This is a genomic window from Pyramidobacter sp. C12-8, from assembly GCF_002007215.1.
Classification (GTDB): domain Bacteria; phylum Synergistota; class Synergistia; order Synergistales; family Dethiosulfovibrionaceae; genus Pyramidobacter.
On sequence record NZ_MUHX01000012.1, the window covers coordinates 1 to 55,807 of the forward strand.

The following is a 55,807-nucleotide window of genomic DNA, read 5'->3' on the forward strand; positions in this document are numbered from 1 at the left end:
CGGGATTCAGCTGGGCTGGTTGTCTTTTTCTAGTGTGGGGTTACGGGAATCTAGGGTGAAAGCGCACAAGCCCGCTCCGGACCACCCTTGGCGGCGTGGCGTCGTCAAAAGGCAGGGATATCATAGCACATGTCGGGATAAACGTACGTTCGCGTAGACGTTGTTATGGCGGCACGATGGGGAGTTCTTTCGAGGTGTCTTGCTGTGATGGGAGTGTGATGGGGTGACTTTTTTAATGAGCAGTTATGGTGACATTTTTATTGGCTATTGACATCCTTAAAACGAAACCCACCGCGGAGAAGCGGCGAAGCGGAGCAATGCAAAGGGAATATTACGCTTATTGTGATATTGTCCGCGGAAGTCGAGCTGAATAGGGGAGGAGCAGACGATGAATACCGTCTTTTATTTCAGAGGAACGTTGAAATTGATGAGATACCTCAAAGTCTTTCCCGTGAGTTTCATATATGAAAGAAGCTGTGCGGTATGAACCGGTAAAAGACTTTCTACGGCTTTGAGTTCGATGATGACTTGGTCGTTGATGAGCATGTCCAAACGGTAGGCCGTTGACCTGAAGCTGCTTGAATGTAAAATTGACGGGAACTTCAGTTTCAACTTTGAGGCGTCGCAATTGGAGCTCGTGAGCGAGGCGTGTCTGATAAACTCGCTCCAGAAGTCCGGGGCCCGGAGATTTATGTACGGCAAATACCCCGTTGACGATTTCATTACATAAAGAGTTGAGAGCAGGGGAAACACGTGCAACCTAGAGTTTGTCATTCTCCGCTTCTCCGTTGCTCTGTGGTGGAATTTGTTCTCACTGCGGAAGTCTGCGCGCGCATCCAGTTGAGGTAATTTCTGACGAGGGGGATGGAGAAACAGGCGCAGAGGACGTCGGCGACGGGCTGGCTGATTTGGATGCCGGTGAGGCCGATGAAGCGGGGCAGGATGATGACGCAGGGGATAAAGAAGAAGCCGCGCCGGGCGCCGGAAAGGAACGACGCTTCTTTGTAGCGCCCGGTGACCTGGAACAGCATGTCGGTGAGAGCGGTCACGGGCAGGGTGACGAGCGTCACACAGTGGGCGCGGAAGGCGAAGGAGCCGATCTCAGAAACGCGCGGATCGGTATTTTGAAACAGGGCGATGACCTGCGGCGCAAAGACGAAAAAGAACGCCGCCAGACATGTCAGCACGATCAGGCCGGTACGGACGCAGAATTTATACGCTTCGATGACGCGGTCGTAGCGCTTGGCGCCGAAGTTGTAGCCGGCCACGGGCTGGAAACCCTGCCCGAAGCCGATCAAGATGGAACCGATGAACATGGACACGCGCATGACGATGGCCATGGCCGCGAGCGCGGCGTCGCCGTAGACGGCGGCGCTGGTGTTGAGCGCGATACTGGCCAGCGAAGCCATGCCCTGGCGAAACAGCGTCGGCATGCCGGTGCGGACGATCAGACCGTAAAAGGCAGGCGAACGGGACACATACCGCGGGCTGATGCGCAGCACCGTGCGTTTGAAAATGAAGTGCGACATCAGAATGGAGAAACTGACGCACTGGCTCAGCACGGTGGCGATGGCGGCGCCGGCGATGCCCATTTTGAACGTGAAGATGAACAGCGGATCCAGCACCACGTTCAGCAGCCCGCCGGTGACGATGCCGAGCATGGCGAAGAAAGCCTTGCCTTCGGAACGCAGATTGGTATTCATCACGAAAGACGTCGTCATCAGCGGAGCGCCGATCAGGATCCAGCGGGCGTATTGACGCGCGAAGGGCAGAATGGTCTCCGTCGATCCGAGCAGCCTCATAAAAGGATCCAGCCAGATCAGCCCGCCGGCGGCGACCAGCAGGCCGAACGCGAGCGCGGCGAAAAACGCCGACGAGGTGGCTGTTCGGGCCTCGTCGTCTTTCCGTTCGCCCAGACGCCGCGAGGCGATGCTGCCGGCTCCCATGCCGAACATGAAACCGATCGCCTGAATGATCGCCATCAGCGAATAGACCACGCCGACGGCGCCGGCGGCGCTGGTGCCGATACGGGCCACGAAGAACGTGTCGGCCATGTTGTAAAAGGAAGTGATCAGCATGCTGCAGATGGTTGGCATGGCCAAGCCGAGAATCAGAGGCCGCAGAGGCGACTGAGTCATCTTGATGAACTGCTGCTGGGCGGCATCGGGGAAGTTGTTCATGGTAGGTCAGGGCTCCTTAAACGATCTCGCTGAAGTGTCGGTAAGAAGTATTACCATGTTTGCTGGGCGCCGTGAGGAAGTTCAGCCGCTCGGGACGATCTCGGCTGCTGCGCGGCGTGCGTTGTGAATTTTCCTCGCCGCGCCCCTGCGTTCGGCTTTTTAATCAAGAAAAAGTATGATATTATTCTCAATCAAAGCGCATCGTTGAAAATGCAGTGCTTCGCACCGCGGCGCTCGAAAAAATCGTTCGATCTTTTCGAAACTTGGGATGGAGGCCTATTTGAGAGGACAACTGAATTCCTGTCTATACTGTCAGACGTTTTTGTGATATAGTTTAGCGACACTGTGCGTATAAATAGAAGATGTTCAATTTGTCCGAGAGGCACGTTACGGATTTTTATCCGATGGAATTTGTCGAACCCGACAGAGACGGAGGTTCTTTTCAATGAAAGTTTCAACAAGGGCTCATTACGGACTGCGCGCGGTCATCGCTATCTCCGAAATGGCCCGGAGCGGGCTGCCGGTCAGCGTCAGCGACGTGGCCAAGGCCGAGAATCTTTCCGACACGTATCTGGAGCAGCTGGTATCCAAGCTGCGCCGCGCCGGGATCCTGCGCAGTTACAGGGGCGCCCGCGGCGGCTATGAATTGGTTCGCGACCCTGATACGATCACGGTTGCCGAAGTGCTGAGGGCTGCTGGCGAACAGATCGTTTTTCCCGAATGCACCACGCCTGAGGGATGTGAGTTGGCGCATCAGCGCGGTCATGTCTGCGCTTCTTCCCATTTCTGGCAGAATCTTAATTTCATGGTGAACAAGATAGCTGAGGAAACGACAGTCGGCAGTTTGATCCGGAACTACGAAGAAGAGATGGGAAAAACGCGGGCCGAAAACCGGCAATGACGCGGCGGAGCGAATGACGGAATCCCTGTCTGGCGGACAGGGATTCTTTGTTGGATAAGCAGCTACAGGCTCCCTTCACAAAGTTCGATGATCTCGCCGTCGGGGCCGTTGAGAAAGCAATTGCGGGCATGGTCCCCCATAGGACTGACGGGGCCGGCGGCAAAGCCGCAGCTGCCGAGGCGCCGGAGGGCGTCTTCCATGGACGGCACGGAAATCGCCACGTGGTTGCGCCCCGGAACGCGGTCGTCGCCGGGCTTGCAGATCAGCTCGACGGCGAAGTCTGCAAACCTGACGAAGACCAGATGGGATCCCGAAGGCATTTGGAACTCCTTGTCCTTCATGCCGCCGAGGGCATCGACATAGAAGTGAAGCGACCGATGAAGATCCTGCACGCGGATCCCGACGTGAGCTATTGAATACATGAGCAACCGTCCTCCTTCATGAAAAAGCAAAAAAAATGAAGTTTTTTCGATGTTCTTTATCATAGCAGAAATTTTCTCGTTTTGCAGTATCAGGAAGAGCCGTATATGCTTTTAGGAATGGCTTTTACTGCAAAAATTTGTATTATGCCCCTTTCGCAAGCCATGGGGGAGCCCGTTTCAGAACGCGAAATCAGCAGAAATCCGCTGTTGGGGGGCTTGTCAGGCGCGAATGCTATGATATACTCACATCGTTGAGTACCAAATCCTGTGTGGAGGTGTCTGAAAAATGACAAAGGCTGAATTGGTTGAGTTCGTAAGGGAAAAGACGAATCTTCGGAAGGTCGACGCTGCCAACGCGGTAGCCGCCATGCTCGAAGGCGTGAAGGACACGCTGCAGAAGCAGGGCAAGGTCCAGATCGTGGGCTTCGGCACTTTCGAAGTACGTCAGCGCAGCGCTCGTACGGGCCGCAATCCTCAGGATCCTTCCAAGACTGTCCACATCCCCGCCAAGAAAGTACCTGTGTTCAAGGCCGGCAAGCTTCTGCGCGAGGCCGTCGACGCCACCGTCGCCAAGAAAGCTGCCAAGAAGCCCGCTCCCAAGGCTGCCAAGAAGGGCAAGAAGTAATCTCTCCCTCAACCAAGGTTTCATCAGTCCAAGCGAAAAAGAGCGTTCCGGTTTTGCCGGGGCGCTCTTTTTAATTCGTCGGGCGCGGATGGCGCCGCGGCGGCGCAAACTTCACAGGATTTGGGCGATGGGATATAATCTTCACGTCATGAAGAACGCAAGGAGGAATCGCTATGTGGGACCGCGGACTGTTGATCGTCGGCGACGGAGACGGCACGGGGACCGATCTGCGCCCGCTGGCGCTGATGAGCGACCTGGGGCGCGGGGATTTCTTCGCGGTGTGCCGCGAGAGCGCCGCGGCGGCCGAATGGCCCGACGAAAAAATCGACGTGGTCATGATCTCGCCGGGCTGCACGAACTGCGCGCCGCTGTTGAAACAATGCCTCGAGCGGCGGATCGGTTTTGTGATCATCGGCTGCCCGCGCCTTGAGCGCGAAGAAGAGCGGCAGCTGCTGCGGGAATATCGAGCCGCCGGCGGCCGGGCGCTGGGGCCGGGCAGCCAAGGATTTTTCGACTGGGAACGGCGGCTGGCGCTGTGCTGGTCGGCGGCCGTGCGAATGCCCGACAGTCAACCGCAGGAACGGCATGTGACGCTGATCGCTCAGGGCGGCACGGTGCCGTTTTCGCTCTATGCCATGGCGGTGGAGGCGGGCGTCCGTTTTCGCCGCGTCGTTTCTCTCGGCAACTGCGCCGACAGCGACGGCGAATTGCTGCGCTGCATGGAAACGGCCATCGGCGATCCGATGACGACGCTGTTGATCCTCAGCTTCGAATCGTTGACGCGGGGACGCGACTTTCTCGCCATGGCCTCGCGTGCGGCAGAGCGCCGGCTGCCGGTGGTGCTGCTGCGAAGCGGCGTGAACGAGGCGTTTCGCGACCGTCTGGCGCGGCGTCATGACGACGCGGCCTGGACCGACTCGATCATGTGGGAGTCGGTGGCCGGTCAGTTCGGCGTGGTGCTGCTGCGCGACGCGCAGCAGATCGTCGATCTCGGCAAGCTGTCCTCGCTGGGGGTGCCGCCGCAGGGCAACCGTGTGGCGGTGCTGGCGCTGTCCGAAGGACTGGCGATGATGCAGGGCGATCAGTGCCGCGAAGCCGGGCTGGACGTGGTCGAGTTTTCGCCCGCGCTGAAAGAAAAGATCCAGGCTCTGCTGCCCCAATGGGCCAACGCCGCCAACCCCGCCGATCTGTCAGAACAGGCGATCAACCGCGAGGGGATGCTGGGACGGATCCTCCGCACGCTGCAGGACAGCGGCGAATGCGACATGATCCTCGTCATTACCGGTTCGCTGACGGCCGCTCAGGGCGAGCGTCTCGCCCGCGCCATGGGCACGATGCACCGCCGCGGCGGCAGGACGCTGGCCTGCTGCTGCCTGAGCCGCTGGCGTCCGCTCGACGACATGGTAAGGCGTATGAACGCGGATGGCGTGCCGCTGTTCAGCAGCCCGCGCCGCGTTGCCGAAGCCCTGTCCAGCCTCTGGCGCATCGGCCGCGATATCCGCCCGATGAGCGAACTCTGCAAGCCGGCGCGGCATCCGTTCCTCGAACGCTGCCCGCTGCGCCTGAGCGAGCGCGACGCCGTGGCGCTGGTCGAAGCCTACGGGCTGAAGACGGTCAGGCACCGTCTCTGCGTTTCGGTGGCGGAAGTGCTGGAGACGGCGCGCAGCATCGGTTTCCCGCTGGTGTTGAAGGTGGTTTCGCCGTCCTTTGCCAGCAAGCAGCAGGCCCGCGCCGTAGCGTTGAATCTGCGTACCGAGGAAGAGCTGCGCAACGCCTACGGCCGCATCCTCGAACGCACCAGCCGCGTCCATGCCGGAGCGGAGATCCAGGGCGTGGTGGCTCAGAAGATGATCATCGACGGCATCGAGTGCATGATCGGCATCAAGCGCGACCCGCTCTTCGGACCGGTCGTGGCCGTAGCGCTGGGCGGCGCCTATTACGGTCTGATGAAAGACATTTCGCTGCGCGTGGCGCCGGTTTCGCTGGAAACGGCCATGGATATGATCGCAAGCCTCAAGGGGTATCCGCTCATCTCCGGCGAATGGTTCGGCACGCCCATGGACGTGGAAGCGCTGGCGCAGCAGATCGTCACGCTGTCGCAGATAGGCTGTGCGGAGCCGGACATCGAGCTGCTGGACATCAATCCGATCTTTGTCCGTCCGAAAGGACTCGGCGCGGAGATCGCCGACGCGTTTGCGCTGCGGCGACAAAAAGCGCGGGACTGAGCCGGCGGAAATTTACGAAGTGCGGTCTGCTGCGGGAACGTATTTTATAAAGAACCCCACGGTTTTCCGCGCGTCCGCTTCCGCCGGGGGCGAAACGCCGATAAAAAAACATCAAGAGGAGAAAAACAGCATGGAACTGGCGCTTTGGGCGGCAATCGGTTATCTTTTCGGCTCGTTCCCCACAGGGTATCTCGCGGTCAAGATCATAAGAGGCGAGGACATCCGCACGTTCGGCTCGGGAAATACCGGCGGCACCAACGTGGGCCGTGTGATGGGGAAAAAATGGGCCGTGCTCGTGACGCTCGCGGACATGCTCAAGGGCGGCGCCGTCGTGATGCTGTGCCGCGCTTTCGGCGGCAGCGACGCGGCGGTGGCGGCGGCGGCTTTCGCCGCCGTGTGCGGGCATAACTATCCCGTCTGGCTCGGATTTCACGGCGGCAAGGGCGTGGCCACGACGCTGGGCACGCTGTTTTTCGTGCAGATGTGGCCGTCGTGCGCGGCGGTGCTGCTGGGCGGCGCTCTCTGGTTCCTGATCATGAAAGCCACGCGTTACGTTTCCGTGGCTTCGTTGGCGGCGCTGCTGTTCATCGCCGGATCTTTTTACTTTTTCGGGCTTCACCGCGCTTTCGTGATCCTCGCGCTGGTGCTGGCGGCGCTGTCGCTGTGGCGTCACCGCGCCAACCTGAGGCGTCTGGCCGGCGGCACGGAAAATAAAGTTGGTCAGAAATAAATCTGACCAGTTCTTGACTATATTTGACCAATAAGCTACAATCGTTCCAGTTCTGATGGATGGAACGGAGGAAGCCTGACATGAGCAGTTTGACTGAGGTCATCGAAAGCTATATCAACGAACTTTTCGAACAGGAAGAGCAGGACCGCGCCGCCGACGCCGAACGTGTTTCGCTGCGCCGCAAAGACGTGGCGGAGCGCTTCGGCTGCGTTCCCAGCCAGATCAATTACGTGCTGCGGAGCCGCTTCACGCCCGAACGCGGCTATATCGTAGAAAGCCAGCGCGGCGGACATGGTTATATCCGCATCATGAAGATCAGCTACGACATGCCCGAAGAGCGCGCCCGGCACATCGTCAAGATCGTCGGCGATTCCATTTCCGAGGCGGACGCGAAACGCCTCTTGTGTTCTCTCCAGGCTCGCGGCATGATCAACGCCCGCGAGCGCCTGCTGATCGAAATTTCGTTGCGCCATATCAGCGAACTGTGCGACAACATGTTCGACGTGTCGCCTTACAAGAAAAGTTTACTGGCGGCCGAGATGCTCAAGAAAATGCTCTGCGGCCTCGATTTGGCCTAAGTTTTGAGAATCGTTCGGAGAAATCAAGGAGGGGAGTGCCTTGTGGCAATTTTTTACGGAACGAAGCAAACGCGTGATCCAGATCGCGCATCGTGAGGCACTGCGCCTTGGACACGCATTTATCGGCACGGAACATCTGATGATCGGCCTGATCGCCGAAGAGTCGTCGGTGGCGGCGCTGGCCCTGAAAGATGCGGGACTGGCCGCCGAGGACGTGGCGCGCGAGATCCTCGCGCTGAGGCCGCCGGCGGCGCCGTACGCGCAGCCCGTCGACCTGCCGCTGTCGGATCGGGCCCGCGGGGTGCTGAACGCGGCGATCCATCTGGCCCGCGAACTTCATTCGAGTTACGTCGGCACCGAACATCTGTTGCTCGGCGTGTTGTCCGCGCCGGAGTGCACAGCCTGTCATGCGCTGGCGGAACTGGGGCTTGACACGGAAAATCTGCGCGTCGGCCTGAAAAAACAGCTGGTCGCGCAGTCCAGCCGCCAGGAAGCGGCCGATGAAGAAAAGAATGCCGCCGGCCGTCCGGCGGCGGACGCCAAGACGCCGACGCTGGACAAGTACTGCGTCGACCTGACGGCCAAGGCCGCCAAAGGCGAACTGGATCCGCTGATCGGCCGCGAGCAGGAGACGCACCGCATGATGCAGATCCTCTGCCGCCGCCGCAAGAACAATCCCGTGCTGGTCGGCGATCCTGGCGTGGGCAAGACGGCGATCGTGGAAGGACTGGCCTACAGAATCCAAAAAGGCGCCGTACCCTCGCTGCTCAAGGGCAAGCGCGTCGTGGAACTGACCATGGGGACGATCGTGGCCGGCACCAAGTACCGCGGCGAGTTCGAGGACCGCATGAAGAAGATCGTCGACGAGCTGACCGCCGCCAAAAACGTGATCCTTTTCATCGACGAGCTGCACACCGTCGTCGGCGCGGGGAGCGCCGAAGGCTCGCTGGACGCGGCCAACATCCTCAAGCCCAGCCTGGCCCGCGGCGAGTTTCAGGTCATCGGCGCGACGACGCGCGACGAGTACACGAAGAACATCGAAAAAGACGCGGCGCTGGAACGGCGTTTCCAGCCCGTGGCGGTCGGCGAGCCCGATCAGGATGCGGCGCTGGCGATCCTGCAGGGATTGAAGGAAAGCTACGAGAAACATCACAGCGTACACTACACCGAAGGCGCGCTGGAAGCCGCCGTGCGCCTGTCCAGCCGCTATCTGTCCGACCGCAGCCTGCCCGACAAGGCTATCGACCTGATCGACGAAGCGGGCGCGAAAGTGCGCCTTGACCTCGACGAACAGCAGATCCCCGAAGGGCTGACCGTCGACGAGGAGGAGATCGCCGGCGTGCTCTCCGAGTGGAGTGGCATCCCCGTCAAGACCCTGACCGAACACGAAGCCCAGCGTCTGTTGCGCCTCGAATCGGAGATCCACCAGCGCCTGGTCGGTCAGGACGAAGCGGTGAGCGCGCTCTGCCGCGCCGTGCGCCGTTCGCGCAGCGGCCTGAAAGACCCGCGCCGTCCCGTGGGCAGCTTTTTGTTCCTCGGCCCCAGCGGCGTCGGCAAGACCGAACTGGCCCGCTGCCTGGCGCGCGCGCTGTTCGGCAGCGAAAAAGCGCTGCTGGCCTTCGACATGAGCGAGTACATGGAGCGCCACGAGGCCGCCAAGCTGATCGGCGCGCCGCCCGGCTACGTGGGCTACGACGAGGAAGGCCGCCTCACCGAGGCCGTGCGCCGTCATCCCTGGTCGGTCGTGCTGTTCGACGAGATCGAAAAGGCCAATCCCGACGTGTTCAACCTGCTGCTGCAGATCCTCGAAGAGGGACGGCTCACCGACGCCCACGGACGCACGGTCGACTTCAAGAACACCGTCATCATCATGACCAGCAACCTCGGCGTGCGCGAAACGGCGAAAGCGGGGTTCGGCTTTTCCGCCTCCGCGGAAGCGGAAAAGAAGAAACAGTCGGAGGCGCTGCTCGGCGCCGTGAAGGAGTTCTTCCGTCCCGAATTCCTCAACCGGCTCGACGCGCAGCTCGTCTTCCATCCGCTCAGCGCCGAAGAGATGGCGCGCGTGTTCGACATCATGATGTTCGACTTGCGCTCGCGCCTCGGCGAGCACGGCATCATCCTCTCCATGGCGAAGGACGTGCGGGAGTTCCTGCTCCGGGCTGCGGCGGCTCAGAATCAGGGGGCTCGGCCGCTGCGCCGCCTGATCCAGACGAAGATCGAAGACCCGCTCTCCGATCTGATCCTGTCCGGCGAGGTGCCCGACGGCTCCACGGTGGACTGCGTTCTTGACGGCGACGCGCTCGCGTTCAGCGCGCGCCCGCCGCGCCGCCGCGCCAAACGGGAGTTGGCTGCAGTTTCCGAGTAAACGAAAACCGCCGAAAAACTTCGGCGGCTTTCTTGTAAAAATTCAAAGCCGTCCGGCAGCAACGGCGAAGGAAGGTGGAGCCTATCGAGTTGAAAGACTGTTTCCCGTTCTGGGAGCGGCTGACGGCGAGCGAGCGCACGGAGCTGGAAGCGGCGGCGCTCGTCCGCGGCGTCGAGGCCGGCGTGCCGCTCCATACCGGTTCGGCGGACTGCGACGGCCTGATCACCGTCATGGACGGGCAGATCCGCGCTTTTATCCTCTCGCCCGAAGGGCGCGAGCTGACGCTGCACCGCCTTGTTCCCGGCGACATCTGCCTGTTTTCGGCCACCTGCGCCGTGCCGGGACTTCGTTTCGACGTCAGCGTCGAGGCGGAAAAAAACTCGCGGCTGTGGGTGATCCCGCCGGCGGCATGCAAGCGTCTGGTGGCGCGTTCGCTGGTCTTCGCAAATTTCATCGGCGAGGTCGCGGCTTCCCATCTGTCCGATATCCTCTGGCTGGTCGAACAGGTGTTGTGGAAAAGTTTCGACGCCCGTCTGGCGGAATTTTTGCTGAAGGAGAGCGAGCTGGAAGGGACGGGGAAGCTGAAGATCACTCACGAGAAGATCGCCGCCCACCTGGGCACGGCCCGCGAGGTGGTGACGAGGATGCTGCGCTACTTCCAGGACGAAGGCATGGCGCGGCTTTCCCGCGGCTGCATCGAACTGGTTGCGCCGAACAAACTGGCGCAGCTGACGGCAAAAAAGTGAATCGGAACATTGCAGAGCGCAAGCGCCCGGCGGACTGGTCCGCCGGGCGCTTGCGCTCGTTTTCGGGGCATGTTTCTCGCGCCGCTTATTTGAGCAGGGCGAGCACGTTTTCCCTCGACTGCACGCCGACGGTGCGGCCGGCGGGAGCGCCGTTTTTGAACAAGATCAGCGTGGGGATGCTCATGATACGGAGCGAAGTCGCCAGCTCGGGCTGTTCGTCGACGTTGACCTTGCCGACTTTGAAGCCCGAGGCTTCGGCGGCGATCTCGTCGAGGACGGGCGAAAAGGCGCGGCAGGGCGCGCACCACGGCGCCCAGAAATCGACCAGCACCGGTTCGCTGCTTTGAAGGACTTCACTCTGAAAATTTTCACTGGTAAGGACAATCGGCGTCATTTCTTTGTTTCCTCCTGTAAATCGCTGAAGTTGCCCGGCTGCGAGCCGGGCTTTTTTTATCGCTGAATTAAGTATAAAGGGAAGGCCCCGTTTTGTCAGTGATAAAGTTACGAAGCGGCGTGATTTTGGCGCGCTGAAATCGCACCGCTTTCGGGGAACGTCGGGCGCCGGTTTTTCGTGGTACAATAAGCCACACGCTTCGGGATCGAAATGAAATACAATCGTTTCAACAGAGGGGGGCGTTTCGATGGATCGCAGCGAGCTGAAAAAATGTCGCCGCGTGGTAGTCAAGGTCGGCACGAGCACCATCACGCACAGTAACGGGAAAATCAATATCCAGCGCATGGACAGGCTTTGCCGCGCTTTGGCCGACCTTCACAACCGCGGTACCGACGTGCTGCTCGTTTCGTCAGGAGCGGTCGGCGCCGGCATGGGACGCCTCGGTTACGCGGAAAAGCCTTCCAGCCTGCCGGTCAAGCAAGCGTTGGCGGCGGTGGGGCAGGGGCTGTTGATGCAGATGTACGAAAAACTTTTCTCCGAGTACGGCTGCACGACCGCGCAGATCCTGCTGACTCGCGTCGGCTTCAACGACCGCTCGCGCTATCTCAATCTGTGCAACACCATGCACGCTCTCGCCGACATGAACGTGATTCCCGTGATCAACGAGAACGACACGATCGCCGTGGACGAACTCAAATTCGGCGACAACGACACGCTGTCGGCCCTGGTCGCCTGCGCCGCCGGCGCCGATCTGCTGGTCATCCTTTCCGACATCGACGGGCTCTACGATGCCGATCCTCGCGTTCACAAAGATGCCAGGCTGATCCACGAGGTGCGCACCGTTTCGCAGAGCATCCGCGACAACTCGGGCAGCAAGGGCAGCAGCATGTCCTCCGGCGGCATGTACACCAAGATCACGGCCGCCGACATGGTGCTGCCGGCGGGCATCCCGCTGGTGATCGCTTCCGGCGCGGCGGAGAACGTGCTGCACCGTATCCTCGACGGCGAAGTGCTGGGCACGCTGTTCATCCCGCCGATGGAGCACCGTCACGCGCGTAAGCAGTGGATCGCGGCCAACCGTCCCTTCGAGTCGGTGACGATCGACGCGGGAGCCGTTAAAGCGCTGACGGAACAGGGCGGCAGCCTGCTGGCCAAGGGCATCACGGCCGTCAACGGCGAATTCGAGGCCGGCCGTCTGTTGGCGGTGTTGGCTCCGGACGGGGAGGAGATCGCCCGCGGCCTGACGAATTTCAATTCACGGGATCTGAAAAAGATCATGGGGCACCGCAGCGATGAATTCGAAACGCTGCTGGGCGCGAAGGATTTCGACGAGGCTATTCACCGCGATAATCTGACGGTGCTTTAGACCTCGATGTCTGAGGGATGGGGGATAATCATGGACGCATCGTTGATTTTGCATGAAATGGGAAAGAAGGCCCGCGCTTCCGCGGCCGTGCTGGCACAGGCCAGTTCGGCGAAGAAAAACGAAGCGCTGCGGGCCATGGCGACGGCGCTGCGCGCCCATAAGGACGACATCCTGGAGGCCAACGGGCGCGACATGCGCGGCGGAGAAGAAAACGGCCTCGGCCAGGCGATGCTGGAGCGGCTGAAACTCACGGAGCAGCGCGTAGAAGACATGGCGGTCGGCATCGAGGAAGTGGCGGCGTTGCCCGATCCGATCGGTCAGACGGTGCGCGGTTATGTCAATTCCGACGGGCTGAAGATTGCGCAAGTGCGCGTGCCGCTCGGCGTGATCGGCGTCATTTACGAGTCGCGTCCCAACGTGACCGCCGATACGGCAGCGCTCTGCCTCAAGTCGGGCAATGCGGTGATTTTGCGCGGCGGGAGCGAAGCCATGGATTCCAGCCGTGTGATCGTCAGCGCGTTGATCGAGGCCGTTTCCTCCGCGGGGCTGCCCGAAAGCTGCATCCAGCTGCTCGACGTGCCCGGCCACGAGGCGACGACGGCGCTGATGCAGCTGGACGATCTGGACGTGCTGATCCCGCGCGGCGGCCGCGGTCTGAAAAAAGCCGTGCGCGAGCACTGTTCCGTGCCCTGCATCATGACGGGCGACGGCGTGTGCCACACGTATATCGCCGCTTCCGCCGATCCGCAGATGTGCGTGCCGATCGTCATCAACGCCAAGACGCAGCGGCCTTCGGCGTGCAACGCCATGGAGACGCTGCTGATCCACAAAGACGCGGCGCCGACGGTTCTGCCGGCCGTGGCCAACGCGCTGGTGGCTCACGGCGTGGAACTGCGCGGCGACGCCGCAGCCCGTGAGATCTTTGCGGATATGGAGCCGGCCGCCGACGAGGACTGGGCGACGGAGTACCTCGATCTGATCCTCTCGGTCAAGATCGTGAATTCGCTCGACGAAGCGCTGGCGCATATCGCTCGCTGGGGCACGGGGCATTCCGAGAGCATCCTTACGACCGATTACGCCGAGGCGGAAAAGTTTCTCGATCGCGTCGATGCGGCGGCGGTCTACGTGAACGCTTCAACGCGCTTTACCGACGGCGGCGTCTTCGGCCTGGGCGCGGAAATCGGCATCAGCACGCAGAAGCTGCACGCCCGCGGCCCCATGGGCATCGAGCAGCTGACCAGCACGAAGTACAAGATCCGCGGCAGCGGCCAGGTCCGGCGCTGAACGATGAGTCCCTGCGGGGGCGGCCGGATGGAAGGCGCGGAGCCAAAGAATCGGATGCTCTCGGGCGGCGTTTTCCGGCCTGTTTTTCTCTTTGCGCTGCCCATCATGGTGGGGAATTTTTTTCTCCAGTTGTACATCACGGTCGACGCGGTCATCGTCGGCCGTTTTCTCGGCAGCCATTCGCTGGCGGCGGTCAGCGTGGCCACGCCGATTCTGTTTATCGTCGTGTTCTTCCTGGCCGGCGGGTGCACCGGCGTTTCCGTGCTGATCGCTCAGATCTACGGCTCCGGCGATACGGAAAAACTCAAAAGAGCCATGTCCACGGCGCTGATCTTCGGCGCGCTGTTCACGCTCGGGCTGACGGCGCTGTGTCTGTACGGCGCGCGCGGCGTTCTGATGTGGACGAAAGCGCCGGCGGAACTGCACGACGAGACGATGGCCTATCTGAACATCGTCTTCGCCGGCCTGATCTTCTCGTTTTTGTACAATTACTACGCCTCGGTGCTGCGCGGCATCGGCAACTCGAAGATCCCGTTCGTCTTTCAGGCGGCGGCGTCGGCGCTGCACATCGCCATGAATCTGCTCTTCGTCGGCGCGCTGGGGCTGGGCGTGCGCGGTTCGGCGCTGGCCACCGTGCTGTCGCAGATGTTTTCCTCGGCCGCCTGCATTTATTATGTTTATCGTTACGAACCGTTGCTGGCGCTTCGTCGCGGCGACTGTGCCGTCGACCGCGCGGCGTTGGGGCAGACGATCAGCTACAGCTGGGCGTCGGCGCTGCAGTCCATTATCGTCTACGTGGGGCGTTTCCTCACGCAGGGCTGCGTCAATCCGATGGGAGCCGACGTGGTGGCTGGCTACAACGCGGCGACGCGCATCGAGGCGATCGTGGTCATGCCCTACGAGGGCATTTCCACGGCCGAGTCGACGTTCATCGCTCAGAACGTGGGGGCGGGGCACGCGGAACGCGTGCGGGCCGGATTCCGAGCGGGGCTTGCGATGAATCTGGCGTACGTGACCGTGGCCTGCACGCTCCTGTTTCTGAACGCCGCGGCGATCATGGGGATTTTCGTGCCCGGCGGTTCCAACCCGGTGATTGTCCAGGCAGGCAGCCTTTATCTGAGGCCTCAGGCGGTTTACCTCGCCCTCAGCGCCGTCGACGTGGTGATGCAGAGTTTCTTTCGCGGGCTGGGCGAATTTCGCATCGTGATGATCGTCTCGCTGCTGCAGATCGTCGTACGCGTGATTCTCTCGTTCTGGCTGGTGCCGTCGCTGGGCATCTCGGCCATCGCCCATGCCACGGCGGCCGGCTGGCTGCTGATTTTCTTCGTGCTCAGCGCCCTCTCGTACCACCGGTTGCGGCAGATCGACGGGCGGCTCCAGCGTGCCTGAAAAGCGCGTCCCCTCGCTCGGTGCGGAGCAAAGGGAACTTTGGCGTCGGCCCGTCTCGTTTTTTTCGGTGGACTTTAGGATATTGTGCAAATCGTCATTGACATCAGCGCAGATTTCCTGTATGAAAAGGGCGCGATACACAAGATCACCCGTGGGAATCCAAGGAGGGTACGGAAGGGATGAAAGCTTTCAAGGGCGCGCTGTGGATGACCGTGCTGCTGTGGATGGCCGGCGCGGTCATGGCGGAGCAATCTTGCGCCGCGCTGCCGGAGACGGTGATGTCGGAATGGGAAAATCTGACGGGGACTCTTGACGAGGCTACGACCCTGCGCGAGAAGCAAAAACGTTTGCCGGAAAGTTCCTGGCTGGGCGCCGACCAGCAGAAGACGGGCGCCAAGATTGCCAAGCTGCTGCGCCGGGCTCAGGGGATTCTGCTGTCCTCGGAGACGCTCAAGTTGGTGGACCGTTCCGAGGAGATCAAAGAGCGTCTGCCCCGGCTGTATCGGAGGATCGAGGAATACAAGAACAAGCGTATCGGGGCGCCGCAGAAGTCCTACAATCCGTTTGTGAAGACGGTGAAGGACTGCGATGAAACGATCGCCGAGGCCGAGAAGGACGTCAAACGTCTGCGCGACGAGCTGGCGCAGATCCGCGACGCAATCGCGGCGGAGCTGCGCGGCTGGGGACTGAAGCTGACCGACGCGCAGGCCGACGTGCTGTTCTCGTCGGTGGTCGGCGACAGCCTGCTGCGCAACGCCGTGATCTTCGAGAACGTCAAGGGCGTCACGGCGCAGCTGACGCAGCTTATGGCGCAGAACAAAGACGACACGTCCATCGCCCGCAAATATTATGGCATGTACGTGACGCTGATCGACGTGCTGCTGGACACGCAGTACGGGTTCGTGAACAAGATCGACGGCGAATGGCGGCCGCAGGTGAAGAAGATTTCCGAAGGCGCCGCCGCCAGCCTGAAGGAAGCCCGTGCGGCGCTGGACCGCAGCGATTTCTCGGCGGATCAGAAGGCGATCTTCCGCAGCAACGCCGCCTCCAACGAGATGACGGTGAAAGCGGCCGAACAATATTTGAAACTGCTGGACAACCAGAAGACAAGCGTGCAGAACTGCATCCGCAGCATCGAACGCGACCGCGAGGTGGCGGCCAACACCTACGCGACGGTGCAGCACATCAGCGACATGAACGCGGTGATCCAGTCGGGCATGCAGCTGTTCGACATGCTGGCGGCGATGCAGCTGCCGGAGATCCAAGCTTTCGACAGTTCGGGCGTGCGCCGCGAGTTCGACGAGATCACGCGCCGCCTGCAGCAAAAATAGCTTCGCAGAGAAAACGGGACCGGACTCCCCTGATGGGAAGCCGGCCCCGTTTTGTGTGCGGTCATTGTTTTTCGGCGATCTTTTTCCAACGCTGGTTCAGCTCGTTGCCGATCGCGAGATAATCGGTCTCTTTCTGCTGAAGCTCTTCGAGGTCCTTTTTGTAGCGCTCTTTCCAATAACGGGAACGTTTGTCCGCTTGGGCGGCGTTCATGGAACCGCAGAGGTCGATGAAGAAGGTCATGGCGGTCTGCAAACTGCGCAGGTAGGGGCGCATGGTCATGAAGAACTCGTGCAGCGGATCTCCGGCCTCGAGTTTGAGCTCGCGCACTTCGTCAAGCATGGACTGCGCCTCGGTCCTCAGCGCGCCGGCTTTCGCCGCCGCCATGGCGGGATCGACGCGCTTCAACCCCAGCGCTTTCAGAAACGAGAACTTGAAGATGCTGTTCTGCGCCTCGATGTAGCCGCGCACCACAGCGTTTACCCGCTGTCCGAAGAGGGCGGCGTTTTCTTTTGTCAACGCGAAGGGCACGGCTACTTCCCGCTTTCCGCCAGGGAGACGATGAAGTCCGTCAGCTGCGCTTCCAGCGTCTCGTAAGCGGTCCGGGCGCCCGGGGACAGCTGCGTGGAATGCGGCGGCATGGCGAGCAGCTCTTTTTTCAGGTTCTCGACGTTGGCGCCGATTTTTTCCGTCAGGACGGCAATGGCCTGCTCATGGCCGCTGGCGGCGGCCTGCTCGCGTCCCTTTTCAACGAGCGCCTGGCCGAGGGAGACGGACCTCATCACCGAAGCGGCCAACGGTTTGTCCAGCCGCGAGACGCTCTTGAGCAGGTCGCGGCCGGGATTGGAGACGAGATAGGGATAGAGGGCGAACACGCCGCAGAGCAGCAGGACTATCGAAATGAGGAATCGCTTTTTTCTGAGATCGAGTTTCATGTTCAGCACGCTCCTTTTTATGTCGTTCCCATTGTATCACGTCCGGAACGGACGGCGCTCCGCGGCCGAAAAAGTTTCCTGCTGCGCGGCAAACTCTGCGGGCGAGAACGTTTCGGTGCGGCCGTTCCGTGTCACGTCGAGCAGCCAGCCGTCCCCGCCCTTTTTGAGGCAGACGGTCTGCGGCGCGCGGATCGCCGCGGCTTCGGCCCGGCGATTTTCGAACGTGCCGCCGCGGTCGTCGCCGACGACGCGGAGCCCGGCGCTTTCAAGCGCGCCGATCAGCGGCGCGAGCGCGTCCGGCGCTTCGTCGCCCTCCCAGTAAACGTAGACGTCGAACGGGGCGATCTCGCCGGGCCAGCGTTCGGAGTTTTCGCTTGCGGCCGAGAGCAGCGCCGTCAGGTCGATCTCGGCGCTCCAGGCGGGGACGTGGGCTTTGGCGGAACCGTTGAAAAAGGTCAGCGACGGTTCGGCGAGGCCGGCGGGATCGACGGGGCGGAAGGCGGCGATGCGGCGCAGTTCGCTCTTTTCCAGCGCCGTACCGCAGTGGGGGCAGTGATCGCCTTTCTGAAGCAGCGTCACGTCGGCGACGAAGTCGGTCTTGAAATCGCGGCCCCAGCAGGCGCCCGTTTTATGAAAGCCGGGCTTGTTGGCGCCGACGACGGCGTTTTTGACGCCGACGGCGCTGAAGTCGGCGAGCAGTGCCACCGAGGCGGGCAGCCCTACCGGGCCCATATAGCCGGCCGAATCGCCCATGACGGCGGCCAGTTCGTCCGGCTCGGCGGGGCGGACGGACGCGCCCTGGAACGCGGCGCGGACTTTTTCCAGACAGACCTGGCGGTCGGCGCGCAGGATCACGGCGGCCAGGCCGCGCCCCTCGACGGCGTAGAACATGCACTTGACGATCCGCGACGGCGCGATCTTGAGATATTCGCACAATTTTTCGACGGTGGAGCAGCCCGGCGTGGCCACTTCGCGCAGCTCTTCCGGCGCGGCATCCGACGTCTCTCCGCCGAAGCGGCAGGGGCTGTCGAAGGCGGCCATCCAGCCGCAGTCGGGACAGACCAGTCCTTCTTCGCCGCGAAGCGGTGCCTCGGAGCGGCAGAGCAAATCGACGCGGTGCCCTTCGGGCGTCAGACGGTCGACGCGGCGCAGGCGCAGGCCCAGCGTGCAGACGGCGCCGCCGACAGCGCGCAGCGCGTCGTTGGCCATTTCGAGCGAGGCTTCGAAGTCGCCGTGAAGTCCCAGCAGTCGGAGCTCGTCCCCACGGCGCTCGGCGAGGAGAACCGGCAGGTCGGCGGCGCGTTTGATCAGACGCACGGCGGCGTCGAGGGCGCCGCGAGCGGAGGTCCCGCAGTCGAGACGCTGCGGGCGGAAGGCTTCGAGGCTGCGAAGCAGAAAGTCCTCGGTGCGCTGGAAGAGGACTTTCCCCTCCGGCAGCAGGATCAGCGTTTCGTCGTTGGGGTTCCACAGGCCGTAGCCGTCCTGCGCGATTTTGGCCAAGCCGAGGTCGTGCAGTTTCGAGGAACGCCCGCGCGAAACGGGCATCAGCAGTTCGCTCATCCATTTCATGGCGTTTCCCCTGTCGTCAGTCGGCGAAATCGGCCAGCATGGGCGTGTGGTCCGAAGGCTTTTCCCAGCCGCGCGGTTCCGCGTCGATCCAGCAGGCCCGGCTTTGTTTCGCCAGAGACGGCGTGGCGAGCATGTGGTCGATGCGCCAGCCGATGTTGCGTTCCAGCGCGTTTTTGACGCGGTAATCGAAGAACGAGTACAGCTCCTCGCCGGGGTGGTGGACGCGCAGCAGGTCGATGACCAGCGGCGCGCAGAGCTGCGCGAAAAGGTCGCGCAGCTCCTTGACGAAACAGACGTGATCCTTCTTGTTGGCGGGATTGGTCACGTCCAGCTCGGTCGGGGCCACGTTGAGGTCGCCGGTCCAGAGCAGCTTTTCGTCCTTGTGCGCGGCGATCAGCGCGGCGGTGCGGCGCAGAAATTCCTTTTTGGCTTCGTAGTCGGGGTGGGTGATCTCCTTGCCCTGCGGCACGTAGGTATCGAGGATCCACGTGTCCCCGAAGCGCGCGGCGATCAGGCGCGTGTCCCAGAGCGGCGACGCGCCGTCGGCGAAGCCGTGGACCACCTCGTCGGGCTCTTGCTTCGAGAGGATGGCGACGCCGTTGTAGGATTTTTCGCCGCGGAAGGCGGCGCGGTAGCCGAGCTTTTCCACCTCGGCAAGGGGAAATTCGCCGTCCTGCACTTTCGTCTCCTGCAGGGCCAGCACGTCCACATCCGCGCCGGGCAGCCAGCGCTCGAGGATCGGCAGGCGGGTGCGCAGCGAATTCACGTTAAAGGTAGCGACTCTCATGATTCAACCTCCGCAAAAATTGTTCGTTAGAAAAACGCGCGGCAGACAAGACTGCCGAAAAACGGCTCAAGTCTTTTTTTTCGCGCGGATTCGATTATAATCGTTGAAGTACCGTTGAACTCCGCGAAAAGGAGGGCGTGTTCGCCCATCATTATACCCGAAAGGGCGGTGAAAAAAGTGATTCGTCCCGATTTTTTCGAGCGGCGCGACCTCACGCCGCTGCAGCGCAGCTTCCTTGAATTTCTCAAGGCGTTCCTTTTCATGGTGGAAAGCGCGGCCGGTTCCTTCGAGGAGAATCAGCCTTCCAATTCGCTGCAGACGGCCCATCAGGCCGAAGTGCTCGACGAACTGGCGCTGGACTGCCTCGACCGCTGCGAAGCGCGCAGCTCCCGTTCCGTCAGGGAAACGCTGGAGATGGTCTCTCTGACGCGGCGCTGCGCGGCGGCGCTGAAAAAACTCTGCACGGCCGGCGCGGCGCCGCTGACCGGCCTGAACGAAAGCCGCGCCTTTCTCGGCTCGCTGTGCCGCTGCGTGGCCGACCGGATCGACTGGTCTCACCGGCGACAGCTGCTCGGCTCCCAGCACCGAGGCGCCGAAGAAGAGGATCTGGAATTGTCGCTGTCGGAGCTGCCCGCCACCCTGGCGGGCGAACGGCGTGTCGAACGCGTGGAGGCGCTGCTCGATTTCCGCGACGCGCTGCTGGCGGCGCGGGAACTTTTCGAGGCGGTCGGCGACATCCGCCGCACGGCGGACGAACTGTTCCCGCTCAGCGAGGAAAAATACTGGCGTAAAAGCTGAGCTCGCGTCGAAGAAAGTGCCGAAAAAGCGGCGAAGGCTGATCAGCCGGGTTTGATCAGCTCTCTCGCCGCTTTTATGTCGGTTGTCATTAAGAAATCCAAATATTCAATGGACTTATAGCGCCGTTGTTGTCATGGTTGTGCGGCGGCCTTGGCGGTCAAGAGGGCGATGCCATAAGGAGAAAAGGAAATGGGCAGGAACTATGTGAATCTGACGATCGGCAACCTCGACTCGGAGCATGTGTGCTGCGCAATCGCAGATAAAAAACATCAGGACGGCGTGTCGGTCAAAAAACAATGGCTCAAGGAGCGTATCCAGGAAGGGCATGTCTTTCGTAAACTCAATGAACGGGGAAAGGTGTTCATCGAGTACGCGCCTCTGGAATCGTCGTGGGTCCCCGTGCGCGGAGAAAATTATATGTACGTCTATTGCCTGTGGGTGGCCGGCTCGTTCAAAGGCAAAGGACACGCGCGGGATCTCATCGAGTATTGCATCGCTGACGCAAAGGAAAAAGGGAAATCCGGCGTGTGCGCGCTGAGTTCAAAAAAGAAAAAGCCCTATTTGTCCGAAAAAAAATTCCTGCTCAAGTATGGTTTCGAGGTGGCAGATACCGCCGGAGATGATTACGAGCTGTTGGCTTTGTCTTTTGACGGACGGAAACCCCGTTTTTCCGAAAACGCAAAAGCGATGAGGATCGACGATAAATCGCTGACGATCTACTACGGGGTGCAATGTCCGTATATTCCGGACTGCGTCGAGCAAGTGCGAAGGTATTGCGATAAAAACGACATCCCTCTGAATCTGGTCGCAGTCGACACCTTGGAAAAAGCCAAAAACGTCCCATGTGTTTTCAACAACTATGCGGTTTTTTACAACGGCGTTTTCGAAACGGCTCATTTATTGAATGAGACGTACCTGAAGAAGCTGCTTCATCCATAGGGGGCGGCCGCGCTGCGCGGTCGGAGTCGCCCGTCTTTGGGATACGGCGGCGAAGACTGTCAGACGTTCCGTGCGGAACGTCTCTTGAACGGAGCGGCGGAGCGCCGCCGTATTATCCTTCGGGCGGCAGGCGGCGGGCGAGAGCTTCGGCCAGACGCATGCGCAGCCACCGGCCGCGCGCCTGCGGCGGCAGATCGGCGGGGAACGCCAGCCGGGCGCGTTCTTCGTCGAGAACGGCGGCGTACCGACCGTAGCGCTGCAGAAAGTCGGGCAGTGTACCGTGATCGGCGCGGATCACGGCGGCGACTTCCGCCGCGTCGAAACCGCCGCGCCGCATCTCCTCGATGACCGCCACGATGGCGCCGGGGCGGCGCAGGCGGGGGAGCCGCATGTGATTGGCGATCATGAAGCGGGCGAAACGATACCACGGCCGCGGCAGCGTCATACGGCGGTCGAGCCGCTCCAGCGCGGCCAGCCCGCGTTCTTCGTGGCCGATGTGATGCGGCCATTCCTGCCGCGGCGTCAGCTCCTTGCCGAGGTCGTGGACGAGGGCGGCGAAGCGCGTCGCCGCGCGTGGCGTCAGCGCGGCGGCGCGGCGCAGAACTTCCATACTGTGCTCGAAGGCGTCAAGACCGCGGTGATATTTCACGGGCTGTTTCACGCCGATCAGCGCCGCCAGCTCGGGGAAAACGGCGTCGAGGATCCCGGCGTCGCGCAGCGCGGTGAAAAAAAATTCCGGCCGCGGGGAAGCGAGCGCCCTGCGCATCTCGGCGAAAACGCGCTCGGCCGGTTCCCGCGCCAGTTCGCCGCGGCAGGCGGACATCAGTTCGACCGTGCCGGGATCGATGGAAAATCCCAGCTGGGCGGATTGGCGGGCGGCGCGCAGCGCGCGGACCGGATCGTCGCGGAAATGTTCCGACGTGGCGCGGATGATTTCGTTCTCGATGTCGCCGCGCCCGCCGAACGGGTCGATCAGCTCGCCGCCGGGCAGGCGGACGGCCATGCTGTTCATGCGCGTGTCGCGGCGGTACAGGTCTTCTTCGATGGTCGTCTCGGGGCTGAAGCGCGCTTCAAAACCGCGATAGCCCGTTCCGGTCTTGCGCTCGGTGCGCGCCAGCGCCACTTCGCTGAGGCGGCCGCCGACTTCCAGCAGATAAACGGGAAACTGCCGCCCCACGGAGCGGACCTGGAATTCGCGCTCGAGCGTTTGCGCGTCGAGGCCGCAGACGACGTAGTCCTTGTCCTCGGCGGGGCGTCCGATCAGGCGGTCGCGTACCCAGCCGCCGACGACGTAAAGCTGGCCGCCGAGCGCAGCGACGCGCGCGGCGAACTCGTTTTCGTTCATGCACAGCCACCTCGTTTCTACGGAGAAATCGAATTGCCGAGATCAATAAACTATTTTTTAATGAGCGCTTGACAGATGAACTGAATAGTAATAATATACGTTGCAAGGACGAAAAAAGTCCGACAAAAATCTGTCGTCACTCAGGAGGTTGTTTTTAAAATGTTTAAACGCATCGCTGCACTTTCCGCTCTGCTGACGCTGGCCGCAAGCGCCGCTTTCGCGGCTTCGGCTCTGGACAAGGACACGCTGGTCGCCGCGACCGAGAGCACGTATCCGCCTTACGAATCGCGCAACGAAAAAGGCGAGCTGGTTGGCTTCGACATCGAGCTGACCGAGACGGTCGCCAAAAAACTGGGCAAAAAGGTCGAATGGCTCGACATGCCTTTCGATTCGCTGATCCCGGCGCTGATGTCGGGCAAGGTCGATCTGGTCGCCGCCGGCATGTCGGCCACGCCGGAGCGCGCCAAGCGCGTCAACTTCTCGGCTCCGTACGAGATCTCCTTCAGCGCTTTCGTCACTGGAGTCGAAAACCCGCCCCAAGACACCGACGCACTGGCCGGCAAGATCGTGGCGGTGCAGATCGGCACGGTGCAGGAGAATTTCGCGCGCAGTCTCGGCAACGTGGAAGTGAAGACGTTCCAGAAGTTCGACGACTGCGTGCGCGAGGTTGTGCTCGGGCGCGCCGCCGCGACGCTGATGGACATTCCCGTGGCGAAGCAGTACATGCAGGCCAAGGATTTCGCCGGCAAAGTCACGGTCGCTTTCAACAAACAGATCACCGGCGCTGACAAGGCCATCGCCATGCCCAAGCAGGACGAGGCGCTGAGCGCCGCGGTCAACGGCATCATCGAGGAAATGGACAAAAGCGGGGAGCTGGCGGCTCTGCGCGACAAGTGGTTCAAAGAGTAACGCTCTGCCGGTCCCTTGAGAAAAAGCCCCTGAAACGGCCTGCGCCGGATTTCAGGGGCTTTTGTCGCCGCGCTTGAGAAATCTAATTCGTCTTGGTCGGCGGCTGGTCAGATTGGGCCAGCACGGACTGCTCGGGCTCGCGGTGAGATTCTGCCGCGGCCCTGAGCGCGCCTTTCTGGATCGCTTCCAATTTTTTCAGCTCGGCGGCGTGAAAGGCGTCTTTCTGAGCCAGCAGGGTCGCGAGGCGCTTTTCGTATTCCTGCTTGAGCGCGGCGATCAGTTTTTCGCCGTCGCGTGCGGCGGCGTTCCGTGCCTGTTCGATCTCCGCAGCGCGCTGCGCCGCCAGCTCACGCTCGCGCTCCGCCAGCCGCCGCGCAAAGTCGGCGCGCAGCGCGGCCACGTCTTGCATCTTTTGCTGTTCCGCGCGGGCCAGGACGCTCTTTACGTCACGCTCGGCCCGGGCGGCGGCCTGTTCCATTTCTTGGCGGTGTTTGGCGTTGAGGGCGTCACTGGAGGTGGCGAACTCGATCTGCTGCTGCGTTTGCTGTTCCTTGAGCATTTTGTCGTACCGGAGTTCCGCCTGACGCAGCGACTGGGCGTAGGCCGTCTCGAGAAGGCGGCTGGCTTCCTGCCGACCCTGTTCGATGCCGGCTTTGGTCGCCGCGGCTTCTTTTTCCGCTTCCGCGCGCTTTTGAGCCTCGGCGGCGGCCAGAGTTGCGTCCAACAGCTCGCGGCTTTGGGCCTGCGCGACGTCGAAAGCGCGCTGCAGGGCGGAGACTTTTTCGTTCAATTCGTCGCCGCGGCTCTTTCTAAGACGATTCAGCTCATCGTTATACTGGGCTTCCAACTTGGAAACGGCATCGAACATTTCCTGACGATGAGCGGTCTCCAGACGGGCTTTTTCGATCTCGAACGCGGCTTTGAGCTGAGTGTCCTGCGCTGTCAGCTTCTCGTTCAGTTCGGCGTGCAACTGTTTCTCACGGCTGTCCAGACGGGCCTGAACTTCGGCCAGATCTTGGGCGGCTTTGTCTTTCTGCGAGTTCAGCTCGGCTTCCAGAGCGGCGGAGATCTCGCGTTCCTTCCGCAGGCTGGCGTTCAGCACGACCAGCGTCTCGTCGAACTGCTTTTTCAAGGCGGAGTTCTCCTGCAGGGCAGCTTCCATTTTCTCGTGGAGTTCTTCGTCTTTCTGGCGGCTCAACGCCGAGATTTGGGCCTCGTGGGCTTCTTCAAGGCGCTTTTGCCGCTCGCCCAGCGCCACGGCTCTGTTCCTGGAGGAGCGCGTTCCGTTGTCGTTCTTCCATGGTGGCGACGGTTTCCCGGATTTTCGCGTCAAGCTTCTGTTCGTTTTGCAGCGTAACTTCTTGCAGTTCTTTGGCGTGCCGATTTTTAAGCTCGGCCAGTTGCTGTTCGTATTTCAGGGCGTTTTCTTCAAGCAGGCGAGCCTGGCGAGATTTCAGGTCGATAACTTCCTGTCGGTGCTGGGACAGGGCCACGCTTTGATATTGAACGGCCTGGCGGCTTTTTTCCTCGCCGACGCGGATTTGGGCGTTCAGTCGCTCCACTTCGTTTCTGTATGCTTCTTCGAGATGGGACTTGACCGCCGCCAAATTGTTCTCCGCCTCGGCGCGTTCTTTGCCGAAATCGGCTTCGGCGGCCGCTTTCTCTTCGGCCAACCGGTTCGATCGCGCTTCGGCGGCCTGCAGGCGAGCGGCGAGCGCGTCGATTTCGCCTTTCCGCTTTTGGAAGTCCAGCCTGTTTTCTTCGATCAGTTTGAGGTTCTTCTGCATTTCGCTCTGCCACAACGCCGTCAGCGTGTCGATGTCTCCGCGGCTCAGTTCCAGCTCTTGCCGCTGGCTGGCCTTGAGTTCCGCGAGGTTGTCGGTGAGCTGCTGGATCAGGCTTTTCTGCTGCTCCGACAGTTCGTGGCCGGTCTGGAGCCGTTTTTGGGCGTTTTCGGCCGTCTGGGCGGCGAGGTCGGCTTTTTTCCGCAACTCGACGGCGGCTGTCGTGAGGCGAAGGATCTCGTTCTGCTCGTCGGCTATTTTTTTATAGAGCGGCACGATCCGCGGATTGTCCGCGGGGCCGCCGACGCTTTTCTGACGCTCGGCGCCGATCTGGATGCCGCGCTCTTCCGCTTCGTTTACGCTTGCGGCGATGGAGGAAAGGAGCAGCAGATCCTCGGCGGCGAACGCCGGATTGGCCTGGGCGTAATCGAAGGCGGTCTTGCCGTCGACGTCGCGGTAATCGACGCGGGCTCCGTGGACGAGAAGCTCGGAAAGGACTTTCGGATTGCCGTTCGTCGAGGCGGCCAGGATCAGCGCGGTGCGCCCGCGGTCGTCGCGGGCGTTCTCGCGGGCCCCCCACTTCATGAGAACGCCGACGACGTCGGGGTGTGCGTTGTACTGCGCGGCCCACATCAGCGGCGTCAGGCCGTCGACGGGAGCGTTCGGGTCGGTGCGGGCCTCGAGGTAAAGACCGACGCGCCGTGCCAGACCGCGGCGGCAGAGTTTGGCGAAGCGTTCCGGCGTCATGGGGGCGGGAGCATTCTTTTGCTGCGTGCGCTCTTTGAGCGTGGCCAATTGTTCGGGAGTGTATTTTTTGCCGCTTTCTATGTAACTCCAGGCCGTCTTTTTGTTGGCGCCGGTCACGGTGGGATCGGCGCCTTCGTCAAGCAGCGTGATCAGAACTTCGTAGGCGTTGCCGGCCCGCGCGGCCAGCATGAACGGGGTGGCGCCGGAGTTATCCGCGGCGGCGAGATCGGCGCCGAGGTCGATCAGCGCCGCGGCGATCTCGGGATTGGGATTGCGCATCGCCGCGAGACTGAGCGGCGTCCAGCCGCGGGAGCCGCGTTCTTCCAGCTCGGCTCCGGCCGCGGCCAAGGCGACGATAATCTCGGGATTGTCGCTGTCCTGGGCGGCGGCGGCCAGCGCGCGCATCCTCTCTTTGTTGGCGGCGTTGACGTTGCTTCCGGCGTTGACGAGCAGCCTGATTTTGTCGGGATCGGCGGCCTTGCCTTTGGCCTGGGCGGCCATCATCAGCGGCGTGTTGCCTTTGGCGTCGGCTTTGCCGACGGAGATCCCTTCGTCTTTCAGGGCCGATGCGACCTGGAGCGCGTCGCCGTTCAGACAAAGATCCATGAACTCCTTCTGCGAAAGCGCCCACGCCGGGGGACAAAGGCAAACGGCGGCGAACGCGAAAAACGCCGGGATTTTACTTTTGAGCAGAGTCATAATTTCTGGGAAGCCTCCTCAAATTTGCCTTCAGAGAATTTTCATGTAGAATTGAAACACTCGTCCTTATCGGCAGAGGACGCGCTGCTTTTCCGCCGCAAAGGCGGCAAAACAAAAACAGACGTCCCTTTATGACGAGCGAAAACGATACCTTTAAAATTCAACTCTATAATAGTACTATACTTTGCATGAAGTTCGCAAGTTCGAAATGCATAAGGAGATCTTGAGCGATGACGACAACTGTGCGGGAAACGTTGGCCCTGGAGTCTTTCAAGGGGTTTCATGTGCTGGCGGGATTTGGTGGGCTCGACCGGGAAATTTCCACCACGACCTTTATCGAAGCCCCCGACTCGTGGAAATGGATCCGCGGCGGTGAGTGCGTGCTCACGCTGGCTTACGCTTTTCAGACGGAAGAACAGCTGCTCGCGCTCGTCCGCGAACTGATCGAACGTCAGGCCACCTGCATCGGCATCAAGACCGAACGCTACATCAAACAGGTTCCCCAGTCGGTGCTCGACCTGGCCGACCAGCATAAATTTCCCATCATCGACATTCCCATTTCCGTCCCCTTTGCCGCCATCATTCACCCGGTGCAGTCGCTGATCATTCACGACCAGGCGCGCCTGCTCAAATACTCCGAAAAAGTTCGCCACACCTTTTTCGGCCTCAGCGTGCGGGCGGCGGAGATCGAGGAAATCATGCAGGTGCTCTGCGAATTCACGCACGTGGATCTGGCCTTCGTGGATCTCGCGACGGACAGAAAGTACATTTTCTCCGATTCGCCGCAACTGCCGGCGGCGTTGGATACGCTTCCGCTCAAGGACGTGCTGAATCATTATCCCCACGAGGACGTGATGCTCAACGGCCGGCTTTTGGGACACCTCATTTTCGACGCCGACGCCGAAAAGCTCAAAGACCGCTGGTCGGAGATCCCGATCAATCAGGCCAAGGGCGCGCTGCTCCTGTACTTTCAGCGCCGCGAGGTTCGGCATCAGGTGGAATCGCGTTATCGCAACGAATTCGTGCAGGACCTGATCACCCGTAACATCCGCATGGAGCAGGAGGCTTGGAATCGAGCCAAGAGTTTCAACTGGAACCTTGAAGGTCCTCAGCGCGTGGTCATCGTCGATATCGACAACTACAAGAGCTGCCTGACCCGCGCCATTTCCGGCGGCCAGGGCGTGAACGCCATCGAAAACAGCAAGTCGCGTATCTACGCGATCGCCCGGTCGTTCCTGGCGCGTCTTAACGGCGGAAAATATCCCTATGCGGAGATGAGCGACTCGATCGTCTTTATCTTTCCTTCGGGCGACGAAAACGGGGGAGGATTCTTTAACGACCTGCTGCGGCGCACGCTGGTCGATATGATGAAGGTGATCCAGACCGAAACCGGTTTTACGGTGACAGTCGGCGTGGGCGATCCGTGCAACAACGTCTTCGACTGTCCCGAAAGTTACCGCCAGGCCCAGCAGGGACTTGAGCTTCTGCGTCGCAGCACGGGCGGCAACGTCATCGCATCGTGGTCGGAAATGGGGGTCTATAAACTGCTGTATGGCGTAGCCGGTACTTCCGAGGGCTGCAGCTTCATGGAGCGTTATCTGGGGCCGCTCCTGAGCGATGAACGGCCTGCCGGCGCCACGCTGCTGGATACGCTTCAGACGACGGTGAGCTGCAATTGGAACTTGAAAGACGCGGCCATGGCGATGGACGTTCACTATAACACGCTCAAGTACCGTTGGCGGAAGATCTGCGATCTCCTCGGCATCGATCCGTCCAAAAGCGGCGATCGACTCAACGTGATGATCGCTTTGAAGCTGTACCGCATGCACAAAAAGGCGTAACGGAAACGGCCGATCCTCATGGCCGCATGATGGTAAAATGTCGGTGCTCTTGTCTCTTGAATACAAAATAAGCCACAGGAGCATGAAAATAGTCTCATGTGGCTATTTTTATCGGTATTAATTTGTTGTAATTCGAAAAACTGATATAAAAAAAGAACTCAGATCGACGCTATGAAAAAATATCCTTATTTTTTGTCTTTTAAGAACATTGATGTTTGTGAAAGAAATATTTATGATGAAAACAACGTCGGCGGTGAGCGCTGAAGGAGAAGAGCTGACGCGGGGCTTTATCGAAAAGGCCGGAACGTTGTTCTGGTCCATCTTATGGCGATCATTTTCGAGGAGGTACGGTTTTCATGGAGTCTTTGCAGGAAGTTATGAGAATTGGCAACCAGCCCATGGTCTGGGGCCTCTGCGCCGTCACCGTCGTGGTGTCGCTGGTCCAGTCGCTGCTGTTCACCCGTCTGGCCAAGCGGACGGCCCGCGAGGCGCAGATCAGTCCGGAAATCACCAAGACGGCGTTCCGCGTCGGACTGATCTCGGCCATCGGTCCCGCCATCGGCGTCTTCATCGTCATGGTCGGTCTGATGGCGACGATCGGTTCGCCTATGGCCTGGCTGCGTCTGTCCATCATCGGCGCGGCTCCGACTGAGCTGACGGCGGCCACTCTGGCGGCCGAGGCGGCCGGCAGCGGGCTGGGCAAGGAGAATTTCACGCTGCAGGTCATGGCCGTGACCTGGTTCGCGATGGCCCTGAACGGCTGCGGTTGGCTCCTCGTCAGCGGGCTCTTCGCTCCTTATCTGGAAAAACTCCGCGAAAAAATGGGCGGCGGCGACACGAAATGGCTGGCCGCGATCGGCGGCGCGGCCTCTCTGGGCGTCTTCGGCTATCTGTGCAGCAACGAGATCCGCCGCGGCACGGGCAACATGCTCGCCGCGCTGACCGGAGCCGTGGCGATGGTCTTCCTGGTGAAGTGCGTCGTGCCGAAGCATCCCAAGCTCACCGAATACGCGCTCGGCATCGCCATGCTCTTCGGCATGGCGTGCGCCGTGATCCACGACGTCGTCATGATGTAACCAGGATGGATGAAGGAGGTTTTTTCTATGGATCTGAACGCTCAGTGGAAAAAAGGTTGTATCCGTATCGGTACGCCGACGAATCTTCTTGCCGCCGCCATGAGTTTTTTGCCCGTTTTGTGGCTGTGCAGCGCTTATAACTGCTGGCCCAGCCTCGACGTGGTGCTGAAGGCCTGGGGGCTTGTGGCCGCATCCTTCGGCGCGTTCTATTTCGTCGAACCGATTTCCTATTATTCCGTGATCGGCCTTTCCGGGTCTTATCTCGTGTTCCTTTCCGGCAACATCGGCAACATGCGCGTGCCCTGCGCCGCTCAGGCGCTCGACGCCACGCACACCGAGCCCGGCACGCTCCAGGCCGAAGTGGTCTCGACGCTGGGCATCTGCGGCTCCATCGTCACCAATCTGATCGCCGTCCTCCTGGCCGCGTTCATCGGCGCGTCCGTCGTCGCCGCGCTGCCCAAGGTCGTTTCCGACGCTTTCGTCAAGTACGCGGCCGGCGCGATCTTCGGCGGTACCTTCGGCAACTTCGCGATCAAATATCCCAAGATCGCCGTTTTCGGCCTCGCTATCCCTCTGGCGCTGATCTACTTCGTCAAAACTCCGGCCTACATTACGATCCCCGCGGCGGTCTTCGGCTGCATCGCCATCGCCCGCGCGTTCTACGTGATGGAGAAGAAAGCCTGATTCATCGAAACTATCCAAAAAAGGTGAGATTCGAACCTCTGTATCGAGTCAGGGCGGGGACGATGCCGTCTTTCGCCCTCTCTTTTATCACATGGATGTCATGGACTGAAAGGAGCTCTTGAATATGTGGGAGAAATGCCAATCACTTCAAAACGATCTTGTGGCGCTGAGACGCCGGTTCCATCAGATCCCCGAGCTGGGCGAGGATCTTCCCGAAACTCAGGCGCTGCTGTGCGCGGAACTCGACGCGATGGGGATCCCTTACAAGAAGAACGCGCTCGATTCCGGCGTCGTCGCCCTGATCGAAGGCGGCAAGCCCGGCAAGGTCGTGGCCCTGCGCGCCGATATGGACGGTCTGCCTATCGCGGAGGCGACGGGGCTGCCCTTCGCTTCCAGGCACGAGGGACGGATGCATGCCTGCGGCCACGACACGCACATCACGATGCTTCTCGGCGCCGCCAAAGTTCTGAACGAGCACAAAGCCGACCTGAAGGGAACGGTCAAGCTGATCTTCCAGACCGGCGAAGAGACCTGCACCGGCTCTCAGATCATGCTCAAGGAAGGCGTGATGGAGAATCCCCACGTCGACGCCGTGTTCGGCATGCATATCGGCACCATCATCGACCCGAATATCCCCGCGGGGACGGTGATCGTGACGCCCGGTTGCTGCATGGCGTCGTACGACCATTTCGTACTGCACGTGACGGGCAAGGGCTGTCACGGATCGACGCCCGAGAAAGGCGTCGATCCGATCGTCGTCGCGTCCAACATCGTGCTGGCTCTGGAGGAGATCATCGCCCGCGAGGTGCCTTCCACCAAGGCGGCGGTCGTCACCATCGGCCGGATCCATGGAGGCATCGCCTACAACGCCATTCCCGGCGAGGTGGAGATCGAGGGGACGACGCGCGCGCTCGAAGAAGAGGTGCGTCAGTATCTTGGCAAACGTATCGGCGAGATCGCCGCAGGCATCGCCACGTCGTACCGCGCCGAGTGCAAGTACGAGATGATCTGGGGCGCGGCCCCGGTGGTGAACGACGACGAAATGGCCAAGTTGGCGGCCGGCGCGGCGGTCAAGGTGCTGGGCGGAGACGGCGTGGTCACTTCCATTCCAGCGCCGAACATGGGCGGCGAGGATTTTGCCTTCTACCTTAGGGAACGTCCCGGCGCTTTCATGTTCCTGTCCTCGTCGAACCACGAAAAGCACACCGACGGCCCGCACCACAACCCCCACTTCGACGTCGACGAAGACGTGTTCTGGAAAGGTTCGGCGGTCTTCGTCTCCATCGTCGAAGATTATCTCGGCAGATAAAACGGCCGCCCCGCGATGGAAAGCAAGGGCCTGTACTACACGCTGCTCTATGTCGGCGTTCTGATCCTTTTCTATTACGCCTTCATTCTGATCCCGGGAAAGAAACGGAAGCGCGCGCACGATGAGATGCAGCGGGGCGTGAAGGCCGGCGACCGCGTCGTGACCATCGGCGGCGTCAAGGGAACGGTGCTCGAGGCCGATGAGGAAACTTTGGTCATTGAAACGGGCGGCAGCCGCATCGAGATTCTTCGCGGCGCTGTGCAGATGGTCTGCAAATAATTTTTGACGTCCCCGGGGGCGTACTGCCCTACGGCGTCGGGAACAAGGTGAGGGAGCTTGCGAGGAGGCGCGGGCTCCCTTTTTGTACGCTTTTATTCGGTTGACAACTTTATGGAGCTGTGTATAATGAACCGGTAAAACTCTTATCAAGAGCGGCTGAGGGACTGGCCCGACGATGCCCGGCAACCTGCCCGTACGGGGAGTGTGGTGCCAAAACCAGAGACCGGAGCGAGAATGCTGCGGGTCGGATGATGAGAGGAGCACACTCGGCTGTTTTTGAGTCTCTCCTCGCGGAGAGGCTCTTTTTTATCTCCCGTGAGAACGGCGATTTCACTTTATGGAGGTACTGCAATGGCGGAAAAAATCCTTATCTCTTCGGAATCGGTCACCGAAGGGCATCCTGACAAGCTGGCCGATCAGATTTCCGACGGCGTGCTCGACGCAATCCTCGCGCAGGACCCGATGAGCCGTGTGGCCTGCGAAACGCTGGTTGCCACAGGGGCGATCATCGTCGCCGGCGAGATCACCACGAAGGCCTACGTAGACATTCCCGGCATCGCCCGCAAAGCGGTGCTCGACGTAGGCTATAACCGTGCCAAATTCGGTTTTGACGGCGAGACCTGCGCCGTGTTCACGCAGATCGACGAGCAGTCCGGCGACATCGCCATGGGCGTTGACAGAGCTATGGAAATCCGCGAGTCGGAGATGGACGACGACCAGATCGATCGTATCGGCGCCGGCGACCAGGGCATGATGATCGGTTACGCGACCGACGAGACGCCCGAATTCCTCCCCATGCCGTTTGCGCTGGCCCAGCGCCTGGCCCGCCGTCTCACGGCCGTGCGCAAGGACGGTACGCTGAATTGCCTGCGTCCCGACGGCAAGACCCAGGTCACGCTGGAATACCGCGACGGCGTTGCCGTCGCGGCTGACACGATTGTGGTGTCGTCGCAGCACAGTCCCATGGTTTCGCTGGAAGAGCTGCGCGACTTGATCACCCGGGACGTTATCGAACCGGTTATGCCCAAAGAATTGATGAAGAATCCTCGCGTCCTCGTCAATCCCACGGGGCGTTTCGTCCTCGGGGGGCCGATGGCCGACACGGGGCTGACGGGACGCAAGATCATCGTTGACACGTACGGCGGCATGGTGCCTCACGGCGGCGGCGCTTTCTCCGGCAAGGATCCGACGAAAGTGGACCGTTCGGGCGCGTATATGGCCCGCTACGCCGCCAAGAACGTCGTCGCGGCCGGCCTGGCCAGGCGTTGTCAGATCCAGGTGGCTTACGCCATCGGCGTGGCTCGTCCCGTTTCGGTGCACGTGGAGACTTTCGGGACTTCTAAACTCAACGAGGAACAGCTGACCGAGCTGGTGCGCGCCAACTTCGATTTCCGTCCCGCGGCGATCATCCGCGATCTGGAGCTGCGCACGCCGCAATATCGCCGTCTGGCCGCCTACGGGCACATGGGGCGTATCGACCTCGAACCTCTTCCCTGCTGGGAGAAACTTGATCGCGTCGACGCTTTGCGGCGCTGACGCAAAGGGCAGGCCGGCCCTCGCAAAATTTTGCGAGGGCCGGCCTGTGGTCTGGAGATGCTCGTGCGGGAAAGTTGTCCTTTGGGGTTGAATGCTGGTATAATTTTTACGGTCGGAACAAAGGCGTTTTCACGTGCCGGTTGAGAAAAATTTTAATGAGGTGAGATCGATGATCAAACGCTTGTTCGAGTGTCTGGCGCTGGGAATCCTGGCGGTGCTGGGCCTGGCGAAATTGAGGGGGAAAAAGGTCAATCCTCTGGCGCTGCGTGTGCTGCTGGGCATTCTCTGTCTCATGGCGATCCTCGTGGATTCCTCGCTGGTCCTTCTTTACGCGGGAACGTGGCTGCTGTTTTTGCTGGCGGGGGACTTGGGAAGGAAATTCAACGTCAATCTGAACCTTTTTGTGCCTGCGGGGGCGGAAAACGGTAATGCGTCCCTTGAAACGGAGGAAAGTTCCGCGCTGATCCTGCCTGCCGAAGATATGGCGACGGGATCCTTAAAGTTGGCTTTCTTGAAGAAGCCGCTCTCCCTTTTTGCCAGACGGAAGGGTAAAAAATAGATGGTCTCTGCGGAGCCTCTCCTTCCACCCTGCAGGAGCGAAAGGGGAGAGAGGCTCCTCTGATTGCAAAAGAAGACCACCGGCGATGCCGGTGGTCTTCTTTTGCAAAAAAATAAGGCCGTCCGCTGGGGAACGGCCCGATATTTCTTACAGGGAGATTGCTTCAACGGGGCAAGCGCTGACGCAGGAACCGCACTCAACGCACTTGCCTTCATCGACTTTGGACTTGCCGTCCTCAAGAGTGATTGCCTCAACGGGGCAAGCGCCTTCGCACGCGCCGCAGCCGACGCAGACGTCGACATTAACCTTCGCAGCCATTCTGTTGCACCTCCTTCGCTTTTTTGTCATTGACCAAAGTTTACAATAAGTCTTTGATATGCGCAAGAGTTAGCTTTTGTGTCAAATGGAGTAAAGCTAAAAAATGGGCTATTCCGGTTTGGGATCGCGAGTCAGCAAATTCCGCAAGGCGTCTTCAAGATCGAGATGCCCGTAAAGTACTTCATGGACTGCGGAAGAGATCGGCATTTCGACGGAGAACTTTTCCGCGAGTTCCTTGACGGCCTTCACGGTATAAGCGCCTTCGGCCACCTGTCCAAGCGCGGCCGCGGCCTCGTTCAGCGTCATTCCGCGGCCGATCATCTCGCCCAGACGGAAGTTGCGCGAATGACGGCTGTAAGCCGTGACCATCAAATCGCCTATGCCGGCGAGGCCGGAAAAAGTCTGGGGACGGCCGCCCAGCGCGACTCCCAAACGGGTAATCTCCGAAAGGCCGCGCGTGACCATCGCCGCCGTGGCGTTGTCGCCCATCTCCAAGCTGTGAAGGAGCCCCGAGGCGATGGCGACGACGTTTTTAACGGCGCCGCCGACTTCCACGCCGGTCACGTCCGGGTTCGTATAAACGCGGAACGTCTCTCTGTTGAGGAGTTTTTGCCAGAGCCTCGCCGATTCCCGATTCAGCGAAGCGGAAACGAGCGCCATCGGCAAGTTGCGGATCACTTCTTCCGCGTGGCTTGGTCCCGAAAGGGCCGTGTAGGCCGCTCCCGGGAAAAATTCTTCCATCAGCTGGCTTATAAGCTTTAACGAACGTATCTCAACGCCTTTGGCCGCATTGGCGATTTCGACTTTCGGCGTATAAAAAGGAACGATCTTTTCCAGCGTCGCGCGCAGGAACTGCGTGGGGGTGACGAAAAGCCAGTAATCGGAGAACTCTGCCGCTTCCTGCAGCGCGTGTGCGGCATGGATCAGCGGAGAAAGCTGGAAATCCTGGAGATAAGAAGGATTGTAGCCGTTTGCGTTGATGGCGCGCGCCTGCTCTTCAACGAAACACCAGAGGCACACCTCATGACCGCTGCGGGCGAGGCTTTGCGCTAACGCGGTCCCCCACGTGCCAGCCCCCCAAACCGTGACTGTGGCGTTCATATAATCGCTCCTTCCTAAGCTTCGTTTTTGATCTTTCCAGCCTTCTTGCGTTCGGTCATATCGAGAATCGTCTTGCGGATGCGCACTTCCTTGGGCGTAGCCTCCACGAGCTCATCGTCTGCGATCCACTCCAGCGCACGATCCAGAACGACTGTGCGGGGAACGTCGAGGTGGATCCCCATCTCCTTGGTCGACGAGCGGTAGTTCGTCTGGGCTTTTCTCTTGGTGGGGTTGCAGGGAATGTCGTTGGGGCGGGAATGTTCGCCGATCACTTCGCCGGCGTAGACTTCCGTGCCGGGACTGATGAAGAGCACGCCGCGCTCCTGAAGGTTCTCCAGCTGATAGCTCGTCGCGGTCCCCGTGTCCATGCTGACCATCGAGCCTCGGTTGCGGCTGACGACTTCGCCGCGCCACAGGTCGTAGCCGCGGAAACGCGAAGACATGATGCCGAGGCCGCGCGTGTCCGTCAGGAACGTGTTGCGGTACCCCAGCAGCCCGCGGGTGGGAATGTCGAATTCCATGCGGACGATGCCCGTGGAAAGATTGTTCATGCTGACCATTTCGGCCTTGCGCCCCGCCAGTTTCTCGATGACCACGCCCTGGTACGTTTCGGGGACGTCGACGATCAGCTGTTCGATCGGCTCGAGAAGATGCCCCGACTCGTCGGTCTTGGTGATGACTTCGGGGCGGGAAACGCAGAGTTCCGAGCCTTCGCGGATCATCTGTTCCACCAGAATGGCCATCTGCAGCTCGCCGCGTCCGGAAACCTTCAGGCCGTCGGGGCGCCCCAGATCTTCGACTCTCAGGGCGACGTTCGTCTGGCACTCGCGCTCGAGCCGTCCCTTGAGCTGGCGCAGCGTCAGCGGCGTGCCGTCGCGTCCGGCAAAGGGGCTGTTGTTGACGAGGAAGAACATGGAAACCGTCGGCTCCTCGATGTCGAGCGGGTGGAGCGTCTCGCCGTTCAGCGCTTCGGAGGCCATCGTATCGCCGATGCTGATCGACTTGGGACCGGAAAGCCAGACGATGTCGCCGGCGAAAACTTCGTCGACCTCCACGCGTTCAAGGCCGCGCGTGACCCAGAGGTGCACGGCTTTCTCCTGATTGGAGGAAACCGTCTCCCAGCCTTTTTTGCGGTCGTTTTCGTCGATCCATTTGGTGCGGCTGTGGACGAACGGGTCGTTCTTGTGCAGCGTCCCCGCGACGACGCGGCCGCAGGCGATCTGTCCGACATAATCGTTCCAGGCCAGCGTGCTGACCTGCATGAGAAATGGTTTGTCGGCGGTGGCGGGAGGCGGCGGAACCCTGTCGACGATGGTCTGAAACAAGGCATCCATCCCTTCATGGGCATCCTTTTCGAGATCGCGCACCAGCCACCCGGCCAGTCCCGAACCGTAAAGCACGGGAAAATCGGCCTGCTCGTCCGTAGCGCCGAGTTCGAGAAACAGATCGAAAGTCTTCTCGAGCGCTTGGTAAGGCGTCGCTGCGGGACGATCCACCTTGTTGATGATGACGATCGGTTTCAGCCCCATGGCCAGCGCGCGGGAAAGGACGTAACGCGTCTGAGGCATCGGCCCTTCGTTGGCGTCGACCAGAAGGAGAACGCTGTCGACCATCGAGAGGACGCGCTCTACCTCACCGGAAAAATCGGCGTGCCCGGGCGTGTCGATGATGTTGATCAGGTATCCGTTCCATTCGACGGTGCAATGTTTGGACGTGATCGTGATGCCGCGCTCGCGCTCGAGTTCGCCGCTGTCCATGACGCGCTCCGCGATCTGCGCGTTTTCACGGAACGTGTGAGCGCCGCGGAAAATGGAGTCGATCAGCGTGGTCTTGCCGTGGTCGATGTGAGCCACGATCGCCAAATTTCGGATTTTGTCTACTGAATACATGAGAATGCTCCTTACTTTGCCGGATTGCTGCCGCTGAAAGATGTCTTTCAAAAAAGAAATGATACAGCAGATCCCTCTAAAGTACAAGTTGGGGCTCCCGGCAAAAATCAAAGAGGAACGCAGATGTTGCTCTGCATCCCTCTGTCACTTGGCTTAGCGAAATTCGGTCATAATGTAGTAGAGCACGATAAGCAGGGAGAAACCGCAGACGAAGTCGAACGCCGCTTTTCCCGGACGGCCGGCGCGCCGAAAGGAAAAACCCAGCCAGAAAAATGCCAGGGCACAGAGACAAAGGATCAACGGCGCTATCGTAGAAGTGAACATGTGCATGGTCTCCTTTTCTAAAAGCCGGACGGAGAATGGGTGCCGCCGTTTTGAGGCGCGAGGAGTTCGTAGAGTTCGTTTCCCTCGTGGCGTGCCGGCGCGGCTTCGTTTTCATTCTCCGCGTGCTTTTTCTTTTTATCCAGTTTTATCGAGATCCCCAGGCCGACGCCGCCGTGAGAAGGGCGAATTCTCGCGCTCTCGGCCTCGATTCCCAAAAGGCCGAGCGGTGCCTGCACGGCATTCAAAGTCGCTTCGTCGATGTCCTTTATCGTCTTGCCGGCGTTATCGACAAGTTTTTGGATCCCCGGGGAAAACTTGATCCCGCTCTGCTGCTCCTTGTCCTCAAGAAGATCGTGGGACTTCTCTTCGCGCACGAATCCCGTCTCGACTTTGCCGTGGGCGTTGCCGACGCCCTTAAAGCGAGGAAGCTGCGCAGGCCCCGCGGAAGAGCGGCGATGGTTCTGATCCTCCGCTGCCGGCGCCGGGGCCTGCGGAACCGTTGTGGCCGTGACGCTGGCGTCTGGGACGGCGAACGCCGCGGAGAATGAAGAACAGACGAGAAAAAGTGCGCCGGCCGCAACAAAGGGTTTTCTTGCCATGAAAGCCAAAAGGATCACCTCCCGATACTCGAAAGCTCCTGTTCAGTGTCAGTCAATTTTAACATAAAGAAAAGCCGACGGCGCGTCGTCGGCTTTTACTCGTCGAAAAGACTTTTGCTCGAGAAAGACGGATCACTCGTGAGATTCATGCCCAGTTTGCGGAAACCGCTCTCGTCGCCCGGCGTCGGGATGTGCGAAAGGTGACATTCCCGGTTCCTCAGATGGCGCAGCTGTTCCACCGCGGCGGCGGCGGCGGGGTTGGAAGTGGCGCTGATGCTGAGGGCGAGCAAGGTTTCCTCGAGATCGAGGGCCAGCTTGTTTTCGCCGAAAATCTCTTTCTTGAAGTACGAAAGGGACTGGAGGATGTTGTGCGGCAGCAAGTCGATATCGTCGGGAATGTGAGCGAGGATCTTGGCTGCGTTCAGCACGGCGCTGGAAGAGGAATGGAGCAGCGGAGAATTCTTTCCCGTGACGATCGCGCCGTCGGCCAGTTCGATGGCCGCTCCGGTGAAGATGCCGCCGTCGCCTTTGCCGCGCGCCTGGCCTTCCTTGACGGCCTCCCGCGCCGGGATCACCACGCGGCGGTATTCGGGGAGAAGATCCAGCTCTTTCATGATCAGGCTGATGCGCTGCAGGCAATTTTTGTCCGCCTGGCCGAGCGCGACCTCGCAGGAAGTACGGAAATAGCGGCGAATGATCTCCTGACAGGAGGCTTCGCGCACGGCGCCGTCGTCGACGATCCCCCAGGCGATCCGGTTGACGCCCATATCCGTGGGGGATTTGTAGCCCGCGTCGCCGCCGGTGATACGGCAGAGGATCCGCTGGAGGATGGGGAAGGCTTCCAGATCGCGATTGTAGTTCACGGTCTTTCGGTCGTAGGCTTCGAGATGAAAATGGTCGATCAGATTGACGTCGCCGAGGTCGGCGGTCGCCGCCTCGTAGGCCAGATTCAGCGGATGCTTGAGCGGCAGGTTCCAGACGGGGAAGCTCTCGTATTTCGAATAGCCCGAATGGATGCCCCGTTTGTAATCGTGATAGATCTGTGAAAGGCACGTCGCCAGTTTGCCGCTGCCGGGGCCCGGCGCGGTGACGACGACAATCGGTTTGGTGGTGGGGATGTAGTCGTTGCGTCCGTACCCGTCTTCGCTGACGATGGTGTCCACGTCGGTGGGATAGCCTTTGGTGGCATAGTGCGTGTAAACGGCGATGCCGCGGTTCTCCAGACGCCGGCGGAAGTTCTGGACGGTCGGCTGGCCTTCGAAACGGGTGATCACCACGCCGGCCACGTGCAGGCCGCGCTGCGTGAATTCGTCGATCAGGCGGAGGACTTCGGAATCGTACGTGGTGCCGAAGTCGGCGCGGATCTTTTTGCGCTCGACGTCTCCCGAATAGAGGCAGATGATGACTTCCGCCTCGTCGCGAAAACTCTCCAGCAGGCGCATCTTCACGTTGGGATCGAAGCCGGGAAGGCAGCGCGCCGCGTGATAGTCGAAAATAAGCTTGCCGCCGAATTCAAGGTAGAGTTTTTGCCCGTTTTGCCTGACCCGTTCCGCGATGGCCGCGGTTTGCTCCTTCAGGTATTTTTCGTTGTCGAAGCCGATTTGAGAAGCCATGGAAAGACCTAACGGTTTTTGCCGCAGCAGAACTTGTATTTCTTTCCGCTTCCGCAGGGGCACGGGTCGTTCCGTCCCACTTTCGGGGCCGAACGGACGTACGTTTCGGGGACGATCTGACCGTCCACGAAGAACCAGTTCCCGTTGATCTTTTTGAAGTACGATTTCTCGTGGTGGTTTATTTTTTTGCCCTCAAGTTCGAAATGGGCCACGAATTCGACGACGCCGTCGTCATCGTCCGGACCGCCGCCGACCGTGCTGAGGATCTCGATGCCGAGCCAGCGCGCCGAACGGGACCATTCTTCGGTCGCTTCCTTGCTGACGTTCTCCCGTGTTTCCGGATCATGGCTGGAAATGATAAAATCGACGTCGCCGGTCGTGTAGGCCACGTAGCGGGCCTTCATCAATTCTACGGCAGTTTTGGCGCGGCGACTGCCTTTGATAATGGGTCGGCAGCATTCTTCCAATTCACGGTGTGAACCACAAGGACAAAGGGACATGATGGAACTCCTTTCGGGAAATGCAAAAGATTGGCCGGAGGAGGCAAAAGTCTGCTCCGGCTGAACATTGTCTCATTATAGCACTTCTTCAGCGAAAGACGTGAGCGGCGAACTCGACCGCACAAAAGCGGCCGGGCGGCCTTGCGCGATTCGGGAGGACTGTTACAATGAAAATGACGATAGAAAATCCACCGTGCGAAAGTGAGGAATGATGCCATGATCGACGTGGCGGCTGCCATCATCTGCGGCGATAAAGGGAAAATTTTGATCTGCCAGCGGCAAGGCGGCGGGAACTGCGCCGATCGCTGGGAGTTTCCCGGCGGCAAGCGCGAGCCCGGAGAATCCATGGAAGAATGTCTGATCCGCGAATGCCGCGAAGAGCTGGGCGTCTGCCTCAAGCTGGAGGGGCTTTATGCCGATCTGAGCTATGCTTATCCGGATGGGACGATCCATTTCAATTTTTTCAAGGCCCGGATTCAGAGCGGAACGGCGACGCTGAACGTGCATCGGGAGATGCGATGGGTCGCGCCGGCGCGTCTGTTGGATTTCGACTTCTGTCCGGCCGACGAAGGGATCGTTCGTCGGCTGGCGGCGGGACGATAGCATGATGAAAGCGGGGAATTTGCGGCGAAGCAGATTCCCCGCTTTCTGTCGTTTCTTTATTTTCCGGAGAGACGCCTGATAGCGCCGCAGAGGACGTCGCAGCCGATGGGCAGGCAGGCCTCGTCGAAGTCGAAATGGTCGTTGTGGTGTCCCGCAGCGATGGTCGCCCCCAAACCGACGTACGTGGCTTTGCCGCCGCGATCCTGCACGCGCTTCATCATCCAGCAGGCGTCGTCGCTTCCCGACATCAGCTGTTTGGGGAATACTTTCGTGACGCCCTTGACCTCGCGGGCCGCGTCGCAGATGACATCGACGATCTCCCGATCGCTGTCGGCGGTGTTCGCCTCGCCGCGTTTGAAGATCTCCGCCGTGCAGTCGTACATGGCGGCGGCCCCCTGAATGACTTGAACAGCGCGCTCGTACACATATTTGAGAATGTCGTCGGTCGCGCCTCGCGTCTCGATCTTCATGGACGCCTTGGGAGGCACGACGTTGCGCCCTTCGCCGGCCTGAAGCACGCCGACGTTGATGCGCGTCGGCCCGTCGCGATGCGGGGCGATGGCGTGGAGGTTCAGCGCGGCCGAGGCGGCCGCCAGCAGCGCGTTTTTCCCCTGATTGGGTTCGCCGCCGGCGTGGGCCCCCTTGCCGGTGAAATCGACGTCGATTTTCGTAGTGCAGAGGAAACCATAGGTGCCGCCGTAGACCGTTCCTGTCGGCACGCCGAGGCCGAGGTGGAGCGCGATGAACCAGTCCGCGTCGTCCAGCAGGCCGGCCTGCGTCATCGCGTAGCCGCCGCGCACGCCCTCTTCCGCCGGCTGAAAGAGAAAACGGATCTTGCCTTTGAGGGAGTCTTTGTGTTCGGAGACGTATTCGGCCACCGCCAGGCCGATCGCGGTGTGCCCGTCGTGACCGCAGGCGTGCATCCAGCCCTTGTTGACGGAGCGGAAACCTTCCCTGGCGGGAAGGTGCCCTTCGTCCGCGGCTTCGTCGGTATCCACGCAATCGATGTCGAAGCGCATGGCGACGACGGGGCCGTCGCGTCCCGTGTCTAGCTCGGCGCAGAGGCCGGTGATGCCGCCCGTTTTTTTCACCCATGCGGGGTCGGCCCCCTGATCGACGGCGCGCCGCATCTGCGCTTCGACGTCGATCACCCGTCCCATGATCGTTTCCGGTCTCATGAAGTCCCCTCCGAATCTCAAGGTATAGCCGAGCCGATCCATGATTTCGGCGACTTTGGCCGTGGTGCGGAACTCCGTCCAGCCGGTCTCGGGATAGCGGTGAAAATCGCGGCGGCGTTCGATCATTTTCTGAATGCGATCGTTTTCGGTTAGCGTGCACGTCATTTTTTGAGTCCTTTCAGGTCGGAGTCGAGAAGTTTCAGCGCCATTGAAGCGAGGTACTGAATTCCATAGGGGAAACAGGCGGGGTCGGGAAGGAAACGGTCGTTGTGGAGCGCCGGCATGTCTTCGGGCTTGACGCCGTCAGGGCGGCAGCCGAGCCAGGCGAAAGCGGCCGGAACTTTCAGCGTATAAAACGAAAAATCCTCGCCCGTCGGCGGCACGGGAAGATCGGGCAGCACGCCCTTTTCTCCCAGCACGTCGCGGATCACTTCCCGGCCGATGCTCACGAGCCGTTCGTGGTTCATCGTCGCCGGGAATCCCCTCTGATAATCGATCTCGGCCGTGCAGCCGTACGCGGCGGCCGTGTTGGAGATCGCCCGCTCGATCCACTGCGGCAGCTTTTTGTGATCCGCCTCGTCGAAGCTGCGCACCGTGCCGTCGAGGTCGACGCGGTCGGGGACGATATTGTAGCGGTCGCCGCCTTTGATGGTGCCGATGGTGATGACCGCGGTATTGCGGGGACACAGGTTTCGTGAAATAATAGGCTGAAGCGCCATGACGACGGCCGAGGCCGCCACGATGGCGTCAACGCCCAGGTCGGGCATCGACCCGTGACTGGCGACGCCATGGATCGTGGCGCGAAGATGATCGGAAGAGGCGGACACCGCGCCGGCCTGCAAGCCGATCGTCCCCGTCGCCAGCGTCGGCCAGACGTGAAGGCCGATGATCGCGTCGACATCGGGATTTTCAAGAACGCCGTCGCGGATCATCCCCGGCGCGCCGCCTGTCGGCGTCATCTCCTCCGAGGGCTGGAAGACGAACTTCAGCGAACCGGCGATCTGCGATTTCATCTCGCAGAGCACGTGGACGGTCCCCAACAGGATCGCCGTGTGGGCGTCGTGTCCGCAGGCGTGCATCACGCCGGGAGTTTGCGAGGCGAAGGGACAGTTCGTATTCTCTTGGATGCTCAGCGCGTCCATGTCGGCGCGGAGCGCGATGCACGGCCCCGGCCGTGCGCCCTTTAAAAGCGCGACGACGCCGTGACCGCCGACGTTCGGACGAATTTCGTCCAGCGGCAGGCTCTTCAAAATGTCGTACACGAAAGCCGCGGTTTTCTCTTCGTGGTAACTGAGCTCCGGATGAGCGTGGAGATGGCGGTAAAACGTCATGCAGCTTTCGCGGTATTTCTTTTCGAGTTCTCTGACGAGCTGGTTCACCGTGGATCGCCTCCCAATGGATTGATTCGTGTAAAATATTCGCAGCTTATAGTATAACTTTAGAAGCGCACGTATTCCAGTAAAAATTTCATTCTGGTGGAGTGAGGCATAAATGTTTATCACGATAGAAGGGATCGACGGCTCCGGCAAGTCGACACAGGCCAGGCGCCTCGCGGTGCGTTTGAGGCGCGAGGGCAAAAAAGTGACGGAGACGCATGAACCGGGAGACTGGCCCCACGGGGATATTCTGCGCGCTCTTCTGCTGAACGGGCGGCTCCGGCACCCGATGACCGAGATCATGCTTTTTGTGGCCGACCGGTGCGAACACGTCGCGCAGGTCATTCAACCCGCTCTGGATCAAGGGAAATGGGTCGTCTGTGACCGCTATAACGACTCCACCCGGGCCTATCAGTGCTGGGGGCGCGGACTGAAAGAAGACATTCTGGAGAGCCTGATAAAGTGGTGCGGGATTCCTGAGCCCGACCTGACGGTCTGGCTTGATCTCCCGGTGGAAGAAGCGAGGAAGAGGATGGCCGGCCGCGGCGGAAGCGATAGGATCGAAGGCGAAGACTTGAAATTCCATCAGACCGTCGCCTGCGGATTCAAGGAATTGGCCGAAAGGAACGGCTCGAGATTTTTCAGAGTCGACGCCCGGGCGGACGAGGACGAGATTGAGGAGACGATTTTCTCCGAATTGAAAAGGCGTTGCGTCAGATGAGTCAGAGCGAAATCTTTTGGCAGAACGACGTTCATTGGCGTGATTTGCTGAAATTTATCGCTCGGGGATCGATCCCCGGTTCGATCGGCATTGAGATCCGTCTGCCCTGGCAGCGGGAGGTCATGCTTTCGCTGGCTCGCCGCATCCTGTGCGAATCGGGTTCCGCCTGCGGCCAGTGCCCATCGTGCCGGGCCTGGGTTGACATGGAACATCCCGACCTGTTGGTGGCCGGAGAACCAGATGTGCCCGCGCCCGTCGACGAATGCCGCGCGAAAAGCGCCGACCTGTCGCTTTCGCCTGTCGTCGCGCCGGTGCGGCTTCTGGTGTTTTACGCTCCCGAAAAGATGAGCCCGGGAGCCGTGAACAGTCTGCTCAAGATTACCGAAGAACCGCCGTCCAAGGGACATCTTCTGTATATGATGGATCGCGGCACCATCCTTTCTACTTTGCGAAGTCGTCTGTGGATGTTATCATTCTCCGTGGAAGAAAAAATCGCACCTCTGACGCCTCCGGCTTCCCAGTCCGAATGGCTGCGCTGGCTGAAAGAAAACGAGAAAAACGACGGACAGAAATGGTACGCCATGGCGCATGGCTATGCGTCGTGGCTCTGCAAAAACGGAGAGTTGACGCGTGCCGGGGCGTTGCGTCAGCTTGCCGAGACGGCGCTCGCCACCCACTTGTCCGCAGCGATGTGGACAGACCTTTTGTTTCTTCTTTTGAGAGAGGAGTATCCCTTTGAGCATGTATTTGACGATTTTCGGCAAACCGCGTTACCTGGGGCTGATCGTTGCCGAAAACAGCATTCGTTTTGAAAAAGGCGAGCAGCTGCTCGTAGAAAGTTCTCGGGGGACGGAGATCGCCGTCGTCGCCGGGGAGATCACGGAACGCCAGGAAGCCCTTTACCGGGCCATAGACAATCGTCAGGAGGGACAGTCGGGCAGCGATTCCGGGCTCCAGAACGTGACCTTCCTGCATAGGGCCGAGACGGAAGATCTGGAGAAAGAAAAGAACAACCGCGACGAAGAAGAGCGCGTCCTTGTCTCCGCCAGACAGGTATTGAGCCGTCATGATCTTGACATGAAACTGGTCGACGTGGAATACATGAACGACCGCAAAAAACTGTTCCTGTATTTCACTTCCGAGCAGCGCGTCGATTTTCGCGCTTACGTTCGGGATCTGGCCCGCGAATTCCGTACGCGCATCGAGCTGCGGCAGATCGGCGTCAGAGACGAATCCAAGGTCGTCAAGGGCATCGGTGCCTGCGGCCGTGTCTGCTGCTGCAGCTACTGGCTTCATCGTTTTATGCCGATCGGCATCAAAATGGTCAAGGAGCAGAATCTGGCTCTCAATCCGACCAAGATCTCCGGGCTGTGCGGACGGCTTATGTGCTGCATGAGCTTTGAACAGAACACGTATCATGAATTGTGGAAGAGTCTGCCGTCTCACGGAGCCAAGATCAGGACGGAACAGGGAACGTGGATCTTGACGGGCGTCGATCTGGCGACGCGGACCTGCAGCATTCATGGTCCTGAAGGAAACGTCAGCATCCCCGTGACGATGTATCAACAGTTCAAGGAAACGCTGCTCGCCGGCAAACCGTGGAGCAACGAAGAGCACGGCCTTGACGAGAGAGGGCAAGCGCTGATGGCGTTTGAGGGAGGCGCTCCGATCGTCGGTGAGGAGCGCGGCTGTTCGGGATGTGAGAGTTGTCCTCAGTACAGCGGAACAAAAAAAATATCAGACGATCGCGACGAAACGCGGGTGACGGTTGTAAACGTTTCCGACGTAACGGCGGGCAATGGGAAAGGCACTGCGGAATATACAGAAGAAGGGCGCCGCCGGCATCGCAGGAAGAACACCCGCGTTTTTGCGACAGAGGGCAAGACAGATCCCAGGAGCAAAGAGGAGCCAGTTTGGGAGCAGAAGAAAGCGGGACAGAAAAATATTCTCCGAGGGGGCAAGGCAAAACCTCCCTCAAGATCGTCCGGTTCTAAAGATCAGAAGCGCAGAGATGAGCGGAGAACTGACGGACAGCAGCCCCAGACCGCGGGAAGCATGGGGGGCGGAGTGCCGGCAGAGGCGCGCCGCTCAGGAGCGTGGGCGCGCCGTTCCTCGACTCACGGGGCCCATCGCCCGGGCAACAGGAAAAGATCTGTCTCCGAGCCACCTTCGCGGGCAGATTCTGAGGAGGAAAAAAGCTAGCCCATGTCCTTTTTCGGCAAGTTGAAAGAGAAACTCGGCGGCGTTCGCTGTCGCTGGAGCGCCAACATCATGCGGCTCTTCGGCGGCGCGATCGACGAAGACTTTTGGATGGATCTCGAAGATGTGCTGATCGCGGGTGATGTGGGGCTGGAGACGACGGAAACGCTCCTTGACGAAATGCGAGCGTATCATGCACGATGCCGCTGTGAGGGAAGAGAGCTGCTCCGACATTTCAAAAGCGAACTGATAAAACGCCTCGACGGGATCCCGCGCATGGGCGCGCCGCTGCAAAGCGGCGAAAACGGCCTCTCGGTGATCTTGATGGTCGGGGTGAACGGCAGCGGAAAAACGACCACGACGGGAAAATTGGCGTGGCTTTATAAAGAATCGGGCAAGAAAGTCATTGTCGCCGCCGCGGACACCTTTCGGGCCGCAGCGATAGAGCAGCTGCAGGTCTGGGGCGAAAAAAGCGGGATCCGCGTGATCGCGCAGAAGCAGGGCAGCGATTCGGCCGCGGTCGTGTTCGACGCGATCACGGCGGCGCGGTCGTCCAAGGCAGATGTTTTGATCGTGGATACCGCGGGAAGACTCCAGTCCAAGCACAACCTCATGGAAGAACTGGGAAAAATCTATCGGGTGATCGAACGTGAAGTCGGAAAAGAGCACGTGGAAAGCATTCTTGTGCTCGACTCGGTCATCGGCCAGAACGCTTTCCGGCAGGCGGAAGTCTTCAACGAGGCCGCACGGCTGACCGGCGTCGTCCTCGCCAAGTACGACAACACGGCCAAAGGCGGGATCGTCCTCTCGATCGCCGACAAACTGCGTTTGCCCATTCGTTACATCGGTCTTGGCGAAGCGCCGGAAGACCTGAAACTCTTCGACGCTGAAGAATTTGTGGAAGCCCTTTTCGGAGAAGCGACTCCGGAAAATTAACTCATTGGAGGCTCGTATAGCATGATCCCACGGTATGAGACGAAAGAAATGAAAGAGATCTGGTCTCTCGAGAATCAGTATCGCAGCTGGGAAGTCGTCGAACTGGCCGTTTGCCACGCCTGGGCGAAAGACGGCGTCATCCCGGCCGAAGCGATGAAGAAAATCGACGAGCGCAGCGGTTTCGACGCCGACGAGATCCTGAAGATCGAGGCCGAAGTTCAGCACGACATGATCGCCTTTGACACGAACATGGCCGACCATGTGGGGCCGGAAGGCCGTTACATCCATCTCGGCCTGACCAGCAGCGACGTGGAGGACACGGCGAGCGCCCTTCGCCTGCGGCAGTCGCTGGACGTCGTGATGCGCGAGCTCGACGTTTTCATGAAGGACGTGCTCGAACAGGCGGAAAAGTATAAATACACGCCTTCCGTCGGGCGCAGCCACGGCGTTCACGCCGAGCCGATCACGTTCGGCCTGAAGATACTGAACTGGTATTCGGAACTGCTGCGGGACCGCAAACGTCTGGAAAGTGCCAAAGAGGAAATCTCCTGCGGAAAGATTTCCGGCGCCGTCGGCACCTACGCCCATTGCCCGCCTCATATCGAAGCTGCCGTCTGCGCCGAACTGGGGCTGAAACCGGATCTCGTTTCGACGCAGATCATTCAGAGAGACCGGCACGCCGTCGTCATGTTCGCTCTGGCCAGCCTCGGCGCCGCGATGGAACGGATCGCCACCGAGATCCGCCACCTGCAGCGCACGGAAGTGCGCGAGGCGCTCGAGCCGTTCGGCAAGAAACAAAAAGGTTCGTCGGCGATGCCTCACAAGCGCAATCCCATCCAGTGCGAGAAAATCTGCGGTATGGCGCGCATGCTGCGCTCCTTCACGATCGTGGCGCAGGAAAACGTTGCCCTCTGGCACGAACGCGACATCAGCCACTCCAGCACCGAACGGCTCATCTGGCCCGACGCTTTTCATCTGGCCCACTACATGCTGAAAACGCTTGGGCGCGTCGTCCGCGGTCTTGACGTTTCGCCGCAGCGCCTGCAGGAGAACCTCGAGCTGACCGGCGGGCTGGTGTACAGTCAAAGAGTTCTTCTTCAGCTGGTGGAAAAGTACCGCATGCGCCGCGAAGACGCGTATCTGGCCGTGCAGCGCAACGCCATGAAGACATGGAACGGCGAAGGTCATTTCCTCGACCTGCTGGCTGGCGACGAACTGATCAAGGGGAAAATCGACCGAACGGAATTGGCGCAGCTTTTTACGAACGATTATTACTTCCGTTTTGTCGACGAGATTTTTGCTCGTTTTGAGTAGATCCAACGATATCCTTTGAGGGAGGGGTCCGTAGTGAAAAGTCTGTTTGGCACCACGCGTCTGCCCGATCGAAATTTAGCGCTTGAGTTTTGCCGCGGCACGGAGGCCGCCGCCATGTCGGCCGGGCGCCTGATGGGACGCGGCGACAAAAACGCCGCCGACGGCGCCGCCGTCAACGCGATGCGTTACATGCTCAACACCGTGGACATGGACGGCATCGTGGTGATCGGAGAAGGAGAAAAAGACGAAGCGCCGATGCTGTTCAACGGCGAACACCTTGGCACCGGCAAGAACGCCGAAGTGGACATCGCGGTGGATCCCATCGACGGAACGCGTTTGACGGCCCTCGGCATCAGCGGCGCGATCAGCGTCGTCGCCGGCGCGCCGCGCGGCACGATGTTCAATCCTAAGACGGTTTTTTACATGAACAAACTGGTCGTTGGCCCTGAAGCGAAAGACGTCATCGACATCGAAGCTCCGGTGGCGGAAAATATCCGCCGCGTCGCGGAAGCCCGCAAAAAGGCCACGGGCGATATCACGGTGGTCGTGCTGGACCGTCCCCGCCATGAAAAACTCATTGGAGAGATCCGCGCGGCCGGCGCCCGCATCAAGCTCATCACCGACGGCGATATCGCCGGCGCGCTGCTGACCTGTAAATTGGAGCGCGGCGCCGACATGCTCATGGGTATCGGCGGCACCCCCGAGGCCGTCATCACGGCCTGCGCCATCAAGGCCATGGGCGGCAACATGCAGGGCAAACTTTGGGCGCGCAGCGACGAAGAGCGTCAGAAGGCGCTCGATGCCGGAATGGACTTCAATAAAGTACTGACGATCGACGACCTGGTTCGCAGCGACGACGTGTTCTTTGCCGCCACCGGCATCACGGACGGCGACTTTTTGAAGGGCGTCCGTTACGAGGGCGAACGGATCTACACGAGTTCCCTCGTGATGCGCGCCAAAAGCGGAACGGTCCGTTACATCGATGCGGTGCACAGTCTCTATAAGCTTGATAAAATTGCCGGAATTGATTACAAAGCATGATCGTTTTTCTTGAAATAGCGGACACGGATAAGGTCTTCTCCTTGATGGGGAAGACCTTATCCGTGTCCGGCGTGTCTTCGGGGCTTAAAAGCTTAACTTAAAAAGAGGAACGAACCTTCGCCTTTTTCGCGGGAACGAGTATGAAAAATTTGTTCTTCATGCGTCGTGGTATAATCATGGAAATTGTTCTTAAAAAGGGACTGAAATTGATTCTGTGTGTTCTCTGGCGGCGGAGTGTGCTCCGGCGCCTTGAAGTCTTGCTGAAGAGAGTGGTGTGAATGAGCGCGTTGAAAGTGCGGGAACTGATCCCGCTGATCGATGATCTCGCTCCTTTCGAACTTGCGGAAAGCTGGGATCGTTGCGGCCTGCGACTCGGCAGATACGACGCGCTTGTCGCCAGGATCGCCGTGGCGCTGGATCCTTCCGCAGAGGCCGTTAGAGAGGCGGCGCGGCGTGGCTGCGAGCTTTTAATCACTCATCATCCGCTGCTGTTCGCGCCGCAGGAAGATATGATCTGCGATCGCTGCGACCCGAAGACCGTCGAGGCGGCGTTTCAAAGCGGCGTCTGTCTCATCGCCTGCCATACGAATTTCGACAGCGCCCGCGGCGGCGTGAACGAGAAACTGGCGCAGCTGGCCGGACTTGGAGACGCAAGGCCGCTCGAGCCTCCGGCGACGGAGCGCGGTTTTGGCATGGGAGCGGTCGGTTCCGTCCGCTCCGCCCCGGCCGGGGAGATTGCCTGCGAAATTGCGCGGAAATGGGATCTCTCCGGCTATCGCCTCTATGACGGCGGCTCGGCGGTGGATCGCGTCGCTTTGTGCGGCGGCTCGGGCGGCGAGCTTTGGAAGAATCTGGGGCGGACCGGTTCCGTGCTTTATGCGACGGCCGACCTTCGTTATCATGAGTGCCTGGAAGCCGTCGACGCCGGTCTGAGCGTGATGCTTTGCGACCATGGCGAGATGGAGAATCCGCCGCTGTCGTATTTTTCGAAAGCTTTGGCGCAGAAGACGGGCCTGCCGGTTTATTTCCTCGATCTGATCGGGGGCAAGCGCCGCCGGGAACGCTGGTGCAGCGTCGAACGCCATGTTTCAGCTTGAAATCGAGGGGTTCTCCGGCCCGCTCGATCTGCTCTGCCATATGATTGATCAGGGCCAGATCGAGGCTGCGCGGATCAGCGTCGCCGAGGTCATCTCCATATACGGCGCCTATCTGGCCCGAAGCGGCGGGCTGCCGATCGCTTCGGTGGCCGAATTCATAGCGCAGGCGGCGCATTTGGTGCGGCAGAAGGCTTCGTCTTTGCTGCCCCGATATGAAGTCCATGAAGACGACGGTGAAGTAACCGTATTGGACGATGCCGAAAATGTCGAAAGCCTGTTGGAGCGTTATCGTCCTTACCGCGAGGCGGTCTCGCGGCTGATCGATCTGAAGGAAAAAGCCGACCGGCGCCGTTTCCGCAAAGGGGAAGCGCTCGATCCGTTTTTCGATCTCGGCGATCTTTATTCGCTCTCTCTGCAGTGGCTCGAACTGCTCGACCGTCGTCGGAGCGCGAGTCTCGAACTGCCCGACGAAGACGACTGGGACGACGACGGAGTGCCGGCGCAGATCCCCGACGAAGTGCAGGTGGAAAACCGCATGGAACGCGTGCTCGAGCGTCTGACCGCTTTTTCGGAGGGGTTGTCCCTGCGTTCCCTGCTGAAGGAAGAGCCGGGACGCGGCGCGCTGGTGGTAACGCTGCTGGCGCTGCTGGAACTGTCGCGGAGGAACTTTGTGACGCTGGTGCAGAAGGAGCTGTTTGGCGATGTCTTTATCACGGCAAGAAGAGCCTGAAAATCTTCTGATCCGGCAGATCGAGGCGATCCTCTTCGTCGCGGCCGACGGCGCTTCCGTGCCGGAAATTTCGCTGGCGACGGGCCAGCCGGCGGCCTCGGTCCGCAAGGTGCTGGCTCGGTTGAGCGAAAGTTACGCCCTTTCGCACGGCCTGGAGATCGTCGAACTCGGCGGGAAGTGGTTCATGACGACCGCCAGCGATCTGAGCGAGACCATGGACAAATTTCACGCCGCCGACGAGAGCGAACGCGTCAGACTGACGCGGGCGTCTCTCGAGACGCTGGCGGTGATTGCCTACAGCCAGCCGGTGACCCGTTCCGAGATCGAGGCGATCCGCGGCGTGCGCTGCGATCGCGTCATCGACACGCTGCTTGGCTACGGACTGGCGCGCATTGCCGGACGGCGCAAAAGCACCGGTTCGCCTCTTCTGTACCGCACGACGACGAAATTCCTGGAGATCTTCGGGCTGGGTGCCATCTCCGATCTGCCGACGATCGACGAACTCGAGGAGCTGAAGCGGCACCGTCCGGAACCGGAAGATCCTTCCGCGGAACTGGCAACGGTTCCGGAAACGGGAATCGAGGCCGCCGAAGATGAGACTGAATAAATATCTGGCCCTCTGCGGAGTCGGTTCGAGACGCAAGGTCGAAGAGTTTATCTTCGCCGGCCGCGTCGTTTGCGGAGGTTATCAGGTCACCGCGCCGGGCTACGACGTTCCCGACGGAGAGATCGTCACGGTCGACGACGTGGAGGTCCGTCCGGAGAGAAAAATCTACATGGTCCTCCATAAGCCGCGCGGATATATCTGCGCGGTGAGCGACCGCAGTTATCCCGTGATCCTCGATCTGCTGCCGCGCGAATACGACTATTACCGCCTGTTCCCGGTAGGGCGCCTGGATCTGCAGAGCGAGGGGCTTTTGATGCTGACGAACGACGGGGATTTCTCGCAGGAGATGATCCACCCCCGCGCGGGGATCACGAAAGAATACGAGGTCCTGCTCGACCGCGTGCCGAACGAACGGGAAATGCGGCGGCTTCGGGAAGGAACGATTTTCGCGGGGAAAAGGCTTCATCCCGTCGGCGTCGATTTTTTACGACGGGAGCCGGAAGGGCGGTGGCTGCGCTTCGTCCTGAACGAAGGCGTCAAGCGCGAGATCCGTCTCATCGCCGAGAGCGCCGGGCTGAAAGTGCAGGTGCTGTTCCGCCGCAGGATCGGCCGTATGGAACTGCGACATTTGAAAAGCGGCTGTGCCCGTGAGTACAGCGCAGATCAGCTGCGCCGCATGATCCGGCACGGCGGCATCGTATAGAGCGGATGTTTAAGGAGGAAGCGACAGTGAACTGGACGGGAGTTATCGCCATCGACGGCCCCGCGGGCGCCGGCAAAAGCACGGTAGCCAAGCTTGTAGCCTCGAAACTGGGCATCAGTTATCTTGACACGGGAGCGCTCTATCGGGCGCTGGCTTATTACCTCGACAGCCTTGCGATCCCTGCGCAGGAGAGCCCGGAACTTAGAAAAGCCCTTTTCGACGTAACGGTGGAGATCCGCGCTTCCTCCGTTTTTCTCAACGGCACGGACGTATCTTCGCTGATCCGCACGCCGGCGGTCGACAGGATCGCCTCGCTTTATTCGGCGTTGCCCTCGGTGCGCGAAAAACTGCTGATGCTCCAGCGCGATCAGGCTCTGAAAGGCGGTCTGGTGGCCGACGGACGCGATATGGGCACCGTGGTTTTTCCGTATGCGCCGGTCAAGGTGTTTTTGACGGCTCAGGCTGAAGTGCGCGCGCAGCGCCGTCACGACGAGCTGGCGGCCCGCGGCGTGAAGGTCGAGTATCGGAAGCTGCTCGATGAAATCCTCCAGCGGGACGAAGCCGACGTCAAGCGAAGCATCGCGCCGCTGAAACAGGCGCCCGGCGCCGTGCTGCTTGACTCGTCCGCGATGAACGCCGAACAGGTCGCGGACGCGATCGCCGATATCGCACGGGCGGTGTGCCATGTTTAGGGCATTCCTGTACTGGCTTGCCAGGCACCTGTGCTTCGCCGTTTTGAAAATCCACAACGGCTTGAAGGTGACCGGGAGAGAGCTTGTTCCCGCTGACCGTCCCGTGATCGTCGCCGCAAATCACGTCAGCAATCTCGATCCTGTCGTGGTGGGGTGCGTGTTCCCGGGACGGCTCCGCCCGCTCGGCAAGGAGGAACTTTTTCAGATCAACCCGTTTTTCACCTGGCTCATGAACAATCTCGGCGTGATCTCCGTCAGCCGGACCACGGAGAAAGCCGCCGCGCTGGCGTTGAAAAAATTTCTTTCCCTGCTGAAAAACGGCGAAAGCCTGATGATTTTTCCCGAAGGCGCGCGCTCGTTCGACGGACGCCTCAAACCCCTTGAGGGAGGCGTTGCCGTGCTGGCGACCAGCGTGGACGCCCCCGTGATCCCGCTGTATATCGAAGGGACGTATGAGGCCATGCCCGTAGGTTCCTCCAAAATCAAGCGAAATCCCATCACAGCGCATTTTGGCAAACCCATCATGCCACTCCCCAAGGAACAGCGGGGCTCGCTGAAAGAGGAGCGTGAACGGATACGAGTCACTCTTCAGAACGAACTGGAACGTATGGAAAAGGAGAGCATTGGCTGACGTCGCTGCCCCCGGATTTTAAAAATCGCGTGGAGGGGCGCCGCCGCGCGGTGATCACCGGCCTGGAACTGCCGCTGCGCGACGATCTGGAATTGCTTCTGGAAGAATTGCGCCTGTTGCTGGCGAACCTCGACGTAGAAGTCGTGGCCGTGGCGACGCAGAAAAGGGATCGCCCCGATCCCGCTTTTTTGCTGGGAGCCGGCAAGGTGGACGAGCTGAAAATCCTGACCCAGGCCTCGGAAGCCGATCTGATCGTCTGCAACGACCTGTTGACGCCGATCCAGCTGAGCAACATGCGGCGGAAAACCGACTGCGAGGTGTGGGACCGGGCGCTGGTCATCATGAAGATCTTCGAACGCCGCGCCTCGACCGCCGAGGCCAAACTCCAGGTGGATCTGGCGCGGTGCCGTTACGAGATGCCTCACATCCGCGGATTGGGAAAGCAGATGTCGAACGCCGGAGCCGGAATCGGCACGCGCGGCCCCGGCGAAACCGAGTTCGAACGGCATCGCCGCAAGCTGCAGGCCCGCATCGTCGAAGCTTCCCGCAAACTGGAGGAGATGAAAAAGCGCCGCCAGGGACAGCGGAAGCAGCGCCGCCGCAGCGGCATCCCCACGGTGGCTCTGGTAGGTTACACGAACAGCGGCAAAACCACGCTGCTGAAACGTCTCAGCGGCGACAAGAAACTTTACGCCGCCGATCAGCTCTTCGCGACGCTGGATACGACGGTCCGTTCGGTTCGTCTGCCGTCGGGGAGGAACATCCTCATGGCCGATACCGTGGGATTCATCCGCGAGCTTCCGCCGGAACTGATCGCCGCCTTCCGAACGACCTTGGAAGAAGCCTGCCAGGCGGATATGCTTCTTGTGGTGCTTGACGCCAACGATCCCGATGTGACGGCGACGTACGACGTGATCCAGCAGACTCTTGACGAGATCGGCGCGGCCGCGCTCCCAAGGGCCGTGGTGCTGAACAAGATCGATCGTTCGGGACTTTTTCGGGTCGAACGGATCAAAGCGCAGCTGAGGGATGACGGACTGCCGGTCTGCGCCTTAAGCGCGCTGACGGGCGAAGGCGTCGAAAGCCTGTGGGGAGTCTTCGATTGGCTTGCCGTGCGCCGCAGCTGAGGAAAGGAGAAAAACAATGCTTTACAGCATGACAGGTTTTCATCGCGTCAGGCAAGACTTTCCATGGGGAACCCTTGCCGTGGAACTTTTCAGCGTCAATTCCCGTTATCTGGAAATCGCCGTGCGTGCCGACCGGGAACTCTCGAGTTTTGAACCGCTGATCCAAAACGCCCTGCGC

At 60.3% G+C, this 55,807-nt stretch carries 55 protein-coding genes, 1 pseudogene and 1 riboswitch (1 of these 57 cut by a window edge); of the genes and pseudogenes, 37 read left to right on the plus strand and 19 right to left on the minus strand.

The annotated features are described in order from the left end of the window. Nucleotides 1-402 precede the first annotated feature (402 nt). Both B0D78_RS13600 and B0D78_RS06100 read right to left on the minus strand, forming a co-directional pair. Nucleotides 403-721 (minus strand): annotated as a pseudogene (locus B0D78_RS13600) (GxxExxY protein); the annotation flags it as partial. Between the two features lie 49 nt (nucleotides 722-770). Next, nucleotides 771-2,180, minus strand: a complete 1,410-nt coding sequence (locus tag B0D78_RS06100; RefSeq protein ID WP_078016097.1) for an MATE family efflux transporter — start codon at nucleotides 2,178-2,180, stop codon at nucleotides 771-773. A gap of 445 nt (nucleotides 2,181-2,625) precedes the next feature. Here B0D78_RS06100 and B0D78_RS06105 point away from each other — a divergent pair, with 445 nt between their 5' ends. Beyond that, nucleotides 2,626-3,081, plus strand: a complete 456-nt coding sequence (locus tag B0D78_RS06105; RefSeq protein WP_078016098.1) for an RrF2 family transcriptional regulator — start codon at nucleotides 2,626-2,628, stop codon at nucleotides 3,079-3,081. Between the two features lie 62 nt (nucleotides 3,082-3,143). Here B0D78_RS06105 and B0D78_RS06110 read toward each other — a convergent pair whose 3' ends face one another. Beyond that, a complete protein-coding gene (locus B0D78_RS06110) occupies nucleotides 3,144-3,503 on the minus strand; it encodes a VOC family protein (protein ID WP_168170028.1) in 360 nt (119 codons plus the stop codon). Nucleotides 3,504-3,789: 286 nt separating this feature from the next. On the opposite strand from B0D78_RS06110, the gene B0D78_RS06115 reads away from it, so the two are divergent. The 6 genes from B0D78_RS06115 to B0D78_RS06140 all read left to right on the plus strand — a co-directional run bounded on the left by B0D78_RS06115 (nucleotide 3,790) and on the right by B0D78_RS06140 (nucleotide 10,772). Further along, nucleotides 3,790-4,128: an HU family DNA-binding protein gene (locus B0D78_RS06115; protein ID WP_009163544.1), complete on the plus strand. Its 339-nt coding sequence runs from the start codon at nucleotides 3,790-3,792 to the stop codon at nucleotides 4,126-4,128. A 173-nt stretch (nucleotides 4,129-4,301) separates the two neighbouring features. Further along, nucleotides 4,302-6,353: an acetate--CoA ligase family protein gene (locus B0D78_RS06120; RefSeq protein WP_078016100.1), complete on the plus strand. Its 2,052-nt coding sequence runs from the start codon at nucleotides 4,302-4,304 to the stop codon at nucleotides 6,351-6,353. Nucleotides 6,354-6,483: 130 nt separating this feature from the next. Then, complete coding sequence (gene plsY / locus B0D78_RS06125) at nucleotides 6,484-7,083, plus strand: glycerol-3-phosphate 1-O-acyltransferase PlsY (RefSeq protein ID WP_078016163.1); 600 nt, start codon at nucleotides 6,484-6,486, stop codon at nucleotides 7,081-7,083. A gap of 80 nt (nucleotides 7,084-7,163) precedes the next feature. Continuing rightward, nucleotides 7,164-7,661: a CtsR family transcriptional regulator gene (locus tag B0D78_RS06130; RefSeq protein WP_078016101.1), complete on the plus strand. Its 498-nt coding sequence runs from the start codon at nucleotides 7,164-7,166 to the stop codon at nucleotides 7,659-7,661. 40 nt (nucleotides 7,662-7,701) lie between these two features. Next, nucleotides 7,702-10,026, plus strand: a complete 2,325-nt coding sequence (locus B0D78_RS06135) for an ATP-dependent Clp protease ATP-binding subunit (protein ID WP_078016102.1) — start codon at nucleotides 7,702-7,704, stop codon at nucleotides 10,024-10,026. Between the two features lie 89 nt (nucleotides 10,027-10,115). After that, nucleotides 10,116-10,772: a Crp/Fnr family transcriptional regulator gene (locus tag B0D78_RS06140; protein ID WP_240496127.1), complete on the plus strand. Its 657-nt coding sequence runs from the start codon at nucleotides 10,116-10,118 to the stop codon at nucleotides 10,770-10,772. Between the two features lie 85 nt (nucleotides 10,773-10,857). Here the strand turns inward: B0D78_RS06140 and trxA are convergent, their stop codons facing one another. Next, entirely contained in the window at nucleotides 10,858-11,166 is a 309-nt protein-coding gene (gene trxA / locus B0D78_RS06145) for a thioredoxin (protein WP_078016103.1), read from the minus strand. Nucleotides 11,167-11,413: 247 nt separating this feature from the next. Between trxA and proB the strand changes: the two genes are divergently transcribed. The 4 genes from proB (at nucleotide 11,414) to B0D78_RS06165 (ending at nucleotide 16,536) form a co-directional block, all read left to right on the plus strand. Next, nucleotides 11,414-12,532 carry a glutamate 5-kinase gene (proB, locus tag B0D78_RS06150; RefSeq protein WP_078016104.1) on the plus strand — a complete coding sequence of 373 codons (1,119 nt, stop codon included), beginning with the start codon at nucleotides 11,414-11,416 and terminating at the stop codon, nucleotides 12,530-12,532. Between the two features lie 30 nt (nucleotides 12,533-12,562). Continuing rightward, nucleotides 12,563-13,816: a glutamate-5-semialdehyde dehydrogenase gene (locus B0D78_RS06155; RefSeq protein ID WP_078016105.1), complete on the plus strand. Its 1,254-nt coding sequence runs from the start codon at nucleotides 12,563-12,565 to the stop codon at nucleotides 13,814-13,816. Nucleotides 13,817-13,843: 27 nt separating this feature from the next. Beyond that, entirely contained in the window at nucleotides 13,844-15,205 is a 1,362-nt protein-coding gene (locus tag B0D78_RS06160) for an MATE family efflux transporter (protein ID WP_168170029.1), read from the plus strand. A gap of 179 nt (nucleotides 15,206-15,384) precedes the next feature. Beyond that, complete coding sequence (locus B0D78_RS06165) at nucleotides 15,385-16,536, plus strand: hypothetical protein (RefSeq protein WP_078016107.1); 1,152 nt, start codon at nucleotides 15,385-15,387, stop codon at nucleotides 16,534-16,536. Between the two features lie 61 nt (nucleotides 16,537-16,597). On the opposite strand, the gene B0D78_RS06170 is transcribed toward B0D78_RS06165, so the two are convergent. The 4 genes from B0D78_RS06170 to xth are packed head-to-tail and all read right to left on the minus strand — an operon-like array spanning nucleotide 16,598 to nucleotide 19,825. Next, a complete protein-coding gene (locus tag B0D78_RS06170; RefSeq protein WP_168170030.1) occupies nucleotides 16,598-17,008 on the minus strand; it encodes a hypothetical protein in 411 nt (136 codons plus the stop codon). A 59-nt stretch (nucleotides 17,009-17,067) separates the two neighbouring features. Then, nucleotides 17,068-17,469, minus strand: a complete 402-nt coding sequence (locus tag B0D78_RS06175; protein ID WP_078016109.1) for a hypothetical protein — start codon at nucleotides 17,467-17,469, stop codon at nucleotides 17,068-17,070. A 36-nt stretch (nucleotides 17,470-17,505) separates the two neighbouring features. Further along, nucleotides 17,506-19,038 (minus strand): YbaK/EbsC family protein, encoded by a 1,533-nt coding sequence (locus B0D78_RS06180; protein ID WP_078016110.1) that lies wholly within the window; start codon nucleotides 19,036-19,038, stop codon nucleotides 17,506-17,508. A gap of 16 nt (nucleotides 19,039-19,054) precedes the next feature. Then, nucleotides 19,055-19,825, minus strand: coding sequence for an exodeoxyribonuclease III (gene xth, locus B0D78_RS06185; protein ID WP_078016111.1), 771 nt, complete (start codon nucleotides 19,823-19,825; stop codon nucleotides 19,055-19,057). A 168-nt stretch (nucleotides 19,826-19,993) separates the two neighbouring features. Here xth and B0D78_RS06190 point away from each other — a divergent pair, with 168 nt between their 5' ends. Together B0D78_RS06190 and B0D78_RS06195 are read left to right on the plus strand one after the other, a co-directional pair. Next, nucleotides 19,994-20,623 (plus strand): hypothetical protein, encoded by a 630-nt coding sequence (locus tag B0D78_RS06190; RefSeq protein WP_078016112.1) that lies wholly within the window; start codon nucleotides 19,994-19,996, stop codon nucleotides 20,621-20,623. 189 nt (nucleotides 20,624-20,812) lie between these two features. Continuing rightward, a complete protein-coding gene (locus B0D78_RS06195) occupies nucleotides 20,813-21,562 on the plus strand; it encodes an N-acetyltransferase (protein ID WP_078016113.1) in 750 nt (249 codons plus the stop codon). Nucleotides 21,563-21,674: 112 nt separating this feature from the next. On the opposite strand, the gene B0D78_RS06200 is transcribed toward B0D78_RS06195, so the two are convergent. Next, the gene (locus B0D78_RS06200; protein ID WP_078016114.1) at nucleotides 21,675-22,907 is read right to left on the minus strand and encodes an HD domain-containing protein; all 1,233 of its coding nucleotides are present in this window, start codon (nucleotides 22,905-22,907) and stop codon (nucleotides 21,675-21,677) included. 159 nt (nucleotides 22,908-23,066) lie between these two features. On the opposite strand from B0D78_RS06200, the gene B0D78_RS06205 reads away from it, so the two are divergent. Further along, nucleotides 23,067-23,816 (plus strand): transporter substrate-binding domain-containing protein, encoded by a 750-nt coding sequence (locus tag B0D78_RS06205; protein WP_078016115.1) that lies wholly within the window; start codon nucleotides 23,067-23,069, stop codon nucleotides 23,814-23,816. Nucleotides 23,817-23,898: 82 nt separating this feature from the next. Here B0D78_RS06205 and B0D78_RS06210 read toward each other — a convergent pair whose 3' ends face one another. After that, nucleotides 23,899-25,074 (minus strand): hypothetical protein, encoded by a 1,176-nt coding sequence (locus B0D78_RS06210; protein WP_078016116.1) that lies wholly within the window; start codon nucleotides 25,072-25,074, stop codon nucleotides 23,899-23,901. Next, a complete protein-coding gene (locus B0D78_RS06215; protein WP_078016117.1) occupies nucleotides 25,043-27,046 on the minus strand; it encodes an ankyrin repeat domain-containing protein in 2,004 nt (667 codons plus the stop codon). The genes B0D78_RS06210 and B0D78_RS06215 overlap by 32 nt, the downstream gene beginning before the upstream one ends. Before the next feature lie 230 nt (nucleotides 27,047-27,276). Between B0D78_RS06215 and B0D78_RS06220 the strand changes: the two genes are divergently transcribed. The 7 genes from B0D78_RS06220 to B0D78_RS06250 all read left to right on the plus strand — a co-directional run bounded on the left by B0D78_RS06220 (nucleotide 27,277) and on the right by B0D78_RS06250 (nucleotide 34,330). After that, nucleotides 27,277-28,887: a PucR family transcriptional regulator gene (locus B0D78_RS06220; RefSeq protein ID WP_078016118.1), complete on the plus strand. Its 1,611-nt coding sequence runs from the start codon at nucleotides 27,277-27,279 to the stop codon at nucleotides 28,885-28,887. A 356-nt stretch (nucleotides 28,888-29,243) separates the two neighbouring features. Further along, nucleotides 29,244-29,963 carry a DUF5058 family protein gene (locus tag B0D78_RS06225; RefSeq protein WP_078016119.1) on the plus strand — a complete coding sequence of 240 codons (720 nt, stop codon included), beginning with the start codon at nucleotides 29,244-29,246 and terminating at the stop codon, nucleotides 29,961-29,963. Nucleotides 29,964-29,990: 27 nt separating this feature from the next. After that, nucleotides 29,991-30,647 (plus strand): hypothetical protein, encoded by a 657-nt coding sequence (locus tag B0D78_RS06230; protein ID WP_078016120.1) that lies wholly within the window; start codon nucleotides 29,991-29,993, stop codon nucleotides 30,645-30,647. 124 nt (nucleotides 30,648-30,771) lie between these two features. Further along, nucleotides 30,772-31,956 carry a M20 metallopeptidase family protein gene (locus tag B0D78_RS06235; RefSeq protein ID WP_078016121.1) on the plus strand — a complete coding sequence of 395 codons (1,185 nt, stop codon included), beginning with the start codon at nucleotides 30,772-30,774 and terminating at the stop codon, nucleotides 31,954-31,956. 15 nt (nucleotides 31,957-31,971) lie between these two features. Further along, entirely contained in the window at nucleotides 31,972-32,235 is a 264-nt protein-coding gene (yajC, locus tag B0D78_RS06240) for a preprotein translocase subunit YajC (protein ID WP_078016122.1), read from the plus strand. A gap of 140 nt (nucleotides 32,236-32,375) precedes the next feature. Then, nucleotides 32,376-32,493, plus strand: a riboswitch (SAM riboswitch). A gap of 93 nt (nucleotides 32,494-32,586) precedes the next feature. Beyond that, nucleotides 32,587-33,771: a methionine adenosyltransferase gene (gene metK, locus B0D78_RS06245; protein WP_078016123.1), complete on the plus strand. Its 1,185-nt coding sequence runs from the start codon at nucleotides 32,587-32,589 to the stop codon at nucleotides 33,769-33,771. 169 nt (nucleotides 33,772-33,940) lie between these two features. Then, nucleotides 33,941-34,330, plus strand: coding sequence for a hypothetical protein (locus B0D78_RS06250; protein WP_078016124.1), 390 nt, complete (start codon nucleotides 33,941-33,943; stop codon nucleotides 34,328-34,330). A gap of 147 nt (nucleotides 34,331-34,477) precedes the next feature. On the opposite strand, the gene B0D78_RS06255 is transcribed toward B0D78_RS06250, so the two are convergent. The 3 genes from B0D78_RS06255 to typA all read right to left on the minus strand — a co-directional run bounded on the left by B0D78_RS06255 (nucleotide 34,478) and on the right by typA (nucleotide 37,638). Then, nucleotides 34,478-34,648, minus strand: coding sequence for a 4Fe-4S binding protein (locus B0D78_RS06255; protein ID WP_078016125.1), 171 nt, complete (start codon nucleotides 34,646-34,648; stop codon nucleotides 34,478-34,480). Between the two features lie 108 nt (nucleotides 34,649-34,756). Next, nucleotides 34,757-35,749, minus strand: coding sequence for an NAD(P)H-dependent glycerol-3-phosphate dehydrogenase (locus tag B0D78_RS06260; protein WP_078016126.1), 993 nt, complete (start codon nucleotides 35,747-35,749; stop codon nucleotides 34,757-34,759). 14 nt (nucleotides 35,750-35,763) lie between these two features. Beyond that, entirely contained in the window at nucleotides 35,764-37,638 is a 1,875-nt protein-coding gene (gene typA, locus B0D78_RS06265; protein WP_078016127.1) for a translational GTPase TypA, read from the minus strand. A 24-nt stretch (nucleotides 37,639-37,662) separates the two neighbouring features. On the opposite strand from typA, the gene B0D78_RS13220 reads away from it, so the two are divergent. Continuing rightward, nucleotides 37,663-37,983: a hypothetical protein gene (locus B0D78_RS13220; protein ID WP_205948269.1), complete on the plus strand. Its 321-nt coding sequence runs from the start codon at nucleotides 37,663-37,665 to the stop codon at nucleotides 37,981-37,983. Here B0D78_RS13220 and B0D78_RS06270 read toward each other — a convergent pair. From B0D78_RS06270 to B0D78_RS06280, 3 genes are all read right to left on the minus strand, one after another. Further along, complete coding sequence (locus tag B0D78_RS06270) at nucleotides 37,980-38,561, minus strand: hypothetical protein (RefSeq protein ID WP_205948270.1); 582 nt, start codon at nucleotides 38,559-38,561, stop codon at nucleotides 37,980-37,982. The two genes, B0D78_RS13220 and B0D78_RS06270, sit on opposite strands and share 4 nt — an antisense overlap. Before the next feature lie 95 nt (nucleotides 38,562-38,656). After that, nucleotides 38,657-40,174 (minus strand): DUF1846 domain-containing protein, encoded by a 1,518-nt coding sequence (locus B0D78_RS06275; protein ID WP_078016129.1) that lies wholly within the window; start codon nucleotides 40,172-40,174, stop codon nucleotides 38,657-38,659. Nucleotides 40,175-40,182: 8 nt separating this feature from the next. Beyond that, on the minus strand, nucleotides 40,183-40,674 hold the full coding sequence (locus B0D78_RS06280) for a YchJ family protein (RefSeq protein WP_078016130.1): 492 nt from the start codon (nucleotides 40,672-40,674) through the stop codon (nucleotides 40,183-40,185). Between the two features lie 201 nt (nucleotides 40,675-40,875). Between B0D78_RS06280 and B0D78_RS06285 the strand changes: the two genes are divergently transcribed. Continuing rightward, the gene (locus B0D78_RS06285) at nucleotides 40,876-41,277 is read left to right on the plus strand and encodes a (deoxy)nucleoside triphosphate pyrophosphohydrolase (protein ID WP_240496128.1); all 402 of its coding nucleotides are present in this window, start codon (nucleotides 40,876-40,878) and stop codon (nucleotides 41,275-41,277) included. A gap of 56 nt (nucleotides 41,278-41,333) precedes the next feature. Here the strand turns inward: B0D78_RS06285 and B0D78_RS06290 are convergent, their stop codons facing one another. Both B0D78_RS06290 and B0D78_RS06295 read right to left on the minus strand, forming a co-directional pair. Then, nucleotides 41,334-42,620, minus strand: a complete 1,287-nt coding sequence (locus B0D78_RS06290; protein WP_078016132.1) for an amidohydrolase — start codon at nucleotides 42,618-42,620, stop codon at nucleotides 41,334-41,336. After that, entirely contained in the window at nucleotides 42,617-43,834 is a 1,218-nt protein-coding gene (locus B0D78_RS06295; protein ID WP_078016133.1) for a M20 metallopeptidase family protein, read from the minus strand. The genes B0D78_RS06290 and B0D78_RS06295 overlap by 4 nt, the downstream gene beginning before the upstream one ends. 112 nt (nucleotides 43,835-43,946) lie before the next feature. On the opposite strand from B0D78_RS06295, the gene tmk reads away from it, so the two are divergent. The 14 genes from tmk to B0D78_RS06365 all read left to right on the plus strand — a co-directional run. Next, nucleotides 43,947-44,552 carry a dTMP kinase gene (gene tmk / locus B0D78_RS06300; protein ID WP_078016134.1) on the plus strand — a complete coding sequence of 202 codons (606 nt, stop codon included), beginning with the start codon at nucleotides 43,947-43,949 and terminating at the stop codon, nucleotides 44,550-44,552. A gap of 122 nt (nucleotides 44,553-44,674) precedes the next feature. Beyond that, complete coding sequence (locus B0D78_RS06305) at nucleotides 44,675-45,364, plus strand: DNA polymerase III subunit delta' (RefSeq protein ID WP_240496130.1); 690 nt, start codon at nucleotides 44,675-44,677, stop codon at nucleotides 45,362-45,364. After that, nucleotides 45,294-46,754 carry a PSP1 domain-containing protein gene (locus B0D78_RS13515; protein ID WP_078016136.1) on the plus strand — a complete coding sequence of 487 codons (1,461 nt, stop codon included), beginning with the start codon at nucleotides 45,294-45,296 and terminating at the stop codon, nucleotides 46,752-46,754. The genes B0D78_RS06305 and B0D78_RS13515 overlap by 71 nt, the downstream gene beginning before the upstream one ends. Before the next feature lie 3 nt (nucleotides 46,755-46,757). Continuing rightward, nucleotides 46,758-47,687, plus strand: coding sequence for a signal recognition particle-docking protein FtsY (gene ftsY, locus B0D78_RS06315; protein WP_078016137.1), 930 nt, complete (start codon nucleotides 46,758-46,760; stop codon nucleotides 47,685-47,687). Nucleotides 47,688-47,708: 21 nt separating this feature from the next. Beyond that, on the plus strand, nucleotides 47,709-49,001 hold the full coding sequence (gene purB / locus B0D78_RS06320; RefSeq protein WP_078016138.1) for an adenylosuccinate lyase: 1,293 nt from the start codon (nucleotides 47,709-47,711) through the stop codon (nucleotides 48,999-49,001). A 33-nt stretch (nucleotides 49,002-49,034) separates the two neighbouring features. Next, on the plus strand, nucleotides 49,035-50,042 hold the full coding sequence (glpX, locus tag B0D78_RS06325; RefSeq protein ID WP_078016139.1) for a class II fructose-bisphosphatase: 1,008 nt from the start codon (nucleotides 49,035-49,037) through the stop codon (nucleotides 50,040-50,042). Nucleotides 50,043-50,320: 278 nt separating this feature from the next. Beyond that, complete coding sequence (locus B0D78_RS06330) at nucleotides 50,321-51,139, plus strand: Nif3-like dinuclear metal center hexameric protein (protein ID WP_078016140.1); 819 nt, start codon at nucleotides 50,321-50,323, stop codon at nucleotides 51,137-51,139. Further along, the gene (locus B0D78_RS06335; RefSeq protein ID WP_078016141.1) at nucleotides 51,126-51,869 is read left to right on the plus strand and encodes a segregation and condensation protein A; all 744 of its coding nucleotides are present in this window, start codon (nucleotides 51,126-51,128) and stop codon (nucleotides 51,867-51,869) included. Before B0D78_RS06330 ends, B0D78_RS06335 begins: the two co-directional genes overlap by 14 nt. Further along, entirely contained in the window at nucleotides 51,841-52,476 is a 636-nt protein-coding gene (scpB, locus tag B0D78_RS06340; protein ID WP_078016142.1) for an SMC-Scp complex subunit ScpB, read from the plus strand. Before B0D78_RS06335 ends, scpB begins: the two co-directional genes overlap by 29 nt. Further along, nucleotides 52,463-53,179 carry a pseudouridine synthase gene (locus B0D78_RS06345; RefSeq protein WP_078016143.1) on the plus strand — a complete coding sequence of 239 codons (717 nt, stop codon included), beginning with the start codon at nucleotides 52,463-52,465 and terminating at the stop codon, nucleotides 53,177-53,179. The genes scpB and B0D78_RS06345 overlap by 14 nt, the downstream gene beginning before the upstream one ends. Before the next feature lie 26 nt (nucleotides 53,180-53,205). Further along, nucleotides 53,206-53,871 carry a (d)CMP kinase gene (gene cmk / locus B0D78_RS06350; protein ID WP_078016144.1) on the plus strand — a complete coding sequence of 222 codons (666 nt, stop codon included), beginning with the start codon at nucleotides 53,206-53,208 and terminating at the stop codon, nucleotides 53,869-53,871. Continuing rightward, nucleotides 53,864-54,502 carry a lysophospholipid acyltransferase family protein gene (locus B0D78_RS06355; RefSeq protein ID WP_078016145.1) on the plus strand — a complete coding sequence of 213 codons (639 nt, stop codon included), beginning with the start codon at nucleotides 53,864-53,866 and terminating at the stop codon, nucleotides 54,500-54,502. Before cmk ends, B0D78_RS06355 begins: the two co-directional genes overlap by 8 nt. A gap of 29 nt (nucleotides 54,503-54,531) precedes the next feature. Then, complete coding sequence (hflX, locus tag B0D78_RS06360; RefSeq protein ID WP_233543434.1) at nucleotides 54,532-55,629, plus strand: GTPase HflX; 1,098 nt, start codon at nucleotides 54,532-54,534, stop codon at nucleotides 55,627-55,629. A gap of 28 nt (nucleotides 55,630-55,657) precedes the next feature. Next, on the plus strand, nucleotides 55,658-55,807 hold the beginning of the coding sequence (locus B0D78_RS06365) for a YicC/YloC family endoribonuclease (protein ID WP_240496129.1). The gene runs 720 nt beyond the window's last position; the window shows 150 of its 870 coding nt (coding positions 1-150); it begins with the start codon at nucleotides 55,658-55,660; its stop codon lies off the right edge, out of view.

Bases quoted from the DNA above. Each gene is read 5' to 3' on its own strand.
- B0D78_RS06220 (WP_078016118.1), top strand. From the start codon at position 27,277: ATGACGACAACTGTGCGGGAAACGTTGGCCCTGGAGTCTTTCAAGGGG.
- B0D78_RS06225 (WP_078016119.1), top strand. From the start codon at position 29,244: ATGGAGTCTTTGCAGGAAGTTATGAGAATTGGCAACCAGCCCATGGTC.
- B0D78_RS06200 (WP_078016114.1), bottom strand. From the start codon at position 22,907: ATGAACGAAAACGAGTTCGCCGCGCGCGTCGCTGCGCTCGGCGGCCAG.
- B0D78_RS06175 (WP_078016109.1), bottom strand. From the start codon at position 17,469: ATGAAACTCGATCTCAGAAAAAAGCGATTCCTCATTTCGATAGTCCTG.
- B0D78_RS06280 (WP_078016130.1), bottom strand. From the start codon at position 40,674: ATGTCCCTTTGTCCTTGTGGTTCACACCGTGAATTGGAAGAATGCTGC.
- scpB (WP_078016142.1), top strand. From the start codon at position 51,841: ATGTCTTTATCACGGCAAGAAGAGCCTGAAAATCTTCTGATCCGGCAG.
- B0D78_RS06205 (WP_078016115.1), top strand. From the start codon at position 23,067: ATGTTTAAACGCATCGCTGCACTTTCCGCTCTGCTGACGCTGGCCGCA.
- B0D78_RS06305 (WP_240496130.1), top strand. From the start codon at position 44,675: ATGCTTTCGCTGGCTCGCCGCATCCTGTGCGAATCGGGTTCCGCCTGC.
- B0D78_RS06180 (WP_078016110.1), bottom strand. From the start codon at position 19,038: ATGAAATGGATGAGCGAACTGCTGATGCCCGTTTCGCGCGGGCGTTCC.
- ftsY (WP_078016137.1), top strand. From the start codon at position 46,758: ATGTCCTTTTTCGGCAAGTTGAAAGAGAAACTCGGCGGCGTTCGCTGT.
- xth (WP_078016111.1), bottom strand. From the start codon at position 19,825: ATGAGAGTCGCTACCTTTAACGTGAATTCGCTGCGCACCCGCCTGCCG.
- B0D78_RS06230 (WP_078016120.1), top strand. From the start codon at position 29,991: ATGGATCTGAACGCTCAGTGGAAAAAAGGTTGTATCCGTATCGGTACG.
- B0D78_RS06355 (WP_078016145.1), top strand. From the start codon at position 53,864: ATGTTTAGGGCATTCCTGTACTGGCTTGCCAGGCACCTGTGCTTCGCC.
- B0D78_RS06290 (WP_078016132.1), bottom strand. From the start codon at position 42,620: ATGACGTGCACGCTAACCGAAAACGATCGCATTCAGAAAATGATCGAA.
- B0D78_RS06155 (WP_078016105.1), top strand. From the start codon at position 12,563: ATGGACGCATCGTTGATTTTGCATGAAATGGGAAAGAAGGCCCGCGCT.
- B0D78_RS13515 (WP_078016136.1), top strand. From the start codon at position 45,294: ATGTATTTGACGATTTTCGGCAAACCGCGTTACCTGGGGCTGATCGTT.
- B0D78_RS06215 (WP_078016117.1), bottom strand. From the start codon at position 27,046: ATGACTCTGCTCAAAAGTAAAATCCCGGCGTTTTTCGCGTTCGCCGCC.
- plsY (WP_078016163.1), top strand. From the start codon at position 6,484: ATGGAACTGGCGCTTTGGGCGGCAATCGGTTATCTTTTCGGCTCGTTC.
- B0D78_RS06195 (WP_078016113.1), top strand. From the start codon at position 20,813: ATGGGCAGGAACTATGTGAATCTGACGATCGGCAACCTCGACTCGGAG.
- B0D78_RS06255 (WP_078016125.1), bottom strand. From the start codon at position 34,648: ATGGCTGCGAAGGTTAATGTCGACGTCTGCGTCGGCTGCGGCGCGTGC.
- B0D78_RS06160 (WP_168170029.1), top strand. From the start codon at position 13,844: ATGGAAGGCGCGGAGCCAAAGAATCGGATGCTCTCGGGCGGCGTTTTC.
- B0D78_RS06120 (WP_078016100.1), top strand. From the start codon at position 4,302: ATGTGGGACCGCGGACTGTTGATCGTCGGCGACGGAGACGGCACGGGG.
- trxA (WP_078016103.1), bottom strand. From the start codon at position 11,166: ATGACGCCGATTGTCCTTACCAGTGAAAATTTTCAGAGTGAAGTCCTT.
- B0D78_RS06270 (WP_205948270.1), bottom strand. From the start codon at position 38,561: ATGGCAAGAAAACCCTTTGTTGCGGCCGGCGCACTTTTTCTCGTCTGT.
- B0D78_RS06100 (WP_078016097.1), bottom strand. From the start codon at position 2,180: ATGAACAACTTCCCCGATGCCGCCCAGCAGCAGTTCATCAAGATGACT.
- B0D78_RS06110 (WP_168170028.1), bottom strand. From the start codon at position 3,503: ATGTATTCAATAGCTCACGTCGGGATCCGCGTGCAGGATCTTCATCGG.
- B0D78_RS06165 (WP_078016107.1), top strand. From the start codon at position 15,385: ATGAAAGCTTTCAAGGGCGCGCTGTGGATGACCGTGCTGCTGTGGATG.
- B0D78_RS06335 (WP_078016141.1), top strand. From the start codon at position 51,126: ATGTTTCAGCTTGAAATCGAGGGGTTCTCCGGCCCGCTCGATCTGCTC.
- B0D78_RS06345 (WP_078016143.1), top strand. From the start codon at position 52,463: ATGAGACTGAATAAATATCTGGCCCTCTGCGGAGTCGGTTCGAGACGC.
- B0D78_RS06250 (WP_078016124.1), top strand. From the start codon at position 33,941: ATGATCAAACGCTTGTTCGAGTGTCTGGCGCTGGGAATCCTGGCGGTG.
- metK (WP_078016123.1), top strand. From the start codon at position 32,587: ATGGCGGAAAAAATCCTTATCTCTTCGGAATCGGTCACCGAAGGGCAT.
- B0D78_RS06235 (WP_078016121.1), top strand. From the start codon at position 30,772: ATGTGGGAGAAATGCCAATCACTTCAAAACGATCTTGTGGCGCTGAGA.
- B0D78_RS06115 (WP_009163544.1), top strand. From the start codon at position 3,790: ATGACAAAGGCTGAATTGGTTGAGTTCGTAAGGGAAAAGACGAATCTT.
- typA (WP_078016127.1), bottom strand. From the start codon at position 37,638: ATGTATTCAGTAGACAAAATCCGAAATTTGGCGATCGTGGCTCACATC.
- proB (WP_078016104.1), top strand. From the start codon at position 11,414: ATGGATCGCAGCGAGCTGAAAAAATGTCGCCGCGTGGTAGTCAAGGTC.
- B0D78_RS06105 (WP_078016098.1), top strand. From the start codon at position 2,626: ATGAAAGTTTCAACAAGGGCTCATTACGGACTGCGCGCGGTCATCGCT.
- B0D78_RS06130 (WP_078016101.1), top strand. From the start codon at position 7,164: ATGAGCAGTTTGACTGAGGTCATCGAAAGCTATATCAACGAACTTTTC.
- B0D78_RS06275 (WP_078016129.1), bottom strand. From the start codon at position 40,174: ATGGCTTCTCAAATCGGCTTCGACAACGAAAAATACCTGAAGGAGCAA.
- tmk (WP_078016134.1), top strand. From the start codon at position 43,947: ATGTTTATCACGATAGAAGGGATCGACGGCTCCGGCAAGTCGACACAG.
- B0D78_RS06260 (WP_078016126.1), bottom strand. From the start codon at position 35,749: ATGAACGCCACAGTCACGGTTTGGGGGGCTGGCACGTGGGGGACCGCG.
- B0D78_RS06330 (WP_078016140.1), top strand. From the start codon at position 50,321: ATGAGCGCGTTGAAAGTGCGGGAACTGATCCCGCTGATCGATGATCTC.
- yajC (WP_078016122.1), top strand. From the start codon at position 31,972: ATGGAAAGCAAGGGCCTGTACTACACGCTGCTCTATGTCGGCGTTCTG.
- purB (WP_078016138.1), top strand. From the start codon at position 47,709: ATGATCCCACGGTATGAGACGAAAGAAATGAAAGAGATCTGGTCTCTC.